Below are 57,671 nucleotides of genomic sequence, written 5' to 3' on the forward strand. Positions count from 1 at the left end.
TTTGCCTGCTGATTTTCACGTACCAGCGCCAAAGGGCGGCCATTCATCAGCACCAGCACCAGGGGTTTACCCGTTGCTTTCAACGCGGTGATTAATGCTTCCTGACTATCAGGAATAGTAATATTGGAACGGCTGGAGGCTTCATGCGCCATGCCTTGCGCCTCACCCACTACCGCAACCACGATATCAGACTGTCTGGCCACGCTCACCGCTTCTTCAATCATCGCCTGGGGCGTGCGGCGATCTACCGTCACCGCAGGTTCATACTGATTCAGGAAATCAATAATCCCTTTATGATTACTGATGTTGGCACCTTTGGCATACAGAATATGGGCCTTATCGCCTACGGCGTTTTTAATCCCCTGATATACCGTTACCGACTGTCGGGCAACGCCAGCTGCCGACCAACTGCCCATAATGTCGCGTTTACTGTCCGCCAACGGCCCGATCACCGCAATCGTACCGGTTTTTTTCAGTGGCAGAATATTAAGCCGGTTTTTCAGTAAAACCAGACTTTCGCGCGCCACTTTCCGTGCCGCCAGACGATGCAGACGGCTTTCCGCATTAGTATCCACCGGGTCGGAACCTACTGGCCCAAGGTGACGATATGGGTTCTGAAACAACCCCATGTCGTATTTCATATTCAGCACTTTCCGACAGGCCGCCTCGACATCTTTTTCACTTACCGCACCGCTTTTTACCAATCCCGGCAAGTAACGACCAAAATATTCATCACTCATGCTCATATCGATACCGGACGTAATGGCAATACGCGAGGCATCGCGCGCATCCGCCGCCACCCCGTGTTTAATCAGTTCTTTGATGGCGCCATGATCGCTGATTGTGACGCCGTTAAAATGCCACTGATCGCGTAGTACATCTTTCATCAGCCAGCGATTGGAGGTAGCCGGTACGCCATTGATGGAGTTGAGTGCGATCATGACCCCGCCGCTCCCCGCATCAATCGCAGCCTTATACGGCGGCATATAATCCTGGAACATGCGCTGCAAGCTCATGTCCACCGTGTTATAGTCGCGGCCACCTTCGACTGCGCCATACAGGGCGTAATGTTTAACACTGGTCATCAGGGAGTGCCGGCCCGTAAGATCGTCGCCCTGAAAAGCTTTCACCATCACACGGGCAATTTCACTGGTCAGCCAGGTATCCTCGCCAAAGCCTTCGGATACTCGCCCCCAGCGTGGGTCACGGGTAATATCCACCATCGGCGCCCAGGTCATGTTCAGACCATCTTCAGTCGCCTCATAGGCTGCTGTACGCCCAGTCAGCGCGATGGCATCCATATCCCAGGAAGAGGCCAACCCCAGCGCGATAGGGAAAATGGTACGCTGACCATGTACTACGTCATAAGCAAAAAACAGTGGAATCTTCAGGCGACTGAGCTGCATAGCCTGATCCTGCATCTGCCGGATATCGTGGCGAGTGACAGTATTAAAGATGCCACCCACTTGCCCGTGTCGAATCATTTCACGAATGGCTGCCTTCGGGTTATCCGCTCCCACGCTGATTAACCGCAGCTGGCCGATTTTTTCTTCCAGCGTCATTCTTTTCAGCAAATCGGTTACAAAAGCATCACGTTGTTGATGCGAAGTTAACACCACCGTAGGTGGTGTTGTGACCAACGGTTGGGCAGCAACAGCATTACCGGCAAGCCCGATTACAATCGTCAGTGAAGTAAGCCATTTCATTATTTTTTCGTACTCAATCAATCCCTTGTTTCTGGCGATATCACCAAAACACGGCATAAAAGTTGGTGGGACAGGTCAGTTAATGTGCCATAACCCTGAAGTGGCAAGAAGAGTGTTCACCCTCCACATGCCATTGTTGTGATGTACCACAGAATACATCGCACATCATGATAATGATTTTCAGACAAGAAATTGACTTAAAAGTGAAAGAATTATGCAAGTTGCTGCACAAATGACCATGATCACCGGGTGAAGTGACATCACGCCACATTACGATCAGGACATTATTAGCAGGGCCGATAGCAGTATGACGTTGATGGTGGAGGCAAGCACCCGGCCTTGGCCGGCCGGGCGCAGGAGAGTGGCTAATTGGCAGAACACACTATAATGCAGCAGCAGTCAACGCTTTATCCAGCGAACCGACCAGCCAGTCGATATCTTGTTCCTGAAACGCCAACGGTGGGCGCAGCTTCAATACGTTACCATACGGTCCGGCAACTGATGTCAGCACATGATCGGTTCGCAAACGTTCAATCACATCCAGCGCCAACGCTTTGTTCGGTGTTTTTGCATCACGGTCGCTGACCAGTTCAAAACCGATGAACAACCCGGCGCCACGCACATCCCCGACACTCGAGTGCCGTTGTGCCAATAGAGCCAGTTCGCGACGTAGTTTTTCCCCGACGTTTTTGCTGTGCGCCTGCAATTTCTCTTCTCGGATAACCTGTAACACCGCCTGTGCGGCAGCAATCGACACCGGGTTCCCCCCGAACGTATTGAAATAAGGAATCTCATCACTGAACGCCGCCAGTACGTCCGGTCTGGCCAACAGTGCTGAGACGGGAATACCGTTACCCATCGGTTTTCCCATCGTGATGATGTCCGGCACGATGCCGTGGCGGGCAAAACCCCAGAAAGCGTCCCCGGTCCGGGCGAAGCCAGGTTGCACTTCGTCAGCGATGAAAATACCGCCATTAGCGTGCACCACATCGACAGCCGGCTGCAAATAACCTATCGGCGCTGGCAGTACGCCATCTGATGAAAAAATGGAGTCGGCCAGAAAGCCGGCAAATTTAATACCGTGTGCCGCCATGTCATCAATCTGCTTTTGAATTTCGTTAGCAAACCAGATGCCAAGGTCAGGAGCATCGACCCGATAACGATCCGGGGCCGGAACCAGCCGGGTTGTTGCCGCCAACGGCTGACCGCTGCCCAACGCCGGTGAAGCACCTGATGTAAGCTCACTGGTCCCGTGGTAGGCTTCCTGACTGACAATGATTCCCGTACCACCGCTATAGGCGCGGGCGACACGAATAGCCAGGTCGTTGGCTTCCGACCCGGTACACATGTACATCGCTTTGGTGATTTCCGCTGGTACTGTCGTCAGTAAATCCTCGGTGTAATCCAGGATACGTTCATGCAGATAACGGGTATGCGTATTGAGCTGGCTCATCTGTTGGTGCACTGCGGCGATAACGGCAGGATGGCAGTGTCCGATACTGGCCACATTGTTATACACATCCAGATATTTATCGCCAGCAGCATCCCACAAATATTGCCCTTCTCCTCGCACCAGATGCACGGGGTTACGATAAAACAGGCGATAGGAGTCTCCCAGCACCCGACTACGTTTATCAGTAAGTTTACGAACATCCTGACTCAACGCATCGGCATGTTCGGCTCGAAAGCTGTTGGTATCCATAATGGTTGAACGTGTTGCCATGATGACTCCTGTCTAGAAGATGAATAAAAAACCCAGGATGGGTCCTGCCAGCGGGTTATCGGGTATATGCCCGGGTGGCAATACTGCCTATCACCATACAACAAAAACAATAAAATACACAAATACAAAAATAAGCACTAATAATCTGCAAAAAAAACCCACAAAAAAACTTATTTACACGCTGAAACCAAAATACTCATAGCACAATAAAAAATCTCAATTTATTGTTTTTTAACTTAAAAATAAATCAAATACTTACCTCGAAGCCGAAAATATCAGTGCCCTCACCAAGCGACAAGCACAAAAATACACATTTATGCAATAATTTATCCACCCATCATCGTTGAACTTGCCGGTATAATGACACTGGGACACCCAGGGACATCATGAAACAGAACACCAATAAACCTGACCCTAACGAGGTTTGTTATCTGTTACACACGATCATGCAAGCTTCGAAGATTTCATTCCAAGAGTGAGACTCATGCTAGAAGAAACCCGTCTACACCGTATCCGCGCCCTGCTGTCCACGTTAAACCGGGTCAGTACGGAGCAAATTATTCAGCATCTTGGCGTTTCCAGAGAAACGGTACGACGGGATATTCTTAAACTGGAAGCCCTGGGCGGACTGCGGCGGGTTCATGGCGGTATCGTGGCTACAGATAGCTCGCCAGAACCCCCGCTTGCCATACGTAATGCTGTGCGCGCCAAAGAAAAACACGCCATTGCCCGCGCTGCGGTACAACAATTGCAGGCTGGACAAACCCTCTTCATTGATGCAGGCAGTACGACATCGCTGCTGGCTGATGAATTACTGTCGATGCCCGGCATGACAATTATCACCAACAGTCTGAACATTGCGCTTACCTTAAGTGCGGTCGACTCAGACAACCTGTTGCGCCATGACGTTATTTTGCTCGGCGGGCATATGGGCCCGTCAATGCAGGCAACCAGCGGTGCACTGACCGTCAGTGAAATTCAGCGCTATCGCGCCGATGTCGCGTTACTGTCCCCCGTCGGCATTGCCAGTCAGTCCGGCGCCAGTAGTTTTGCCCACCATGAGGCTGAGGTTGCAGGGGCGATGGCGCATCATGCCAAAACGCGGATTATTCTGGCCGATCACAGCAAGATTGGCGTTACCAGTCGTATTATTTACGCCCCTATAAGCGATATCGACATGATTATTAGCGATGAAGCCGCCACCGATAGCAGCGACTGGGAATTACTACAGGTTGCCTGCGGACATGTCATCCTGGCGTGAACACCGTTATAAACGAATGGCGCTGACGCCGTGGTTATCTCCACGGTCGGGATGTCAGCTAACGTTTTTCGTGCTAAAGATAAGGTATGGATAACAGAAGGAGGATAAGAGATGTACCAGTTGTATATTGCAAACAAGAACTATTCATCATGGTCACTGCGCCCCTGGATCATGCTCAAAGCGTTGGAAGTTCCCTTTGAAGAAAAATTGGCTCCTTTTTCTCCCGGGCTTACACAACCTGCCTTCAAAACCTTTTCACCCACCGGTAAAGTGCCTTGCTTAATTGATGGTGATACCACGGTGTGGGACTCACTGGCGATTATCGAATATCTGGCCGAACATCATCCAGGCGTCTGGCCGACTGACGCCGCGGCCCGCACCTGGGCACGTTGTGCAGCGGCAGAAATGCATTCCGGGTTTAATGCTATACGCAACCAGTGCTCGATGAGTTGCGGCGTGCGGATCAAACTACATGACATCACGCCTGAACTGAAAAATGACCTGACACGCCTGAATACGCTGTGGAAAGAAGGGCTCTCCCGCTTTGGCGGTCCATTCCTGGCGGGCAAACAATTCAGTGCGGTCGATGCGTTTTTCGCGCCGGTGGTATTTCGCATCCAGACCTACAGCCTGCCACTGGAACCGGAGGTGGAAAATTACTACCGCCATATGCTGAGACATCCAGCCATGCGTATCTGGATGGAACAGGCATTGTCAGAGCCCTGGAGGGAAGCGACTCATGAGGAAGAAATCACCCGTTTTGGGGATATCACGCTAGATCTCAGGGTTCCGGTGTAACACACCGCAGATCATCAATACTGTTTCTTCTCAAGCCGGTCATCCGGGAAATACAAGTCAAACTGCACTTCCCGTGACCCGGCTAGTTCAAATCCCTTGTCCCTTGCCCATTACTCTGTCGCTGTTAACGCCATGTCGATTGTTTCTGCGTCATGAGGCTCACGCGACGCCAGGGCTCTCTCCCTTTTATAACTCAGCGCAGCTGCCGGCACAGCACTGACCTTCCCGGTTTCCAGCCAGTTACGCAGACGATTGGCATCCGCGAAATGCGTATATTTTCCATACGCATCCAGTACCACCAGTGATACCGGACGATGGTTGATTACCGTACGCATTGCCAAACAATGACCTGCTTGATTGGTAAACCCGGTCTTCGTCAGCTGGATATCCCAGTCAGACCGATAAACCAGATGGTTGGTATTGCGAAACGGCAAGGTATAAGTCGGATGAGAAAACGTCTCCATTTTTTCGTGAGTAGTACTCAGTTGACTCAGTAGTGGGTACTGTCGGGAGGCAATCAGCAGCTTGGTCAAATCCCGGGCAGTGGAAACGTTATTGATCGACAGCCCCGTCGGTTCTACATAATGCGTGTGAGTCATTCCCAATGCTTTGGCTTTGGCATTCATTGCCGCAATAAAAGCCTGATAACCGCCACGATAATGATATGCCAAACTGGCTGCCGCACGGTTTTCAGAAGACATCAGCGCCAACAGCAACATATCATGACGACTGATTTCACTACCAAGACGCACACGGGAATACACGCCTTTCATCTCTTTCGTCTGGCTTATATTCACGGAAAGAAGCTCATCCAACGGCTGATTGGCATCCAGCACTACCAATGCCGTCATCAGTTTGGTGAGAGACGCAATGGGTACCACGACATCAGGATTACTGGAATACAGCACCTTGTTGTTACTCAAATCCACCACCATGGCACTGCCGGAGGCAATCTCCTGACGGGTAGCAGTATGCTGCACAACATGTTGCTTCGCCATTGCAGCGGGAAGCAGCAAGAATGACGAAGAAAGAAGCACCAGTCCCACGCAGGGATATTTAATTTTTTTGCTCATTATTCAACAACTTAAACAGTAAACTGTTAAATTAAAAAGGAGAGAACGCGGCATTATAATTGACCTATTTCCTCGGTGCACTCGAAGTAACCATAAAGCTTTGTGACAAAGTTTGACTGACGTTGAAAAACTGATTACCCAACCATAAAAATCGGTCTGTCCCCGGTTACTCACGCCATCCCGGATCCGCGTTCCTGTTGTAGCACCGTAAGCTGCATTCCTGCATCGTTAACGCCCTTGGGTGCACCGCATTGTAAACACATCAACTCTGGTTAATAATTTGTCGCAACAAAGCTCGTTTTTGCTTAACAATGGATAATGTTTATGCCCAATGAAAAAAACGCGTCAAACGTTCAACGACCGTTATTAACACTACCAGGCACGGCTGACAAATTACTGCTTCATTCCTGCTGTGCGCCTTGTTCAGGAGAAGTGATGGAAGCGCTGGCGACTTCAGGTATTGATTACACCATTTTTTTCTATAACCCTAATATTCATCCACAACGAGAGTATCTGATTCGCAAAGAAGAAAATATCCGTTTTGCCAAAAAGTATAGCGTGCCTTTTGTCGATGCGGACTACGATACCGATAACTGGTTTGAGCGGGCGACAGGTATGGAGTGGGAACCGGAACGGGGGATCCGCTGTACCATGTGTTTTGATATGCGTCTTGAGCGTACCGCGCTTTACGCACATGAACATGGCTTTAGCGCTATCGCCAGCTCATTGGGAATTTCGCGCTGGAAAAACATGCAACAGATCAACACCTGCGGGATGAACGCCACCCGGAAATATCCAGGAATGGTGTATTGGGATTATAACTGGCGTAAACAGGGTGGTTCAACCCGGATGATTGAAATTAGCAAACGAGAGCAATTTTATCAGCAAGAATATTGTGGTTGTATTTATTCATTACGCGACACAAATAAGCATCGAAAATCTCAGGGACGGGATATTATTCGCATCGGGAAACGGTATTATGGTGATGATTCAACATCATCCTGATAAAAATAATATCGAAAAAAAACGTCGCTTGATGTTAAAACAAGACTGCTCTATACAGAACAGCCCTGTTTTATATCACAAAATCAATAGCCAAGCAATTGTCGATAAGACTGATGCTCTATATTATCCAGCAATAGACCCAACCGTAATGCACAGTCTTGGCATTTTTCTCTGAGGAGATCCAACGCTGAATCATCTTCAGTCATACAAGATATTTCCACATAATGACCCAGTGATTCTATATAATCCATTGTAATATTGAATGTATCCAGAAAATAAATACTACGGGTTTTATTCAGCTCAAAAATAGGTTTGTAGCCTAACGTTCTAAGAATACTGTCAGTTATTTCAAAAGACTCGACATTAACGGCTTCACTTAACCCGGTACGTGGCCCCTTGACAATCCAGAGCTTAATTCCCGATGGTGCCATACGACGCAGGACCATACTGATATTTTGCTGCCGAAGTTTATTTTCTTCAGAATCATAATAAATATCATATTCTTTATTTTCAAAAACATAAGACTCAGGATGTTGGCTAAATAAACCCTCACGAAAAGTCACAATATCCTGAATGCGAAACTTTACTTCAACTTCATATTTCCCTCTGAAATACTCAGTCACTTTCACTCTCCACTATTGACTGCCGATCTGATACTACAAGCCATCAGGGAAAAGGATCGAACAATCATTTGAATGTTTCAACTAAAGTAGGGATAATAATATAATATTTCCGACCACACACAGGAACGTATATTATTATAGATAATCACTCTTATTTAACATAATAAAGTCAGATACATATTACAACGACATATTAGTACACATCTTAATGCATTTACTTGTTGGTTACTATCAGACAACTTACTGATAGCGCTATAAAATCAAATAGTAATCTTGTACCTTAAGCAAAAGGTGGTGTTTCCTCAATCATTTTATTTAATAAAAAATTCCCCCTTCACTAGTGTACAAACGAATGTATCCAATAAATTTCGAGTGGCAGTAGAGCAACAAAAAATCCTGATACGCTTACTCAAGTAAAGCTTGTCTCGTTCTACCCGTGTTTTGTCCATACGTTATGGATAAATGGACAGTAAAGATCAGCGCTTTTACCTGCTCCCCAGAAGGACATTATCAACGAAATTGCCCATTCGCTAATTATGTATAGATATGAAAGAGTGATAATACAATCTCTCCGACATTAATTTGCAAACCAGGTGCAAATAGCTGTGTAAATTTTCATTTCAGAGACGATCTGGGTTGCTGCCATGTTACTTACCTCATCCGGAAAATGTTGAAAACAGGCGAAACCCCACTTCAACAAGCAACATTAATAGCCTGCGCAATGGCCGCAGAGCGGTTCAATGACCGAATCTCACTAAACAACCCGGTTGCTTCTGCATATTCTTGGCGTAAATATCCCAGCCACTGTTTGATGCGGGCGACGTGATACATGCCGGTATCCCCTTGTTTCTCCAGCCGAACGTATTTTTGTAGTAGCGCCAACACCTGTGGCCATGGCATCCGAGGTTCATTATATTTAATCACCCGACCAAGATTGGGCACATTCAGTGCGCCACGACCAATCATCACCGCATCACAACCGGTTATTGTCATACACGCCTGTGCACTTTCCCAATCCCGAATGTCACCATTAGCGATCACTGGAATGCGCAGGCGCTGGCGAATTTCACCGATTGCCAGCCAGTTGATGCGATCAGAACGGTAGCCATCTTCTTTGGTGCGACCATGAACCGCCAGCTCACTGGCTCCCGCTTGCTGTACCGCGTCAGCAATCTCAAATCGTGCGTCACCGCTATCCCACCCCAAACGGACTTTCACTGTGACCGGCAAATGTTCAGGTACCGCGTCACGCATGGCTTTGGCGGCTTGATAAATCAGCTCGGGATCCTTTAACAACGTTGCTCCACCGCCACTGCCGTTCACCAATTTTGACGGACAGCCGCAGTTGAGATCAACACCCCAGGATCCTAACTCTACTGCCCGGGCAGCGTTCTCCGCCAACCACTGCGGATATTGTCCTAGCAGTTGTACCCGGACGGGTGTCCCGGAAGGCGTCTGGCTGGCGTGTTGTAGTTCCGGACAAATACGATAGAACGACTTTACTGGCAAGCGTTGGTCCACCACTCGCAAAAATTCGGTGATGCACAGATCATAGTCGTTCACTTCGGTAAGCAATTCCCGTACCAGGGAATCTAGCACACCTTCCATCGGGGCCAGTAAAACGCGCATAATTCAACTCAATCAATAACGGCAGGCAATGGTACTGTTGGTAGGCAAAACAACGCAATGGAAATAATGAGACAGGCACTTATCGGTTAAATGATGTTATTACCCTACTGTCTAACCGATTGACGACTTTGTACGATAATTATGCCATAAAATACGCCAGTAAAAACGGAGGGAGATAACTTGATTAGCAGAAAAAGTATCCACGTGGCTTTTGAGATAAGTTTACTTTTCAAGGCGGTGCTTGCCGTCTCTGAAATTGCCGCTGGCATTTTCACTTACTTTGTGTCAAAGCAATATATTCTCAATCTGGTGGAATCCATTACACACATCGAACTAACCGAAGATCCCCATGATGTTATAGCCACCTATTTGATGCATACCGCACATGGCCTATCCGTAACCAGTCAGATGTTCACTGCATTTTATCTATTAAGTCATGGAGTGATTAAACTGTGGCTCATCGGCGGGCTTTGGCGAAAAAAATTAAATTATTACCCGATTGCCATCGCCATATTCTGCATTCTCATTATTTATCAACTCTATCGATACAGTTTTACCCACTCGTGGCTATTACTGTTAATCAGTCTACTGGATGTTGTGGTTATTGGCTTGACATGGTTTGAGTACCAGAATTTGCGCTATTTATCGCCTGAAGAACAAAGATAATATATTGGGTAATGACGCTGACACACTACAGGAAAAACAGCCCAAATCTATATAGGCCGATTACCCATACACATTGTTCAGACAATCTATCCCATATTCAGTTGACAGATCATAAAAAAGGAGCCAATTGGCTCCTTTATACTGTTAAGCTTTTGCTGAAGATTTCTGTTGCGGACGCGGTGAACGACGCGGTTGTCCATCCTGCTGGCGCTGACCGGCTCCTGCTGGTCGAGACGTCGCGGGTTTACGCGCCGAACGGGAATGATCGCCCTGCCCGCGCGGTCCCTGGCGATCACCCTGGCTACGCGGTGCGCTGGCACGACTATCACGGCCACCTTGACGGCCATTCTGGATCGGGTCGGCTTTAATCGTCGGGTCCGGTTCATAACCGTCAATCGCTATACGGGGAATTTCACGATTCAACAGACGCTCAATATCCCGTAGCAACTTGTGCTCATCCACACACACCAGTGACAGCGCTTCACCAGTTGCTTCCGCTCGCCCGGTACGACCAATACGATGGACATAATCTTCCGGCACGTTCGGTAACTCATAGTTCACCACATGGGGTAACTGGTCGATATCCAGCCCACGAGCGGCAATATCCGTGGCAACCAGTACGCGGATGCCACCGTCTTTGAAATTTGCCAACGCCCGGGTACGAGCACCCTGACTTTTATTACCATGAATGGCCGTGGCGGTAATACCATCTTTATTCAACAACTCGGCCAAATGGTTAGCACCGTGTTTGGTGCGGGTAAAAACCAGTACCTGCTGCCAGTTGTGTTTGCCAATCAAATAGGAAAGCAATTCCCGTTTGCGTTTCTTATCAACAAAATGCACATGCTGCGCCACCAGTTCAGACGGCGTATTGCGACGCGCCACTTCCACCGATGCCGGGTTGGTTAACCATTTACCGGCCAGTGTTCTGATTTCATCCGAGAACGTTGCAGAAAACAGCAGGTTCTGACGTTTGGCCGGTAATTTTGCCAGTACACGGCGTATATCGTGAATAAAGCCCATATCCAGCATCCGGTCGGCTTCATCCAACACCAGGATTTCCACCTGTGACAAATCAACCGCGTTCTGGTGCTCCAGATCCAGCAATCGTCCCGGCGTGGCGATCAGAATATCGACGCCGCCACGCAGCTTCATCATCTGTGGATTAATGCTGACACCGCCGAAAACCACCAGCGAACGAAGATGTAGATATTTGCTATACGCCAGAACGTTTTCACCAATCTGTGCTGCCAGTTCACGGGTTGGAGTCAGGATCAGCGCCCGTACCGGACGACGCCCTTTAGGAGCTGGTTTAGTGCTGAGTAATTGCAACAAGGGCAGCGTGAAACCGGCGGTTTTACCCGTGCCGGTCTGTGCGCTGGCCATCAGGTCACGGCCTGCCAGCACAATCGGGATTGCCTGACGCTGTATCGGTGTCGGTTCGCGGTAACCCTGCTCTTCCACAGCACGCAAAATATCAGCGCTCAGGCTGAGAGATTCAAAAGACATAAAGAGAACAACTCCAGATCAACCCTGACCGAGCACAAGCCGGTGTAGTTTCCAGGGTGATATCAAGACGGGGTTAGCGCGGCATGTCATTCCAGCACGCATGCGCGATAATCTCGGTGAATGGGCACAAACTACGGTGCATAACTGTGGGTGATTGTAACAGAAAACCGCCGGTTTCAAGAATTTTTCTATGTAAATCACATTTTCTTTACTCAACCGACCCACAACTATCCATCACGATCTGATTAATATCAATCCATTGGCATAACTTTTACGCGATAGTGACCACCAAATTCTGATAAAGGCGTATACACTAAAAGTATTACCGCTGACAGGTAAACGCTGACTACCTGCGCCATAGTCACCCGTCGTTACTCTCCGACGCAGCCTGATAGCGGCCGATTCTGATTAACAGACTAATCCTTAACAATGGATTGAATTATCAAGGTGATAACGAGGAACCGGGAGAACCATGAACAAAAAAACAGGGATAATGGTAATTATTGGTCTGGTGTTGATCGTCGCCGTTACTTATGGCGTAACCCTCTATCGCCAGCATCAGGAACAGCCGCTTACGCTCTATGGCAACGTGGACATTCGCACTGTCAATCTGGGATTCCGGGTCGACGGACGGCTGGCAGATCTGAAAGTCGATGAAGGCGACACCATCCAACCAGGGCAACTGCTGGCGCAACTGGACAGCGCTCCCTACCAGAATGCATTGCATGAGGCCGAAGCGGATACTGCCAATGCCCGTGCACAACTGGCGTTATTGCAAGAGGGGTATCGCAGCGAAGAAATAGCGCAGGTGCGTTCTCAGGCCGCGCAGACAAAAGCCGCTTATGATTATGCCAACAGCTTCTATCAACGCCAACTCGAACTATGGAAAAAGCACACCATTTCCGCCGATACGCTGGAAGACGCCAGAGCTTCGAAGGATCAGGACCGGGCTAATCTGCAAGCGGCGTTAGAAAAGCTGAGCCAGTATGAACGGGGTAACCGACCTCAGGAAATAGCAGCGTCCGAAGCCTCGCTAGCGCAAGCTGAGGCTGCTCAGGCACAGGCGATGCTGAATTTACAGGATACGAAGCTGCATTCTCCTTCCGCCGGGGTCATCCTTACCCGCGCCGCCGAAGCGGGCAGTATGCTCAGCTCAGGCAGTACTGTATTTACGCTGTCGCTGACACGACCGGTCTGGATCCGCGCTTACGTCAGTGAAGTCAATCTCGGCCGTACGGTGCCGGGTCGCGAGGTACTGATTTATACCGACGGCCGGCCAGACAAACCCTATCACGGTAAAGTTGGGTTCGTTTCTCCCAGTGCCGAATTCACACCAAAGAATGTTGAGACAGAAGATCTGCGCACTGCACTGGTATACCGTTTGCGTATCATCGTGAACGATGCGGACAACGGCTTACGCCAGGGAATGCCGGTAACATTACGTTTTGCACAGGATAGTCAGCATGCCGGAAAATAATTCCACGCGAATCATTTTTGAGGCGCTGGAAAAAAGCTTCCCCGGACAAGAAAAACCGGCATTGGCCCGTCTGACAGCAGAGATCGATAGCGGTGCAGTAACCGGTCTGGTGGGGCCGGATGGTGCCGGAAAAACGACACTGTTGCGCATGTTGGCCGGACTACTAACCCCCAGTTCGGGCACTATGCGGGTCATGGAACTGGATCCGGTGGCAGACGATCGTCAGCTACGCGCCATTTTAGGTTATATGCCGCAAAAATTCGGGTTATATGAAGATTTGACGGTAATAGAAAACCTGACGCTCTATGCCGATTTGCGTGGCATCACTGGCGAGAAGCGGCGTACGACATTTGAACAATTGTTGGCCTTCACCGATCTCACCCACTTTACTAAACGGCTGGCGGGCAAACTCTCTGGTGGTATGAAACAGAAACTAGGGCTGGCCTGTACGCTGTTGGGTCAACCCAATGTGCTACTCCTGGATGAACCCGGTGTGGGTGTCGACCCTATCTCCCGACGTGAGTTGTGGCGGATGGTGCATGAACTCGCTGACGACGGTATGTTGATTTTATGGAGCACCTCATATCTGGACGAAGCCGAACAGTGTCGCGATATTCTGCTGCTTAACGAAGGTGAACTCTTATATCGTGGCCCACCGCAGGATCTCACCCAAAAAATGTCCGGTCGCAGTATATTGGTCAATAGTATGACCGGCAGCCATCGGCAGTTACTGCAAAAGGCACTGTGTCAGCCACAGGTCAGTGACGGGGTGATCCAGGGACGCTCTGTCCGGTTGATCCTGAAACCAGACGCCGATCGGGAAGCACTGTTTCAGGCACTGGCGTTATCGCCAGACAGTGTAGAGAACACAGAACCTCGTTTTGAAGATGCGTTTATCGACCTATTGGGCGGTGGCCCGGCCGAAACGTCGTCATTGGCAAAAATCATGCCACAGATTGAGATTCACGCAGACGAAACGGTGATTGAAGCTCAACAACTAACGAAAAAATTTGGTGACTTCACCGCCACCGATCATGTGAACTTTAGCGTAAAACGCGGAGAAATATTCGGCCTGCTTGGCCCTAATGGCGCGGGAAAGTCTACCACATTCAAAATGATGTGCGGACTCCTGGTGCCCACGTCAGGTAAAGCCCTGGTGCTGGATATGGACCTGAAAACCGGTTCTGGCAAGGTGCGTCAGCATCTGGGCTATATGGCGCAAAAATTCTCGCTATACGGCAACCTGACGGTGGAACAGAATCTGCGATTTTTTTCCGGTGTCTATGGTCTGCGCGGCACGCGTCAACAGGAAAAAATGACGGAAATGACCGAAGCCTTCAATTTCCGGCCTATCTATCACCAAACCCCCGACTCATTGCCGCTGGGTTTCAAACAACGGCTGGCGTTAGCCTGCGCCCTGATGCATGAACCCGACATTCTGTTTCTGGATGAACCAACATCCGGTGTCGACCCGATCACCCGCCGGGAGTTTTGGCTGCATATTAACGGAATGGTAGATAAAGGTGTCACGGTGATGGTAACCACCCATTTTATGGATGAGGCTGAATATTGTGATCGTATTGGATTGATTTACCATGGAAAACTGATTGCCAACGGTACACCAGACGACCTCAAACAGCAGGTCGCCAGTGATACGCTTTCCGATCCCACGATGGAGCAGGCGTTTATCGCGTTGGTACAGGAATATGATGAGGAAGCTGAGGAATCGTCCCATGTTTCAACCCCATGATGACACCCGCTTTTCCTGGCGTCGCCTGCGGGCACTGTGTCTGAAGGAAACCCGCCAGATTCTGCGCGATCCCAGCAGTGGATTAATCGCCTTTGTGATTCCGCTAATGCTGCTGTTTATTTTCGGCTATGGTATCAACCTTGATTCCAGCAATCTGCATGTCGGCATCTTAGTGGAACAGCAGAGCGACGATGCTCACAGCCTGGTTCGTGCCTTTGCCGGATCGCCATATCTGGAACCCACTATCAGCGATAATCGACCCTATCTGATTTCTCTCATGCAGGCAGGCCGTATCCGCGGATTGATCGTCATTCCCAGCGACTTTGCCGAACAGATGGCCCGACCTCGGGTTAGTGCGCCAATACAGGTGATCACGGATGGCAGCGAGCCTAACACCGCCAATTTCGTACAAGGCTATGCCGAAGGAGTATGGCAAATCTGGCAACAACAACGCGCCAGCGACCGGGGACAGGAATTCGAATTGCCGATTGAGGTACAAACACGCTACTGGTTTAACCCCGCGGCCATCAGCAAACACTTTATTATCCCCGGTGCCATTACCATCATCATGACGGTAATTGGCGCCATCCTGACGTCTTTGGTGATTGCCCGCGAATGGGAGCGAGGCACCATGGAGGCCTTGTTGTCGACGCAGGTAACACGTGCCGAACTTCTGCTGAGCAAACTGTTACCGTACTATGTTCTTGGTATGGCCGTCATGGTGCTGTGCATGGTGGTATCCGTGTTCGTGCTAGGCGTACCGTACCGGGGATCGTTGTGGTTACTGTTCGGCATCAGCAGTCTGTTCTTGGCCTGTACTTTGGGGATGGGGCTGTTGATTTCCACCCTCACCCGCAACCAGTTCAATGCCGCGATGGTGGCGCTGAATGCCGCCTTTTTGCCAGCCGTGATGCTCTCAGGATTTGTGTTTGAAATCGACAGTATGCCCGAACTGGTACGAGCCGTGTCCTATATCATACCGGCCCGCTATTTTGTCAGTACGCTACAGACCCTGTTTCTGGCCGGCAATATCGGCAGCGTACTGGTCGTCAACTTACTATTTCTGATTGCTTCCACCGTCATTTTTATTGGTCTGACCGCCTGGCAAACCCGGCGCAGGCTGGATTAGGGATCCATTATGTTTTATCGTCTGTGGACACTGATAAGAAAGGAATTACAGTCACTGCTGCGAGAACCACAAACCCGGACCATTTTGATAATGCCGGTGATCATTCAGGTTGTACTGTTCCCATTTGCGGCTACGTTGGATGTGACCAACGCGACCATCGCCATATACAGCGAAGATAACGGCCAGGCATCGGTAGAACTGACACAACGGTTTGCCGAAGCCAAGGCATTTTCCCATGTGGTGATGTTACATAGCCCACAGGAAATAGTCCCAACATTGGATAACCAGCGGGCTTTACTGCTGATCCGCTTTCCTCCGCAGTTTTCCCGCAATCTGGCCAGCGGCAATAGCACCGCACTCCAGGTAATATTGGATGGCCGACACTCTAACAGCGCCCAAATCGCCGCCAACGATATACAACACATCGTACGGAATTACCAGTTGGAACTGACGAACGACCAAACCCGCCTTAATAACAGCGAGCTGGTCGTTCGTAACTGGTACAATCCCAATCTGAATTACAAATGGTTTGTAGTGCCATCACTTATCGCCATGATCACCACCATTGGCGTGCTGATTGTGACATCCCTTTCCGTGGCCAGAGAACGTGAGCAGGGAACGCTGGAACAGTTACTGGTTTCACCACTCTCCACCTGGCAGATTTTCGTCGGCAAGGCCATACCCGCACTGATTGTCGCCACGTTTCAAGCCTCGATTGTGCTGGCGGCAGGCATTCTGGCGTATCGCATCCCGTTTGCCGGTTCGTTACTGCTGTTTTATGCCTCTATGCTGATTTACGGGTTGTCGCTGGTCGGATTCGGCCTGCTGATCTCCTCATTGTGCTCTACTCAACAGCAGGCGTTTATCGGAGTATTTGTCTTTATGATGCCAGCGATACTGCTCTCCGGTTATGTTTCACCGGTGGAAAACATGCCGCAATGGTTGCAAAATATCACCTGGGTTAACCCTATCCGACATTTTACCGACATCACCAAACAGATTTACCTGAAAGATGCCAGCTTTGACATTATCTGGCATAGCCTGTGGCCGTTGCTGGTGATCACCGCCACGACGGGCAGTGTGGCCTACTGGATGTTCCGACGCAAAATTGCATAAAACACAGAACAAATGCAGTGCACGGTACGGCATACTGACAACACTGACTTATAGCAGGAACACAATTGATGAAAATGGCGTGGCGCGACGACAACCAGATTGAACTGCTGGTGAACGGTGACGAATTTTACCCCAGTGTGTTTACTGCCATTCGCCAGGCCCGTAGCCGGGTAATACTGGAAACATTTATCTGGCATGAAGACAATGTAGGATATCAATTGCAGTCCGCCTTGCTCACTGCGGCACAGAATGGCGTCAGTATCGATGTTACGGTGGATGACTACGGTTCCCATGATTTATCCGTCGTGTTTCTTGCCCCCCTGATTAACGCTGGCGTGCGCGTGCGCTTCTACGATCCACAGCCACGCTTCTTTGGCATGAGAACCAATCTGTTTCGTCGCCTACATCGCAAAATCGTGGTTGTTGACGGTGAAATGGCCTACATCGGTGGGATTAATTATTCCGCTGAACAGATGATCGATTATGGTCCAGAAGCCAAGCAGGATTATGCAGTGAAAGTCCGAGGTCCGATCGTGGATGACATCTACCGCAACGCGCTCGCGATGCTGTCCGGTAAAAAGGAGCCGCGGCAATGGTGGCGACACCGATTTCGTCGTCCGATTCGCAATAAAAACCCTGGCGATGCACAAGCCCTGTTCGTTTATCGGGATAACGGCGAACACCGTAACGATATCGAAAAACATTATCTGTATATGCTGCGCCAGGCCAAACGTGAAATTATTATTGCCAACGCCTACTTTTTCCCTGGCTACCGGTTACTGCGGGCCATGCGTAGCGCTTCACGGCGCAACGTGAGAGTCAAACTGATCATTCAGGGGCACCCCGACATTCCTATCGTCCGGACAGGCGCACGCCTGCTTTATCGCTATCTGATGGCTGCCGGAGTAGAAATCTATGAGTATCAGCGTCGCCCCTTACACGGCAAAGTGGCCGTTCAGGACGACCATTGGACCACTGTCGGTTCCAGTAACCTCGACCCGTTAAGCCTGGCGCTGAATCTGGAGGCGAATCTATTCATTCATGATCGCGACTTCAACCAGCAGCTCCGCGACAATCTTCAGCAAATCATCAATGATGATTGCCATCTGATTGATGCCGATCAGTTGCCTAAACGCACTCACTGGCAATTTATCAAAAATGTCGTGGTATTCCATTTTCTGCGCCATTTCCCGGCGATGGTCGGCTGGTTCCCGGCACATGTTCCCCGGTTATCACTGGTTAGATCATCAGAATCAGCCACGTTGGAAGAGATGAAACCAGAGCATGTTGAAACCGACAATAAAGAGATATAATACTGAGCCATACCAAAAAAATGGGGCCAATTGGCCCCATTTTCATCACAATGATTCGGTCATCAGCGGCGGTTGCCAAAAATACGCAACAACATCAGGAACAGGTTGATGAAGTCCAGATACAGCGTCAACGCCCCCACAATGGAGTATTTGCGGAAGCTATCTTTATCATCCTCAGAAAGCTGTTCACCAATGTTTTTCAGTTTCTGAGTGTCATAAGCTGTCAGGCCCACGAACACAATCACACCGATATAGGTCACCGCCCACATCAGCGCTTCACTCTTCAGCCAAAAATTCACTACCGACGCCAGCACAATACCAATCAGCGCCATAAACAGCATACTGCCCATACCGCTCAAATCACGCTTGGTGGTATAACCATACAGGCTCATGGCGCCAAACATGCCCGCCGTAATCAAAAACGTACTGGCGATGGATGCACCGGAATAAAGAATAAAAATACTGGAAATAGTCAGACCGGTCAGCGCGGAATAAAGCATGAACAGGCTGGTGGCCACTGCACCGCTAAGGCGTTGCACCATGCCGGAAATCACAAATACCAGCCCCAGTTGCGCAATGATCAAACCAAAAAAGGTGATCTGACTGGAAAATACCAGATGGAGTACCGCAGGCGTATGTGCTGTATACCAGGCGACAAACGCCGTCAGCAACAGGCCACAGGTCATCCAGCCATACACCTGCGCCATATAGGCTTGTATGCCGGTGCCAACCCGCTGGACAATCGAATCGTTGGAACGTGGATATCGATCCATGATGCTACCTTTACTTTAAGTGAAACACACGGGACTCGATGAGCCCACCTCTTCGTCCATAGCTTAACACAAAATACCACAGCAATAGGTAACCCCAAAGATCTGCTCGCAGAGATAATCTCTGAATTGAGATATCCTCGGCAGACTTACCCGCTCTGCCCCGCAATAGATCAGAACGATGAGCGCATGATTGTGGTGCTGGACTACTGACGGTCATTCGCCATAACATATATTTGGCCGGACATCCGCACCTTGCACTGATATCACCAGCGTTCGGCAGCCTGTTTGTCGCTATCGTGAGACTCGATCCAGCGATCACCCTCTGGCGTCGCTTCCCGTTTCCAGAATGGGGCGCGGGTTTTCAAATAGTCCATAATGAACTGAGCGGCATCAAAGGCGGTACTGCGATGCGCGCCGGTCACACCGACAAACACGATTTCATCGCCAGGATAAAACGCCCCGATACGATGAATGACACTGACGCGTTGTAACGGCCAGCGGGAACGGGCCTCAGCCACGATGTCCGCCAGCGCTTTTTCCGTCATGCCGGGATAATGCTCCAGCGTTAACGCACTGACGTGTTCACCTAAATTGTGGTTACGCACTTTGCCGGTAAAGGTGACCACGGCACCATCTTCGTCACACTGGGCCAGCCAGTTATACTCTTCACCGACATTAAACCCGGCTTCACCTACATGAATGCGTGTCTGCTCCATCATCAGCCTCCCGTCACTGGCGGGAAAAATGCCACTTCATCCCCATCCTGCAACGGATGGTGCATGTCCACCAGCGACTGATTCACCGCGGTCAACAGCTTGCCCTCTTCCAGCGCCAGCGCCCAGCGATCCCCTTGCTCACACAATGCCTGGCGCAACACCTCAACCGTGGCATAGTCAGCGGGCAGAGCAAGTTGCCCGGTTCCGGTCAATTCCCGAACCTGCGCAAAAAACAGTACGTTAATCATACTACGTCCGCCTTAAAATCGCCGGATTTACCCCCACTCTTCGACAACAGCCGTACCGGGCCAATCACCATATCTTTTTGTACCGCCTTGCACATGTCATAGATAGTCAGCGCCGCCACCGATGCCGCCGTCAGCGCTTCCATTTCCACACCGGTCTTACCGGTCAGACGACACACCGATTCAATGCGCACCCGATTGTGCTCGGGTTGAGCTTCCAGCTCCACCGCGACCTTACTCAATAATAGAGGGTGGCATAGCGGAATTAACTCCCAGGTACGCTTTGCCGCCTGAATTCCCGCGATGCGGGCGGTAGCAAACACATCACCTTTGTGATGACGGCCATCGATAATCATGGCCAGCGTCTGCGGCGCCATTTCCACGAATGCCTCGGCGCGGGCTTCCCGTACCGTCTCCACCTTGGCGGAAACATCCACCATGATGGCTTCTCCTGCGGCATTAATGTGAGTCAGTTGTGTCTGCGTCAGTTGTGTCATAGTTACCGCTATTTCTTCAGATGTGGATGAACATTGCAGGGTTTCTGGCGTGCATCTAGCTGTTCCTGAATGATGCGTTCCCAGGCGGTACGACAGGCTTTGGTCGACCCCGGCATGGCAAATATCACTGTACAATTTGCCAGCCCGGCAATCGCCCGCGACTGAATGGTCGCGGTACCGATCTCTTCATACGATGCCATACGGAACAATTCACCAAATCCTTCAATTTCACGATCAAACAAAACGCTGATGGCCTCTGGCACCACATCACCCGGTGTAAACCCGGTTCCACCATTGATCAGAATCACCTGCACATCATCACTGGCGATCCAGGCAGAAATCTGGGCACGAATCTGGTATAGATTCTCTTTTACTATCGCGCTGGCAATAATCTGATGGCCTGCCTCCTGCGCCACTTCGCGCAGATAATCTCCCGAGGTATCATCAGCCTCAGTGCGATGCGCGGAGACCGTCAGCACCGCAATACGCAACGGGATAAACTCACTGCTGACCTTACTCATAACTGGCTCCTTACAAATCAATGAACGGCAGTATCAACCGCCAATAAAGGACAGATTCTGCGTGATACCGCTATTGCCATCATGCAGGAAATGGGTCTGCTTTTTCATCAGCAACCCACCGGAAATCCGCATCTTCAAATCGTCAAGCTGCCCGTCATCGGCCAACAGATCGCGTAATGGGATTCCCTGTTCGCCAAACAGGCACAAATGAAGGTTACCGATCGCTGAAACTCGCAGCCGGTTACAACTCTGACAGAAATCTTTTTCATATGGCATGATCAGGCCGATTTCACCTTGATAATCAGGATGACAAAACACCTGTGCCGGGCCATCGCTGCGTTGACGTTCTTGCCGCTGCCAGCCTTGCAATAACAGGCGATCGCGGAGCACTTCACCAGAAACATGGTGACGGCGAAACAGTTCCCGCCCATCCCCGGTTTCCATCAATTCGATAAACCTCAGTTGGATCGGCCGTGGTTTAATCCAGGCCAGAAACGTATCCAGGCTGCCGTCATTGACATCCCGCATCAATACGGTATTGACCTTGACCTTACTGAATCCGCAGGCAAACGCTGCATCAATACCCGCCATGACCTGACGAAACTTGTCCTGCCCGGTAATGGCATGAAACTGACGGGCATCAAGGCTGTCCACGCTGACATTCAGTGCTGTCAGTCCCGCATCACGCCATTGGGCCACATCACGCGTCAGCCGATAACCATTGGTGGTGACCGCTAACGTGCGAATAGCCGGGTTTTCACGAATTGCGGCAATGATGTCGACAAAATCACGGCGCAGTGACGGCTCACCGCCGGTTAAACGCACTTTTTCCGTACCCAGTGCCGCAAAAGCACGGCTGACACGGCGAATTTCGTCTAGCGATAAAAAAGTGTGGGGGTTAAGTCCATGGGATTGATAACCATCAGGCAGACAGTAGGTACAGCGAAAATTGCAAACATCCGTAATCGACAGACGCAGATAGTAAAACTTGCGCGCAAACGCATCAGTCAGTTGACTCACCATAAACACCTTTCCAAATACGGGAGATGCCGGCATTTCTACCCTGCACCCTGGTGACCACAAGAGCCACGGCCAGGGCACCCTATTATGCAAACTCATACATAACGTAGGCACCAAGGCTAGGAGTTTGATCCTATAGCAACTGTCTTGACAGATGTCACCACAGAACCTTGATTACATCGTAAAGTCTATCGCCAAAATCGACAGATAGTCACTGAAAATACGATATATATTTGTGTATATAACGGATTTTCTTCACTTTATGTCCTGATAGCATACCGGAAAAAACTGCTCTCGGTTTGTTTCAGGTCATGCTCCACACGACATTTTCCATTTTTGTACTCACGATCATAATCACTCTATGTATGTTAAAAATTCACACGTCTGGTAACAAATTGGCTAAGGTTATATCAAGGGTTATTCAGCACATCGACTTATGGCAAATAAATAAACAGTCGACTCTGATTCAGATTCAGTCCCCTTTCTGATATATATCATCGCGCCATTTTTTACATAAATTCGATAAGGGTATCTATGAGTAATCGCACGTTGACTGACCTTGATCGCGTGGTGGCGTTAGGTGGTGGACATGGACTGGGACGCGTGATGTCATCGCTCTCCTTTCTGGGTTCCCGGCTAACGGGGATTGTCACCACGACCGATAATGGCGGTTCAACGGGCAGGATTCGTCGTTCCGAGGGCGGCATTGCCTGGGGAGATACCCGTAATTGCCTGAATCAGCTCATCACCACACCTAGCGTGGCTTCAGCCATGTTTGAATACCGCTTTCATGGCAAGGGCGAACTGGCGGGGCATAATTTAGGAAACCTGATGCTTAAAGCACTCGACAACCTGAGTGTGCGCCCACTGGAAGCCATTAATCTGATCCGTAATTTGCTCAACGTAGATGCGTCCCTGATTCCCATGTCCGAACACCCGGCAGATCTGCTGGCGATTGATGCTCAGGGAGATCAGGTGTACGGCGAAGTGGAAATCGATAAACTGTCTGTTTTGCCGCAGGAGTTGATGTTATATCCAGCAGTGCCTGCCACTCCGGAAGCCCTGGAGGCCATCGCCGAAGCCGACTTGATACTGATCGGCCCTGGCAGTTTTCTGACCAGCCTAATGCCGCTGCTATTGCTGGACGATTTAACCTGGGCGCTACGCCAAACCCAAGCCCCCATGGTCTATATCGGTAATCTGAGCAGAGAGCTCAATCAGCCCGCCGCGAACCTGACGCTATTGCAAAAACTGTCGATTATTGAAACCAAAGTAGGACGCAGAATTGTTGACGCTGTTGTGGTCAGCCCACAGGTGAATGTCAGTCTGATAACGGGACGAGTTATCATTCAACAGCCTCTGGAAGCTACCGATATGCCACATCATCATGATCGGCAACTGCTGCGCAAAGCGCTGGAACGAGTGTTACCGTTACTGGAAGTTTGCACATTCAGCGCCGACGAGTTGTCAGCGATAGTAAGATAATCAGGACACTGCGATAAATTGTTCCCGTAATGCATGAACCTGATCACGCAATTGTGCCGCCTCCTCAAATTCCAGGTTTTGCGCATGCATCATCATCTTACTCTCCAGTTCGTGGATTTTATGCTCCAGCGCTTTCGGCGTCAGTAGCTGATACTCGGCTACCGGTTCAGCCGCTTTCCTGCTGCGACCTTTACCTCTACCGTGGGCAGACTGACCAATCTGCAATATATCGCCAACTTTCTTATTAAGGCCCTGAGGTGTAATGCCATGTTTTTCATTATATTCCCGCTGTTTTTCGCGGCGGCGTTGCGTTTCACTAATCGCCCTCTCCATCGACGGCGTGATTTTATCCGCGTAAAGAATGGCTCGCCCCTTAAGATTACGGGCAGCACGGCCAATGGTCTGAATCAGTGAACGCTCGGAGCGCAGGAAACCCTCCTTATCGGCATCCAGGATTGCCACCAGAGATACTTCCGGAATATCCAGTCCTTCCCGCAACAGGTTAATCCCCACTAGCACATCAAACTCACCCAATCGCAGATCCCGGATGATTTCCACCCGTTCAACCGTGTCGATATCAGAGTGAAGATAGCGCACCCGTTCGCCATGCTCTTCCAGATACTCGGTCAAATCCTCCGCCATGCGTTTGGTCAGTGTGGTGACCAGCACCCGCTCATTAATGACGGCGCGTTTACGGATTTCCGACAACAGGTCATCCACCTGCGTCGTTACTGGTCGGATTTCAATTTCCGGATCCAACAAACCGGTAGGACGCACGACTTGATCGATCACCTCACCACCGGATTTTTCCAGCTCGTACTTACCTGGCGTCGCCGAAACGTAGATGGTTTGCGGCGCCAGCGACTCAAACTCCTCAAACCGCATCGGCCGGTTATCCAACGCCGACGGCAGACGAAAACCGTACTCCACCAGTGTCTCTTTACGCGCCCGATCGCCACGGTACATTCCCCCCAGTTGCGGAATGGTCACGTGTGATTCGTCAATGACCAACAAACCATCGGCTGGCAGATAGTCAAATAAGGTAGGAGGCGGCTCGCCCGGACCGCGACCAGAGAGGAAGCGTGAGTAGTTTTCAATCCCTGAGCAATAACCCAGTTCATTCATCATCTCCAGATCAAATTGGGTTCGCTGGCTCAGACGTTGCTCTTCTACCAATTTATTGTTGTCCAGCAACACCTTACGACGGTCAACCAACTCAACCTTTATATCTTCCATCGCTTGCAGAATACGTTCGCGCGGCGTCACATAATGTGTCTTGGGATAAATGGTGTAGCGTGGCACATTTTGCATGATCTGTCCGGTGAGTGAATCAAACAGCGACAACCGCTCCACTTCTTCATCAAATAGTTCGATGCGCAGTGCAACTTCATCCGATTCAGCCGGGAAAATATCGATAACATCGCCCCGGACACGAAACGTGCCGCGCTGAAAAACCTGATCATTACGGGCGTACTGCAATTCGGACAACCGACGCAAAATGGCTCGCTGGTCAATCAACATACCTTGAGTCAGATGTAGCATCATCTTCAGATAAAGATCTGGATCACCCAGACCATAAATCGCTGATACCGATGCCACCACGACAACATCGCGCCGTTCCAGCAACGCTTTGGTGGCGGATAGCCGCATCTGTTCAATATGTTCGTTGACCGAAGCGTCTTTCTCAATGAAGGTATCCGAACTCGGGACATAGGCTTCGGGTTGATAGTAATCATAATACGAAACGAAATATTCCACGGCGTTGTCCGGGAAAAACGATTTCATTTCACTATAAAGCTGGGCCGCCAACGTCTTGTTCGGCGCCAGCACCATCGTCGGGCGGTTGAGATCCGCAACCACGTTGGCAATAGTGAACGTCTTACCGGACCCCGTTACCCCCAACAAGGTCTGATGCGCCAACCCATCCTCCAGCCCTTCCTCCAACCGGCGAATAGCCTCAGGTTGATCGCCTGCGGGTTGAAAATCCGAATACAGTTTAAATACTTTGCTCATAGCCGGGGATACCTGATGAAAAAACGACAAAACCAGGACGACGATAACAGACACTCTGCATTATGAAAATCCGCCATCGATGTTACCACTCACATAATACTGAATATATACCCAGTACAGGAAGACGACAACCGAGTGAATCTCCCGCGGCTTGTGGTGGCCTTGTGCTGACCATGGTTGCTGTTTTGTCTGCACCCGACACTATTTTCTATTTTCCCCTCTGCTTTTGCCTGATGACACCAGCGATATAAAGTCACTTTCAATATCCCCATTCATTTGCGCAACTGAGGTAACATTCACGTTATACGTGGCAACATTTTGGTCAATGCGGCGGGACTTTTCGTTCCGATGAAATACATTTCATATCGTGTCCCCATCACTATATTAACGTTCTTGATAAGGGTAAAATGTATTCTGACTCTTATGACAGTAACCATCAAAATACATAAAGAAGTGATCGTGCCTATATTGAGAATCATCATTACAACATATTTGAGTTATAACAGATATATTGATAAATAAATTCCCCGATAACATATCAGGGAATATCAGAGTTCATCATTAAAATAAACAACGCCAGAAAATATTATTTTGGGGTCGCTAAAATCACATTAGATGCTTTAATTAAAGCAATCACTTCGCTTCCTTTCGCAATTGCCATTTCATCTATGCTTTCATTAGTGATATTAGATGTCAGTTTTAATCCATTAACAGTTTCGATATGCACTGTAGAATTCACCGCACCTTTAATAACATGTTTCACTGTCCCTGCAAACTGATTACGCGCTGAAAAATTCAACCCACAATCCACCGATGCCAAGATAACCCAAGGCGCTTTGATCAAAGCGATCGCCGTTTTACCCGGAGCTAAGCCCAAAGAGTCACAACTCGCCTTGGTAATCACGGTTGCCAGTTGCTCTCCGCCATCCAGCGTCAGTATAACCTCATTATTAATCGCCCCAGGAATGACACCTGAAACAATACCTGTTAATTGATTTCTTGCAGAAACTGACATAGTTACTCCTTTTCATTTGTCTATTAAATGACACATGTCTAGCTCAATCCATATGGCGGTGACTACAACACCCAATAGCCCACACTTTATAGTGTAATACCTCACTATGACGCACAACACAATGCTTCCAACACAACTCAATAAAATAGTGGCTGGAACACCTGATCTTACCCACCATTAGTGGACACACAACTAAGTGAGTAAACTCTCAACCAGAGGTGATTACTCATGACAAAACCAGTATCAACCAGTAAAGCGTCCCGTAAACAGTACACACCCGAATTCCGCAATGAAGCCCTGAAACTGGCTGAACGCATCGGTGTCGCCGCCGCCCGCGAATTCAGCCTGTATGAATCCCAGCTTTATGCTTGGCGCAGCAAGCAACAGCAACAACTGACCTCGTCTGAGCGCGAAAATGAGCTGGCAATTGAAAATGCCCGTTTGAAGCGCCAACTGGCTGAGCGTGATGAAGAACTGGCCATCCTCCAAAAGGCCGCGACATACTTTGCGAAGCGCCTGAAATAAAGTATGTCTTCATCGAAAAGCATCAGGCAGAGTTCAATATCAACGTGATGTGTCGGGTGCTTCGGATTGCCTGCAGCGGCTGGTATGCCTGGCGTATCCGTCGTTGCCAGACAACCCCGCGTCAGCAGTTCCGGCTCACTTGTGATGAGGCTGTCCGTAGCGCATTCAATGCGCCGCGTCTTGCTATGGCGCTGCCGGAGTACAACATCAAAACCATTGCGTCCAGTCTGCGTCGTCAGGGGTTGCGGGCGAAAGCCAGCCGCAAATTCAGTCAGGTCAACTATCGTGAGCATGGCCTGCCAGTATCAGAAAACCTGCTGAAGCAGGACTTCAGCGCCAGCGATCCGAACCAGAAGTGGGCAGGCGACATCACGTATCTTCGCACAGATGAAGGCTGGCCGTATCTGGCGGTGGTCATTGACCTGTGGTCACGCGCTGTGATTGGCTGGTCATGTCGTCACGAATGACGGCGCAACTGGCTTGTGATGCGCTGCAAATGGCGCTTTGGCGTCGTAAGCGACCGAAAAATGTTATCGTTCATACCGATCGTGGCGGCCAGTATTGTTCAGGGGATTACCAGAGCCTGCTGAAACGGCATAATCTGCAGGGCAGCATGAGTGCAAAGGGCTGTTGCTACGATAACGCCTGTGTGGAAAGCTTTTTCCACTCACTGAAGTGGAATGTATCTACGGAGAACACTTTGTCAGCAGGGAAATCATGCGGACGACGGTGTTTAATTATATCGAGTGTGATTACAATCGGTGGCGGCACCACAGTGCCTGTGGCGGTCTTAGCCCGGAACAATTTGAAAACCAGAACCTCGCTTAGGGCTGTGTCCACATTACGTGGGTAGGATCACTCTTAACACACTATGTACTCATGGACAGTTAATTTTGCTTGTGATAGTTGAATTAAACAAAATTATGTTGTATGAATAAATTATTATTAATCTCCACTACATGAGTACATTTAAGAAGATATAGTTTCCTATTTCTTGTACCAATTTTAGTAGTACTAACGAAGGGATACATGATGACTGGAAGTAATAATTACCCCATTGAATATTTTAGAATGACTGGAATTCATGGTTATAAAGATATTACTATGACCATGAAAGGTAAAACGACAATATTTGTATCCGAGAATGGAACAGGTAAAACAACAATACTCAATGCAATAAGACTTCTCCTCGAGAAAGACTTTGTAAGTTTAATGAGAATTGATTTTAAATCAATCTTTATTAAGATATCGGGTCACAATGAACTTGAAATCAAAAATACCAGATCATCTTTAATCCCATTAAAAGAAATAAAGTCCTTTCTCAATGAGAGACTTCCTTTTAGTGATTCACTCTGGGATGATAAAGATATTACAAAGTTTTCAAAGAAATTAGCTGATTCAGTAAACAATGAATATTACGATGACACATTAGCTAGTAGTCTACATAATGCTCTATACAACGCCACAGCATTCCCCAAAGATTATATTAATCATATATTAAATGAATTAAAAGATGTTGTCGGTAAAAAAATAAAAGCCAATGAGCAGAGTAACTTAAGAACCCAGTTTGAAAAAAATGACGTGCTAAAAATTATTGCCGAAGAGTTTAGAAATTTAGATGTAGTTTTTCTGCCTACCTATCGTAGAGTTGAAAAAAATTTTGAGACAGCATCTCGGGATGAAAGAGCTATAAACCCAAACCGATGGCTCTCCAGAAGAAGATGGATGAAATTACAACGCGATGGTATTTCCTATGGATTGAAAGATGTTGAAGAGGCTTTAAAAGGGTTAACGTTAGATATCGAAAGAACTTCTAATCTTGGCTATAGATCCTTAAGTGCAAAAATGCTTGAAGACTTAATCCAAAACGGAAACAATAATAGGGTAATAAAGAAGAAAAATGTACTTCCTTCTATTGAAGATCTAGAGAGATTTCTCAATCGTGTTGAAAACACTGGTAGCAGTCAGCGGGCAAGGAGAGTATCAGAAACAAAGAAAAACTCTTTAATTGAATCTCTAAAGGAATTGTATGTTAATGACTCGATTAAAGACATCACATATTTGAGTTATTTTTTAAGTCAACTTAATTCAGTTATTCAAGAAACTAAAGAGCAAGAGTCGAAGATTGAGAAATTTGTTGCTGTTTGCGATAAATATCTGTCATCAGCAGGTGATTCAAAATCCTTAACGTTTGACCCTCAAAGTTTGGAGGTTATTGTTAAGGATAGTTATACTGGAGAACGTATTTCCTTAAATGATTTATCTTCAGGTGAGAAGCAAGTCATTTCACTAATGGCCACAATTTATCTTAATGACAATACACCTAAAATAATATTGATTGATGAACCAGAACTTTCATTATCTATAGATTGGCAAAGAATGATTTTGCCAGATTTAAATGCAGGTGAGAATGTTACGCAAGTAATTGCAATAACGCATTCACCATTTATTTTTGACAATGAACTAGATAACTATGCAACAGCCATGAAAGTACGCAAAGGTAATTTCTGATGAGAACAGCCTTGTTGAATACAATGAAAAAAGAAGTCTCTTCTAAAAGTTCATTAAAACAAGAGATCTTACTAAAAACATCTACATTTGATAAAATTTTCGTATTTGAAGGCACTGATGATTACCCCGTGTATGATGAATGGATGAAGCAAAATTCTATATATATTAATGCTGGGCATATAATAGCAAAAGGTAAAAAACAGATAATAAGACTTTACGAAAATGCTCTTCAACATAATGATCAAGAAATACTAGCTAACTGTTACTTTTTTGTAGATCATGATTTTGATACTTTTGAGCATAATTCAGAGAACATAGTAACTCTATCATGTTATTCTATTGAAAATTACATTATCAACTCGCACTCAACAAAAAGTTATTTGAAAGACGAATTCAAAATGGATATTACTCGTCTCGATTTACTCGATAGAATTAAAGATGACTTCGAGTCTGACTTTGAAAAATTCCAATCTATAGCAAAAGAATTATGCAAACCTCTTTTTGTTAACCATAACATAAAAGGTAAAGCAAAATTTTATGAAAAAATATCTTCAATTATAAACCTAGAATACAAAAACATTAGAGTTAAAGAGAATGCCAAATTAATAGGGTATGAAGTTGACGAAAATTCTGAGGATGCTAAAAAACTCATAGTTATTTTTGATGTCTTACCATATGAGAGAGCCATAAAAGGTAAATATGTCTTTGAATTTATAAAATTATGGCTGTCGTCATTAAAATCACATTTATCAGGTGATATAAATTTAAAAATAACAAAAGATCCTTTGATGTTAGAAAGGAGAAGGCTAGCTTGCGCAACCCCTATACCAGACGAAATCAAACGATTTTCTTAAATAATTTGAATAAAACTCGCTTCGGCGCTGAAGGATCCCCATAAAATCAGCGCTAATAAAGCAACACCATACTTCGGTAAGTGTTGGCGAGGTGGTTAAGAACGGTGCTCAGCACCGTTCGTCTTAACGTTAGCGGAGAGTGTCGCAGGACATTCTCCGCTAACGTCAGGTACGATATGACACGCCGCGATTTCAGACTGTTGGCCTGATATGTAAGTATCCCGGTAAACCGAACCATTCACTTTTAGAGATCTTCCGACATACTGAGTATGTTCCCTGAGGAGATCGTCATGCGTAAAGCCCGATTCACTGAACACCAGATCATTGCCGTTTTGAAGTCTGTCGAAGCTGGACGTACCGTCAAAGATGTCTGTCGCGAAGCGGGGATATCCGAGGCCTCGTACTACAACTGGAAAGCGAAGTTTGGCGGTATGGAAGCTTCGGATATCAAAAAGATGAAAGATCTGGAGTGTAGTCCCTCCGGTTTTTAGTACCACCGCCAATGAGGATCTCCGGCCAGTTTTTGCCTCGCATAGATAACGGGTGGCATATCACCCAGTGAGCTATGCGGACGTTCTTCGTTATATTCTGCGCGCCAGTCTTCTGTTAGCACACGGACTTCTGACAGTGTTCTGAACAGATACATATCGAGTATTTCTGTTCGTAGCGTTTTGTTAAATCGCTCAATAAATCCGTTCTGCATTGGCCTGCCTGGCTGAATAAAATCGAGTATCACGCCGTGCAACTCTGCCCATTCAGCTAAAGCAGCGGCTGTAAGTTCTGGCCCGTTATCGCTGCGTATAAATGCCGGATAGCCTCTTTCAGCACTTAACCGCTCCAGGATGCGTACAACGCGATGAGCTGGTATATTCAAATCAACCTCGATTGCCAGCGCTTCCCGATTAAAATCATCGACGACGTTAAATAACCTGAATCGCCGCCCGTCGATCAAGGCATCACTCATAAAATCAACTGACCAACAGTGGTTCATTTTATGCGGAATAACCAACGGCTGTGGATGCCTGTTAGGTAAGCGTTTTTTTCCTTTACACCGAAGGTTCAGTTTTAATAATCGGTAGATCCGGTAAACCCGTTTTGCATTCCACGATAATCCTGCTTGACGTAACTTATTGAACATAAGGCCAAAACCATAGGCCGGATGCTGATGTGCAAGTTTTTGTAATGCCTCGACCACGGGCAGATCCCGCGCCGTGTTCGGGCAATAATGCAACAGGCTTCGACTAATACCGATAATCCGGCACCCGCGTCGTTCGCTGGCCTGATGTTCCGTCATGACGTAACGCACCAGCTCACGCTTCTCAGGCACCGTTAAAGTTTTTTTGATACAACATCCTTAAGAATTTCATGATCTAAACTAAGGGATGCGTACATTTGCTTTAATCGGCGATTTTCCTCTTCCAGCTCTTTCATTCGTTTGATATCAGAGGATTCCATGCCACCATATTTGGCTTTCCAATTGTAATAGCTGGCTTCCGACACACCGTTTTCTCGGCACACATCCTTCACATGCCGACCACCTTCAACCTCTTTCAAAACACGTAGGATCTGAGTTTCAGTGAAACGCGCTTTCTTCATGATGAGCCTCCGTTGGTTGTATTTTAACCAGAGAGCTCCATTGTGCGGTAAGACTAAATTCAGGAGGGACTACAGTTTCTTCATGGAGTGGTTTCCGTAACAATTAACGTTGAGACGTGAAACTAGCGCGGGAGGGATGGCCGTTAAATCTTTTTCTGCATCCCACAGGCTGTATTCGCTACAGCTTGATTTAACGACCAGTGGCGGCTCACGTCTGAGTGCCACTCCTTAAGGTATATATAAAAACCCATGAGTAAATAAGAGCTTTCGATTGCGAACGTCTTTGATAACTGGCGAACAAATAATTTACATTTCTAGCCATGGCATTTTTTATATTTCAGCCCTGAGCCACAATAACAAGGTTCATTCCTCTCAATTTTATCTTTCCGAATAAAAGTCGTACGTTCTTCATTATCACCACAAACACGTTGAATAAGATCACTTAATACCTTACATTCTTTGCAGATACGTCTTGCTAAATTTCTCTCATCTTTACTCAATGGAGAATCAAACCTGCAATACATTATATCTTCTGAACGACCCTCTGAATCTTTGCTTTCAGTAGCAATTAATATCAATTTTTTTATATCCGGACATCTGTACTTAGCCACTAATGAATAGTCTTGCACGCATGATAGTCTTTCCAAGCGATAGTCATCATAGGATTGCCCTTTACTTCTAGGAAGAAAAATATAAAGATAAAACTTACCTTTTTCATCAATTGACTCAACAAGCCTAGAACTTCGCCTATCAGATGGAACTCTTTTAAATTTTTCTAAAAAGCTTCTAGTTAAATAATATCTAGCGCGTCTACTTTCTGATGCCAATTGCCTTACAGTTTCTTCGTGGCTATGAAAATCACTGTCCCGACCAATACCAACTGTTGCATTCAAGATTGAATTTGAAAATCTTTCAATTGTTTCATCCCAAAAAAAACTACCTTTTTTATATGACAACTGTATTTGATAGTTAATTGATTTAGTATATGAAATCCATTCATGTTCAGCAATTATCGCAAAATGATTTTCGGGTAAATCATCACCATCAACTATAGTCCCCTCCCCCAAGAGATAAGCACCAAGAGTATCTTCTTCTCCAGGGCTAAGACCAAGGTAGCCGTTTCTTATCACTCTCTCTTTTTCTTTTAAATAACTTACAAAATCACTAATTGTGTCTAGTTCAGTTAAAATAAGCTTTAAAGAAAATTCGTCAAAAACGTGTACAAATGTCCTCCCCGGAAAGAAATCACCAATATGAAAAGGTTTCTCCATACAAATTTCAATATTATAATACGGCACATTGATTAATGTGCCTGAACTACCTTTTGCTACATCATCAAAAAATGCTTGAGCTGCTGACGTAATATTGTTAGTGACTGAAATAAGAAAAAAACGAGTCTCATCACTGAATCTTACAGGGAATTTGGTTTCACACGAAGCATCAATAAACAAACGATCGTTGTGCTCACGAATGAATTTCTCGGCACCATATAATTGTTTTATAGAATCTTTGACTGATGCTCTAAACCATCTTTTCCAAGCAACCGATAATTCAATTTTAGAATTAAAACCAATATCTTTATCAGAAAAAATTATTACATTATTCTCAAAAACAACTAATAAATCACAAACTTCTTTGCCCGTTTTGTTCTTTGAAAACCCTTCATTACTATAAACATTAGGATATGACCACAAGCCAAGGAATGCATTTTGCGCTAAAGAAATCAATCTCTTTTCCGTTGGATTGACACCTTCATTTTTTTTTATAATTTTCAACATTGTTTGCTCCTGTTCGGTGCTGAATGTTTAATCTAATCATCCATTTTATCTCGGAGTATTTGCAAGTGATAGATCATTGCATCTAGTTGCTCGCGATTGGCCGCAAGAATCTCGCCGGAAAACTGGCTACGCAGAAAACCGTTATGATCCACAAAGAAGAATGCCTCCCGGTTGACCATGGTTTTGTATTCGCTCAACGGCATGACTTGTAGATCGCGCTTGTCATCAGGAATACCGGACATCTCCTTATGCTCTTTGATTTTTTCAAGTAATACACGGGTATACACAACTTCATCATTCTGAATTGCCATCTTTCAGATCCTCGCAGAGTTATAAAATTAAAAAATATGCGTTTAAGTGTTCACCTGTTCACCTTATGAATATTTATAAATTAATTCATGGCGTTAAGTGGTGAATACTTCATAAATAAGTGTTCACCACTTAACACCATGTTATTAATTAATTTTTTAACAGAATGAATACTGGTGAACACTTTATCCATAACTTTACTCAGCCTGACTGTTTTCAGAAGTCGTGGCGCATGATGGCATCCAGTCGTCTGAGTCATCGTGCAGGGTGACATTTGACCTTATGCCATGCTTTGTTTTTCGCTTCTGATATTCCTTGCCGTACTCAGCCATTGCGCCAGGCATATCCGCACCAAACCGCATTAACGACACCGGCTTACTAAGTCCATTGGCCCTCATGTATGCCAGGTAGGCGTGATACAGGTACTTACAGGGGCTGAACGGCACTATCTCGGCATTGCCAATAAACATGCCATCACACACTACTGACGCCATCAGATAGCCGCAGAAGTCCACCAGCGAATCACCTTCACGCTTGATGGCCAGTGCTTCTTCTGATTTCTGCTGTTCGTGTAAAAAACGCCGGGCTTCGTCCTGGTCTGCAAACCGGGTCAGTAGGTGGCGAATAACCACCCTCCTCTGGCAGGATAGTTGACACCCCAGACTGAAAATCTCTATGGGGGCAACGGAGCCTGTTATGAAACGTTATTCACCAGAGCGTAAGGCCGCTGTATTGGCTAAATTACTTCCTCCTTACAACATGACCGTCACCGCACTTGCACAACAGGAAGGGATATCGGAAGCTACCCTTTATAATTGGCGGGTCCAAGCCAAATTGGAAGGAAAACCAGCCCCCTCTGGCAGGATAGTTGACACCCCAAACTGAAAATCTCTATGGGGCAACGGAGCCTGTTATGAAACGTTATTCACCAGAGCGTAAGGCCGCTGTATTAGCTAAATTACTTCCTCCTTACAACATGACCGTCACCGCACTTGCACTACAGGAAGGGATATCGGAAGCTACCCTTTATCATTGGCGGGTCCAAGCCAAATTGGAGGGAAAACCAGTGCCCGGTGCCAACAAAACCACAGACCTTTGATCGACAGAAGCCCGTTTTGCCGTCATCGTTGAAACCGCGACACTCAGTGAAGCCGAACTGAGCGAATACTGCCGTCGCAAAGGGCTTTATCCTGAACAAATAGCGCAGTGGAAACAGGATTTTCTCCAGACGCCACAAGTCGATACCCGGCAGTCGCAAAAACAGGCCCAAAAGAAAATCAAAGGGCTGGAGCGTGAATTGGCGCGCAAAGAAAAGGCCCTGGCGGAGGCGGCAGCCCTGCTGGTCCTGAGAAAAAAGCTGAATCAGTATTACGGCGAGGCGGACGAGGACGACTGACCCCCGCTCACGAACGCGTGCAACTGATCCGATGGATACGTGAAGCCATGAACGCCGGTGCACGTCTGATCCCCGCTTGTCGGGAAGCAGGGTTAAGCCTGAGCACCTGGCGGCGCTGGAATCACCAGGCTGAAGACCGTCGTCCCACGGCTGGCGGACAAGGGCCTCTATCTGGCCAGTGAATCGACGTTTTACCGGGTACTGCGGCGGCAGGGTCAAGTACATCACCGTGGCCGTAGCCGCGCACCGCTGAAGGTGAATAAACCGACCAGCTATCAGGCTGTTGGGCCATGCCAAGTGTGGACGTGGGACGTCACCTGGCTGGCCTCCAGGGTTCGCGGCCGCTGGTTTTATCTGTATCTGATAGAAGATATTTTTAGCCGTAAAATCGTCGGTTACGAGGTTCACGAAGAGGAAAGCGGCGAGCGAGCGGCCGCGCTGCTGCACCACACCGTGTCACGTGAACGGTGTTACCGCCATCCGTTAGTGTTACATGCCGACAATGGTGCGCCGATGAAATCCCAGACGCTGAAAGCGAAACTGGAAGAACTGAGCATCACGGGTTCGCACAGCCGACCACGAGTCAGCAACGATAATCCGTATGTAGAGTCGCTGTTCAGAACGCTAAAATATGTTCCGTCGTGGCCGTCATCAGGCTTCCTGGATCTGGCAGAAGCCCGGCGTTGGGTGGAGGGCTTTAGCCGGTGGTATAACAAGGAGCATCGGCATGGCGCGATCAGTTATGTCACACCAGAACAACGGCATCAGGGAGAAGATATAAGCCTGCTGGCAAAACGAAAAGCCTTGTATGACATGGCTAAAAAAGCCCGACCGGAACGGTGGTCAGCCTCATGCCGTCAGTGGCAGCGGGTAGATGTAGTAATGTTGAATCCAGACGAGCCAGAAACCGGGCTAAAATCTGCAGCGTAAAAAACGAATAAGGGTGTCAACTTCGTTGACAGCTACCGGAAACCGAAAAGTAGTATCGCCACACCATCGCCATTTCATCGCCACCTGGCAAATTCAGGGCATAAAAAAACCACCTTGCGGTGGTATAGAATTATTTTATAACTTATTATTTTTATTAAATTAAATCAATGGTGCCCAGGGCGGGACTTGAACCCGCACAGCGCGTACGCCGAGGGATTTTAAATCCCTTGTGTCTACCGATTCCACCACCTGGGCCGAAAATTTGGAGGCGCGTCCCGGAGTCGAACCGAGGTAGGCGGATTTGCAATCCGCTGCATGGCCACTCTGCCAACGCGCCTTACCTTAAAATCTTTGCAGCTACTATAGGATAAAATTGGAGCGGGAAACGAGACTCGAACTCGCGACCCCGACCTTGGCAAGGTCGTGCTCTACCAACTGAGCTATTCCCGCAACGAACAGAATACTTTGTTTATCAAAACGTTCCAATAAACAGCGCCGCTGTCGATGCGGTGCATTCTACTTACCTGACGCAGTGAGTCAATAAAATTATCAACCAACTCTATCTGTTTGCTGTTTTTTAAGGCGCCCCGATCAATGTTCAAACAAATCGTGACGTGCAGCGTTCAAATACTGAAACATTGACCAGAAAGTGAGCACTGCCGCAATGTATAGCGCAATCACACCGATACCTTCAACAATGCGCTCAGGACGCCATAGCAATCCAAGTAACGCTATCATCTGCGCCATAGTCTTGATTTTGCCAATCCAGGAAACAGCCACACTGCTTCGTTTACCAATCTCAGCCATCCATTCACGTAATGCAGAGATAATTATCTCACGCGCGATCATGGTAGCAGCCGGTAACGTAATCCACCATGAATGGTAATGTTCGGCAACTAATACCAGTGCGACTGCAACCATCACCTTATCGGCTACGGGATCTAAAAAAGCACCAAACCGGGTAGTTTGTTTCCAACGTCGGGCGAGAAAGCCATCAAACCAATCAGTAACGGCTGCACACACAAAAATAATGGCACAAACCATGGGTGCCCAGGCGAATGGAAGATAAAACGCCAGCACAAAGAAAGGAATCAAAGCAATACGAAACAGGGTAAGCCACGTAGGTATATTAAATTGCATAGCGCTTAAGTCACTGTTGGCTGGAGTGATATTGTGAGTATGTTGCTACATTGTCCCTAGTGTTTCAATGCATAGAAGATTTTTTCTGCCAATGCATGTGAAATTCCCGGCACATTAGCAATCTCCTCAACACTGGCATTCATTAAAGGTTGCAGTCCTCCCATATACTTCAGGAGCATCTGACGACGTTTCGGGCCAACACCTTCAATAGTTTCAAGCGTACTGGTGCTTTTCACTTTTGCCCTTTTCTTACGATGTCCACTAATGGCGTGATCATGCGAGTCATCACGAATATGTTGGATAACGTGCAAAGCGGGAGAGTCTGACGGTAAGGCAATACCATCACCTGTCGCTTCAAAGAACAACGTTTCCAGCCCGGCCTTACGATCACTGCCTTTCGCAACCCCTAACAGTAACGGCTTACTTTTGTCCCAAGGAACCGCTAAAGAGTCAAAAACGGCTTTCGCCTGCCCTAACTGACCTTTTCCGCCATCAATAATGATGACATCCGGGATCTTACTCTCATCCCACGCCTTGTCGTAGCGACGCCTCAGTACCTGAGTCATCGCCGCATAATCATCTCCCGGTGTAATCCCGGTAATATTATAGCGGCGATATTCTGAACGTAGTGGACCATTGGCATCAAAAACCACACATGATGCTACCGTTTGTTCCCCCATCGTATGGCTAATGTCAAAACACTCCATCCGTTGGATTTTTGGCAGCTTGAGTACATTGGCCAGTGCGGTCAATCGCTGATGGATAGTCGACTGCTGAGAAAGTCTGGTTAACAGTGCAGTTCTTGCATTTGTACGCGCCAGCTTGAGATAGCGGGCTCTGTCACCCCGGGGTTTACTCTGAATTTGTACTTTACGTCCGGCAATATCTGTCAAAGATTCCGTGAGAAGCTGTTGATCGGGAAGTGTGAAATCCAGCAATATTTCCGTCGGTAAAGTCCGGGATAAACTACCTTGCAAATAAAACTGCCCGACAAATGTCTGCACCACCTCTCCCAGCTCGGTTCCTCCAGGGACTCTCGGGAAATAACTACGGCTTCCCAATACTTTTCCCTGACGGATAAAAAGCACATGAACACATGCCATACCCGTATCAAAAGCGACACCAATTACATCCAGATCGTCGCCATCACCAGAGACAAACTGTTTTTCCGTTACCCGACGTACTGCTTGAATTTGATCACGAATACGAGCTGCCTCTTCAAACTTCAAACTTCGGCTTGCCAATTCCATTCGTTCAATTAACTTGGTCAATACCTGTTGATCTTTGCCAGACAAAAACAGGCGAACATATTCAACCTGCTGCAAATATTCTGCCTCACTTACCAGCCCGGCCACACACGGCCCAAGACAGCGACCAATCTGATATTGTAGACAAGGACGGGAACGATTGCGGTACACGCTGTTTTCACACTGACGGACTGGAAACAACTTTTGCAATAGCATTAAAGTTTCACGTACAGCGTTTCCATTAGGAAACGGTCCGAAATACTCTCCTTTGGCATGCTTAGCACCACGATGCACCGACAGACGTGGATGAGGATCTGCGCTCAAAAAAATCATCGGATAGGATTTATCATCCCGCAGCAGTACGTTATAACGCGGTTGATATAGCTTGATGTAATTATGTTCCAGCAGTAAAGCTTCAGTTTCAGTGTGAGTGATCGTGACATCGATCTGATAAATACTTCGAACCAAAGCCTCTGTTTTACGGCTGGGAACATGACTGCGGAAATAACTGGAAAGACGTTTTTTTAAATCTTTTGCCTTACCGACATAGATCACCGTGTTACTGGCATCATACATACGATAAACCCCAGGTCGACTGGTTACCGTCTTCAGGAACGCCAGGGAATCAAAACATTCACTCACTGCTAATCAATGTCTCCGCATTAAACAGGCCGTGTCGAATTGCCAGATGGGTCAGCTCTACATCACCATTAATGTTCAGCTTGTTGAACATTCGATAACGATAGCTATTCACGGTTTTAGGGCTCAGATTAAGTTGATCGGAAATTTCCGTCACTTTCTGCCCTTTGGTAATCATCAGCATAATTTGCAATTCTCGTTCAGACAGGCGTTCCAGAGGCGTTTCGGTCTGTGGCTCTAACTGACTCAATGCCATCTGTTGTGCAATATCGGAGGCGATATAACGTTTGCCGGCATGAACGGACCGAATCGCATAGATAACCTCCTGAGGTGTGGCACCTTTACTTAAGTAGCCTGCCGCACCAGCCTGCATAACTTTAGCAGGCAAAGGGTTCTCTGTGTATATAGTCAGCATTATAACCTTTATTTCGGGAGAAAATCGTACGATTTTCCGTGTGGCTTCAAGGCCGCCGATCCCAGGCATATTCATATCCATTAAGACGACATCAACACGATTACTGCGGCACCATCTTACAGCATCTTCGCCACATTGAGCCTCACCAACGACCTTAAGGCCTTTGATATCGTCGAGAATGCGCTGTATCCCTGCCCGCACCAGTTCATGGTCATCAACAAGAAAAACGCTAATCAAAGAACAATTCTCCAAAAAAGAGAGTAACACTTACAGACGAAATGTTGCAGGTGATACTACGTGGTTTAAAAAAACAATGAATACACTTTTTAATTAAAAATGTACTTTATTTACCATGCGGTAATATGTTCTAAGCTCTAGTTAAGGATACCAATAGAGTACTAGAAATAGAACTCTCCTCCGTCACAGCATCAACATTTCAAACCTGGCTTTTAGAGAATGGGAGTCATACACTGACAAAACCCAATAAAAAATCAAAAATACTTTATAAATCAATATGATAACGTCAATTTTTTTATGATAAAAATACGTGGATTTACTCTCTATAAGTCGATTATAACAATCACTTAGCTTTACTGCGACTATTTTCTATAGCTAGCATCTTTATATCCATACAGAATTTACTATGTTTGTTATCAAATGCATTTAAAGCTCAGCAGCCATATAATCAAGGACAGACAAATATAACCCAAAAGGTTCATAATGTGCGAAAAATATACATTTTTACTATTGGGAATTTATTCTGAATAGAAAGAACCCGGATTCCATATGTTATACCTGGCCTTAATTCCATAATCTGAAAGGTAATGATGTCCTGAAACTTATCAGATCTTAGCACCGACTATATTTTTTAAGAAAAAATATGGACGATAGTGATTTCACTACAATAACTTCAGGAGAGGCTTCAGCATACAAAACGGCTTGTTTAAAAACGCTGTTGACACTAATTTCAAAAACGATTAGTCAGTTTTATATAGGTAAAGTAATCATAAAAATAGAGAAATATGCCACCCAAACGAAATATTTGACTTAGCAAGAAACATTTAGCAACAAAATAAAACAGATAAAGATAACCCGTTATAGATAACAGTATAATTTTTGATAAGAAGTCATAGTCCTTCTATAGAGTAATAGATCATTTTTTTATTTTAATCATCATATTAATGCATTCATTTATTATCTATTTTTTATTCTACGCCCAATAGGTTTCGAGGCGCAGAAAGACGGCAAGCAAAAGGATCCCGGTAAGTAATTTGAGTGGCTGAGCGCCAACAACTTGCAATATGACGGATATAAACTATATTTTGCAATTCAGTTTATAATACTGTCAATTGAGACTATTTCGTGCAAAATAATTAATTAGTGAAAATGCATTAATTAACATTTCCTTTTGATGGAGAATTTAATCAGTCAACGCGAATGGATATCTTATATGCAGATGAAAAAAACAGAATGAAAATAAATGACATAAGGTAAGTGTTGGTGGGTCGTATAGGGTTCGAACCTATGACCAATTGATTAAGAGTCAACTGCTCTACCAACTGAGCTAACGACCCAACGGGGACGCATTATTCTCTGATTAACGCCATCTGTCAAATGGTTCGTATTATTTTTTTAACTCACTAAGAGAGATAACTGTGTTTAAACAACACTCTCGCTGCCAAGTTTGGGTTTTCATACTATATCTTGTACTGTAGTGAGCTTATTTGCTACTTACCGTCTAATTGGCTACAAAATAGGCAGACTCACATCGAACATTATTTCACCATATGAAATGGTGCTCACCCCTTATAAAATAAGTACAGCAGTGACACTATAATATTACTACTGGTTTAGAATGAAATATTACAGAGAGCCATTCAAGAGCATCTAACAACATCACAGACACGAAACAGGAAAAACAATTAAATGGTAGATCAATCAAAAGAGGTTGAAGCTAGCGATCTCACAGGAACCGGCCATGACGGTTTACAAAGAAATCTGACTAACCGACATATTCAGCTAATTGCTATTGGTGGTGCTATCGGTACCGGACTATTTATGGGTTCAGGTAAAACCATCAGTCTGGCAGGACCATCAATTATTTTCGTTTATATGATTATTGGTTTTATGCTGTTTTTTGTCATGCGAGCAATGGGTGAGCTATTGCTCTCAAACCTGAACTATAAATCATTCAGTGATTTTGCAGCCGACTTGCTCGGCCCCTGGGCAGGTTTTTTTACTGGCTGGACTTACTGGTTCTGTTGGATAGTTACCGGTATTGCAGATGTTGTTGCCATTAGTGCCTATACACAGTTCTGGTTTCCCGACGTTTCCCAGTGGATTTCCTCTTTGCTATGTATACTGCTGCTTCTGACGTTAAATCTGGCGACTGTTAAGCTGTTTGGTGAAATGGAGTTCTGGTTTGCGATGATAAAGATCATTGCTATCACTGCGCTAATCATTATAGGTGTCGTACTCGTTGCCATGCACTTCCCCTCTCCATCCGGCACCACCGCTTCTTTTACCAACTTGTGGAACGATGGCGGGATGTTCCCCAAAGGGATTACTGGATTCTTTGCCGGCTTCCAGATAGCAGTATTTGCTTTTGTAGGCATTGAATTGGTAGGTACAACAGCTGCTGAAACAAAAAACCCTCATGTTGTATTACCGCGTGCTATCAATGCCATACCGATTCGCATCATTATGTTCTACGTGTTCGCTCTGGTCATGATTATGTCAGTCACGCCCTGGAGTCATATTGCAGCAGATCGCAGCCCGTTTGTTGAAATGTTTGTATTGGTTGGATTACCAGCAGCTGCCAGCATAATCAATTTTGTGGTTTTAACCTCTGCTGCCTCATCTGCCAACAGTGGAATATTTTCCACTAGTCGCATGCTATTCGGATTGGCCAGACAAGGCGATGCGCCACAGCGTTTCGGTGTTCTGTCAAAGCACGCAGTTCCTTCTACTGGACTTCTGTTTTCCTGTACCTGTCTGCTGTCAGGTGTCATTCTTATCTATCTGATCCCTAATGTAATGACTGTATTTACTCTGGTTACTACGGTATCAGCGATTTTGTTCATGTTTATCTGGAGCATTATTCTATTTTCGTATCTGGCTTATCGGAAACACCGACCTCAGCTACATGAAAGTTCGCAATACAAAATGCCATTAGGTAAATTCATGTGTTGGGTGTGCATCACCTTCTTCGCTTTTGTACTATTCCTGCTGATGCTACAGCCGGATACCCGGCAAGCACTGCTTGTCACACCAATATGGTTTATTGTGCTGGCTATTGCATATCTCTTCATCTATAAGAAAAAACAGACGATTTAATCGTTCTGGCAGGATATATGTGCTGAAGGAAATCAAAGAAATACCAGGAAGGTTGGATTAACGCGGTCAGCTATATCAGATAACTGACCGCGTTAAGATCAGGCATTTACCGTTTGCCGAACACCATTAACCGCACTCTTTGCCTGCTCACATTGATTTAAAATAGTTTGCGCATGTGAATATAGAATTTTTCCTGCCTCAGTCGGCGTCACTCCACGACGACTACGCACCAGCAACTGTTTTTCAAGCTCACCTTCCAGCGTAGCAACTTGTTGACTCAGCGCTGGTTGCGCGATATGCAACATTTCAGCAGCCTGCGTCAAGCTACCGATATCAACGATTTTTACAAAATATTTGAGTCGTCTAAGATTCATGTGTACCTCCCGAATAGTCACCTTCTACAGGTAGCAAAAACCGCGCCATATTCCTTTTAGTCGCGAATAAAAAACATGGGATGAGCTTAAGAGGTTGTATAAATAAGTAAAAGCAATGGTCCATTAAATTTAAGGTTATGAATTCGCTATGGTCTTTCCAATAGAGTCGCCCCCTTGAATGCACCATTACAGTGCACTATTTGCAATCTGCAAGTGCACCAGTTTGCTGGCGCACCGATTAGTCAGGCCAGAGTAAGGGATGCTATGACAATAGTTTCAATGAGTTGATTAGAAGTGCATCAAACGATTCCAGAAGAAGGTTCCATCCTTTGACAAGGCCAACTACTGCCGCTATCATCCCTCGCACTCAGCGATTCCTCTGTAGTTCAGTCGGTAGAACGGCGGACTGTTAATCCGTATGTCACTGGTTCGAGTCCAGTCAGAGGAGCCAATTTCCTGCTTTCATGCATCCTTGCGAATCCCTATATGATTCAGATTCAATAAGTTAGCGTGAAAAGTCTTCCCGGTGCATGTTCAGTTTTCCCTCCGCATCGGGAGAATTTGGTGGTCAGATTTGGGGTCAGGTTAGTTCGATGACGGAGTGACCCCCACATGTCTCTTAATGATTCAAAAATCCGCAACTTAAAAGTTTCCGCAAAACCCTTCAAAGTCGCCGACTCTCATGGTCTGTACCTGTTGGTTAATCCCGGCGGTTCGCATCTCTGGTATCTCAAATATCGCATCAACGGAAAAGAATCTCGTCTTGCTTTAGGTGCCTATCCTGTTGTCTCTCTCGCTAATGCGCGTCAACAGCGTGATGGCATCCGTAAACTGCTGGCGCAGAATATTAACCCCGCACACCATCGGGCGGCTGAAAAAGCGCCCCGGTCACCAGAAAAAACCTTCAGGGATGTGGCGCTGGACTGGCATCAAAGCAACCGAACATGGTCAGAAAACCACGCCACTCGCCTGCTTGCCAGCATGAACAATCATATCTTTCCGGTTATCGGGCACTTGCCGATCACAGAACTGAAACCCCGTCATTTCATCGCCCTGCTGAAAGGCATTGAGAAAAAAGGCCTGCTGGAAGTGGCGTCCCGTACCCGGCAGCACCTGTGCAACATCATGTGCCATGCCGTGCATCAGGAGCTGATTGAAAACAATCCGGCGGCCAATCTGGACGATTCCCGCCACCCGCGAAGCCATCCCCGGTGTGCGTTACTCCGGGCGTGGCGCGAAAATGCGCACACCGCATATCGTTCCCCTCTCCCGTCAGTCCATCACTATTCTGAAACAGATACGGGAGATAGCCGGTCATCAGGTACTGGTATTTCCCGGCGATCACAATCCGTATAAACCGATGTGCGAAAACACGGTCAACAAGGCTTTGCGCCTGATGGGTTATGACACAAAAGATGACATCTGCGGTCATGGCTTCCGGGCAATGGCCTGTAGCGCGCTGATGGAATCCGGCCTGTGGTCACAGGATGCCGTTGAGCGCCAGATGAGCCATCAGGAGCGCAACAGCGTGCGGGCAGCTTACATCCATAAGGCGGAATACCTTGATGCCCGAAAAGCGATGATGCAATGGTGGTCGGATTATCTGGATATGTGCCGGAAAGTGTATGTGCCACCTTATATTTGTAGGAAGGGAAGCATCTGCACAATGGGATTACCCCTCTGACAAAACAAACCATAAAAATAGCCGTATCAGTCTGTACTGGTACGGCATTTTTTTGGCTTCAATTCGGAGAAATTGTTGTTCGAATTACAGGCGCACTTAGCTTTCAAGTGCAGCAAGGATTGCGGCTTCCATTTTCTCGGGAGGAGTGAACGGTGCAAACCGCTTGAGCGGTTTGCCACCACGTCCAATCAGGAACTTAGTGAAGTTCCACTTGATCCACCCACCCAACACACCGGGCAATGCTTCTTTCAGATAACGGAACACCGGGTGCGTATCGGTGCCGTTGACCTCCACTTTCTCGAACATCGGGAAGCTCACACCGTAGTTGATGTAACAGGTTTGAGCGATTTCGTCGGCGTCGCCGGGTTCCTGCTTACCGAACTGGTTGCAGGGGAAACCAAGCACCACCAGCCCCCGGGCGGCGTACTTCTTGTAGAGCGCTTCAAGGCCTGCGTATTGTGGCGTGAAGCCACAATGGCTGGCGGTATTAACCACCAGAACCAGTTTACCAGCATAGTCGTCCATAGAAATGAGCTGACCACGCAGGCTGGTGGCAGTCAGTTGATGAAAAGTGGTCATGACGGCATCCTCAGCGCAGAACCAGTTCGACCACTGCATTGCCGCGCAGTGTGCTGGTGGCGGGTAAATCCTGCTCCTGATTGCGTAGCAGGTCCGGAGTCGTGACGTTAAGCTTTACCGCGAGGGCGCTCCCAACGGTGGTGGTGTCTTGAGTTTGGTAGAAGCGCTTCATGACATCGTTCCTCGGCGGTTTTTAGCGCAATTAAACTGAGTGTGATACGTCTTTGCAAAGTCGAACGAAAAGGACAACAAACAGACGATCTTTGACCTGCGCCCCATTAATTAACACACCATATGTTGGTCATCTTTGTTTTTGGCACCAGGTCAGCCATATGAAATTGCATTGTGCTGAGTATATGACTATTAACCCCGCCAGCAACAACGTTTGCCATTCACTTTTTAAACTTTTGCGCATAGTGATGCCCATTACTCAAAACCGTGGTCTCATAGACATGACCAGGTCACGCGTTGTTACCTGACGGTGTTATCGGCTTTCGCCCGCAGAGACAGCCGCATAGAGTCTGGTGTATTCATGCCCTCAGGGAGATCACCGGTTTTGCGCTTAGCGACGAATCTTCCGCAAAGTGCCCATCATTTACGGCAATCTCTTACACCCGGTTCGCAATGAAGAGCGCCAGATAAGCTTGATATTCATCCTGGCGAACCCGGGAAATGTAAGCATTGGCGAGCCGTTTATTTTCAAAGACGATACGTATCCGCATCGTTTTCTGGTACAGGCCACGCTTTTTATAGTTATCTGGTGCGCCAAAATAAAGCGTCCCGCTTACGCTGTCAGTGTATAAAGGACATACGCTTTCAATTCACACGAAGAACTATCTTGCCCTGAATACGTCCTTTGGAAGCGCGCTCATGCGCAGCGGCGGCGTCAAAGAGATGATAAGTGCTGTCTGTCACCACACGCAGTAACCCGCTTGAAAGCAACTGGCCTGCTTCCTGAAGTTGCTGACCGCTGGAACGAACCTGTGTAGATGAAACGATAATGCCGCGAAGGTCGGCTTCGCTCTGCCCGGCAAAACCCAGTGGATTAACCAGATAAAGCGCCCCGCCGGGTCTGATGATATTGAGAAACCGTTCCACATTTGTACCACCAACAGCGTCAATAACCAGATCGACACTCTGCACAACCGTTTCTGCGGCTTGCCGGGTGTAATCAATAAACTCGCTGGCGCCCAGTTCACGCAGCAGTGCTTCATGTTTGCCGGACGCGACAGCGATGACTCGCGCCCCCTTCCATCTGGCAACCTGTACGGCAAGATGGCCTACACCGCCCCCGGCCCCATTGACCAGAACCGTTTTGCCTTCCAGCGCGACAGGTACATGCGGAAAGGACTGGAAAGGATTGGGTGCATCATGACCGGTATCAACCAGAAACTGCCATGCAGTCAGAAGTGACATAGGCGCGGCCGCGGCATGCACATAATCGATTCCCGGCGGTATTAACGCAAGCTCGTCGTCAGCAACGCAGATGTATTCTGCATAGGCTCCACTGCCTTTCATCAGATCCTGTGGAAATCTCACCATGGCATATACATCATCACCAACTTGAAAATGGCGGACACCCTCTCCTGCAGCCACAATGACACCGGCGATATCGGTGCCGGGGATAAGTGGAAACGTGGGGCTGGGTCGCCATTGGGGCGGCAGCGTACGGTACCCATCCCGCAGGTAAAGATCCGGCGGGTTAATACTCGCTGCATGCACACGCACCAGGACTTCACCAGTGCCTGGTGTCGGTCGGGGTGCATCTTCATAATGCAGCACTTCGGGTCCGCCAAACTCATGCAACCGCACGGCTTTCATCACTGCTGTCATTACTGTTTCCTCTGCTGTATGTTCGATTCAAGCAGATTAGGACAGTTACCTTGAGTTGATAATAGTGCTCTGTTTCGCTTTACTTATGACATGAAAGAACAAATTGGTTTTGAAAGCCTGACAGGGCTTATCGCTTTTGCTCGCGCCGGATCGCTGGGCAGTTATACGGCCGCCGCCCGCGCTTTATCTGTTTCACCTTCCGCTGTCAGTAAAAGTATCCAGCGACTGGAACGGCACCTCGGGCTGACACTTTTCACGCGAACCACCCGATCGCTGACGCTTACGCCTGAAGGCCGTGACTTGCATGAGCGGGTGCTGCGATTATTGCGGGATGCCGAAGAGATTGAGCAGGTAGCGAAAATAGCGCGTGCGGAACCCAGAGGCACCGTACGTGTTGCCGCCTCGCTTCCGGTGGGACTGCATATGCTTCCCCCACTACTGGCGCTGTTTCGCCAGCGTCAGCCTGACGTGCACATTGATCTGCGTCTGAGCGACAATCTTGCTAATGTGGTTGATGAGGGCATTGATGTTGCCATACGGATTGGCGATCTCCCTGACTCGCGGCTGTTGTCGCGCCGTCTCCCGCCGTATCAGCTGTGTTGCTATGCTTCCCCTGCCTATCTGAGCAAACACAACGCCCCACTGCATCCCGACGAACTGATGGAGCACGAAACGGTGAACCTTCGCTATAAAAGTACCGGTCAGTTGTTTCGCTGGCCATTCCGCATTGGGGAGCGGGAAATCGAGATGTTGCTCCCCTCTGCGGTTGTCGCCGATGCAAGCGAGGGCGTATTGGCAACGATAGCGGCCGGTACCGGCATTGGAATGGCATCAAGCTTTATGGCCGCGTCTTGGCTTGAGCGAGGAGAGTTGATCCCTGTACTGCCAGCATTTGCCGTAAAACGGCATAACCTGACCGTTCTCTGGCCTGAAAGCCGCCGCGCAAATCCAGCCGTACGCGCCTTTCTGGATCTGTTATTTGAGCGTTTGAAAGCGTGACACACTGCGTAGCAGCGCACGGATGCTGGTTTATACCCCACACCGCACGACTACATTTCAACTTGTAGCTATGTCGTTTGCCCTGCCCCTTTTTTAATTGACGCACTGAACCTCGCAACATCTGTTTATTGCGCAGAGCGAACTCTTGATGTTGTGATATAAAATCCATAAAAAAACAAAAGAGACATGCTCTTTTGTTTCTTTAATCTATTTATTTAAATTGAGGGAGATAATCCTTATTAATCTCAATCATTTCATCCAGAATCTGTTTAGTAACATTTCCTTTTCTCACTAATGGGTTAATTGTCAAGGCCTGAAGAGCTATACCGTAGTCACCTTCAACACCTGCCTTAACAGTTAATTCTTCAAAGGCTTTTTGCAGCTGCAATGTTCCACGAATTGCTGGATTTTCAATAGCAGGAATATTTAATGGGTGCGCCCCAGAAGCTGTAATCAGCGATGTTACTTCAATCGCACAATCTGGAGGTAGTTCGGAAATAGTACCATTATTACGTGTATTTACGTGCATAAGGATACCTTTATTATTGTAAATGCTATTAATCAATTCACATGCTGCATCAGAATAGTAAGCGCCACCACGTTCTTCAAGCTGCTTAGGCTTAATATCAAGATTAATATCTTCGTATAATTTAAACAGTTCTTTTTCGATCGCTTGGACCTCTTCCCCGCGCGTTACAAAATCTTTTGCATCCATTTCCTTATGTTCAGAATCATCCTGCATATAATAATACTGGTGATAGCCACACGGAATTGCATTAAGTTGTCTTAGTTGCTCAGGCACCCATGTTACCTTACCGAGGTTTTTTGGTAACTCGAAATCATCCCCTTCACACATTCGATCGATGACTTCTTTAATATGATCTTTTCCTTTATTATCCCAAATGTGAAATGCATGGATAAAATGGTTTAGGCCAGCGAACTGTATCTGAACCTTTTCCCCAAGTAATTCCTCGATGCCATATTGAGTAATAACAGGAACATTGCACAAGCCAATAACTTTAACGCTGGTGTGCTTTAATACAGTTTCAGTAATGATACCTGATGGATTAGTAAAGTTAATAAGCCAGGCATCTGGACAAATGTTTTCAATATCTCGACAAAGATCTAATGTCACAGGAATGGTTCGCATTGCTTTTGCAAACCCACCGATACCATTTGTTTCCTGACCAATCATTCCATATTTATGTCCAAGACGTTCATCTTTAATTCGGGCAGGGATCATGCCTACCCTCATTTGAGAACATACAAACAATGCGCCCTCTAACGCCTCAGCACGATAGAAGGTAATCGTCAGATTAATTGGCAAGCCCGCTTTTTGAATCATTCGTTTAGCAAAAGCACCAACGGTTTCAACTTTATAACGACCTTCCTCAATATCATACAGGCAGATATCAGTAATAGGCAATTCATGGTACCTGTTGATAAACCCTTCAACGATTTCCGGAGTATAGCTGGAACCACCACCAATAATTGCTATTTTAAGCATTTTGTTTTTCCTTACATTGACGATACAACTCAACAAGTTCAGTTGCAATTTCTTTGCATAACATACCATTCATAATATGATCTTGGATGTGGGTTAAAATTAAGGTCATTTGTATTTTACCTTTACCCTCATCCATACTAATTAATTCAGTCTGACATTTATGGACCTCTTTGAAGATTTCATCAGAGATCTGTAACTGATGAAGTGCTTCCGAATGAGAACCCTCGCGAGCTTTAAAGATAGCGTCCATAGCTGCGCTTTTAGCAGCACCGGCCTGACAAAGTAAATTCATTAAATATTCTTCATCAAGAACAGAATTAGTTTCCATAGTTAAACCTATATTTATAATTTAAATTAGATCATTCAGTTTTTAATTTATTGCGCCGACTCTTCTTTTAGCAAAGATCTTTCATATATCTTAAAGAATGGAAAATATATAATAGTGGCAAGAGTAAAGTTAATTGCAATAACTACCAGTGCCTGAACTGACCAGTTTGTTGCCCACATAGCGCCAATCGGAGCAGGCGTGGTCCATGGCGGAAGAATAACAATCCGATGAAGCAGTTCAAGTTTAAATGCAAACCATGTTACGGTACCACAGACTAAAGGTGCCACGACCCATGGAATAAAGAATAAAGGGTTGAGCACAATAGGAGTACCGAATACCATAGGCTCATTTATATTAAAACAACCTGGAATCAATGATAATTTACCAATTGATTTTAAATGCAATGAGCGTGACCGCAAGAATAGTAGCACTAACCCAAAGGTCGCACCTGATCCGCCAAGCTGAATGAAAAAGTCAATTAATGGTTGAGCAAAAATCTTTGGTAGCTCTGTCCCTGGAGTACCTGCCGCAAGGGCTTGCTGGTTAACCGCTAAGTTTGATAAAACAAACGGAGCTATAACTCCGCTAGCAATCGTTGCCCCATGGACACCAGCCCACCATAGAACCTGAGCAACGAGGGTGATCAGCAACACAGCGCCCAGACTGTCAGAAGCAGAAATAAGTGGTTTGAATGCTTGCATTATTAACTCAGGAATGATCATCCCAGTTTGCTTGTAAACAATCACACTCAATGGATATACAACAATCATGACTAAAGCTATTGGAATCAGTAAGTCAAAGGATTGCCTGATTTTATCAGGAACTTGTTCTGGTAGTTTTAATCCAATGTTGTTTTTTATTAAGAAGTGCATCATCTCAGGAATGAAAATCCCGATGATCATTGCCGTGAAAATTCCTGTTCCCCCCATATTTGCTATGGGCAGTGCTTCATTACTCGTCATGGGGGCTGAAAGCATTAAAAATGTTACTAGTGATAAGATACCCGCAAGAAATGGGTTAAGTTTACGGTAGTTTTTGGCTAAGTTATAACCGAGTCCAGTTACTACCCATAATGCCATTATCCCCATAGTATAATTATATGGAGCCATAATTTCATTATGATATTTCGCTGCAAAAACAGTCCAAAAATTCACTGTTTGCTTTGAAAAAGGAGGGTATGCAATAACAAGCGCAAATGAACCGACAATAATAAAAGGGATTGCACCAATAAAGGCATCCCTAATTGCCATAACGTGTCGTTGAGCCCCGATCCTACCTGCAAAAGGCGCAAGATGCTCTTCTAAGAAATAGAATAATTTGTTTTTCATAATACACCTGGTAATTAGATTTTTGACAAGGCTTGATTTATGGCTGCTTCTCCAATAAACATGCCGAAATCTTTAATTTATATTTTAGAATAGGGTAATTATTTTTCCATAAAACACCTGACAATTAGATTTCTGACAAGGCCTGATTTAGAATTGCTTCACCATTAAGCATCCCATAGTCTTTCATTTCTATTTTATAACACGCCTTACCAGACTCATCGCATCGTTTTTTAAAATCATTAAACTTATAACTTACCTGTGGAGCTACCATACAAATATCATAACGTGGCAGCATGTCTTCAAACTCAGAAATTGAATATGCTTCAATAGCGATATCAAGACTTTTCGCAGTTACGACTTTCCTCATGTTATTAACAACCATTGATGTCGACATACCCGCCGCACAGCATAAAAAAATTTTAACAGTCATAATAAAGCCTCTTCAAATATTATTTGATAATGTATCTCTCTTATCGTGCGTAAAACTCAAAACTGTATTGATTTAGCCGAAAAATATTGATGCTATACTCAAATACTTTTCCTTTTTCATATTCCCCCATTGAAATTACTTTCAAAAGTGGGTGGTTTACTTTGACATCAAGGACTTTGCTTAACCTTTTATCAGCCAGTTCAACTGATACGATTTGTTTATTCCCATAAATACTTATTCCTTTCGAACGGACATAGCTATATTTTGATCCTGACATGATCTCGACTGTTAGGTCAGAAAACATATTTACTGGCATGTATGTTCTTTCAAAAATCTCAGCTTCATTATTTATATATCTGATGCGCTCAATATGAAAAACCTGATCTGTAGGTCCTAAACAAAGCCGTTCACCTACCATTGCATCTGGATGAATGATCTCAAATGTTATGACTTTGGTAGTGACTTCTTTTCCTTGTTTCTTAATCTCTTGCTGGAAACCCGTTAGCTCAGCAGCGCCATGAATCGCTGATTTATTTTTCTTTACATAAGTACCTGAACCTTTCACTCTTACAAGCAAATCTTGCTCCGCCAGTAAAGCCAGTGACTTACGCAGGGTCATCCTGCTTACGTTATAAATCTCACATAGCTCGACTTCGGTGGGCAGCATGTCTCCTTCCGAATAGAAACCCTCATTAATTTTATAGACTAGGTCGTCGGCGATACTGATATAAACTGGCTTCATATTAACTCTTATACATACTCACTAATGTACATACCGTATACATTTTGTGGTTGTATGTATACCATTAGTATAGTCATATTTTATAATTTCGTGATCGGACTCACATAGCTCACGCGCCACTATCTGAAAGCTGACGTGGTCCCTCTCAGTGTCATCATATAGATGTCACCCTCTATAAAAGAATGATCCAGGGAGTGATGGAGTGACACGTAAAGCGAATTTCCCCCGAGCATACAGCTGGTGTGCTGGCAAAATTACGGGCATGGCCGTAGCCGCGGTTGCGCAGAGGGAAGGAACATCTGAAGCTATCCTGTGTAACTGGCGTAATCAGGCTAAATATGAGGAAAACCGGTGCGGGTGCAGACAACACAGTGGACAATGACCAGCAGAAGCACTGGCGAAGGCAGCAGCGATACTGCTGCTACGAAAACTATTACGGAGAAACTGAAGACGACTGACGCCGACGAATGAGCAATGTCAATTTATCCGCCAGATAAATGAAGCCGTGGCAGTCAGTGAACATCATGCGTGGCCTGTGCGTCAGTGGTGCGTGGTCGCTGGCATTATCTGTATCTGGTAGAAAATGAAAATGTGTTCAGTCGGAAAATAACTGGCGCTGAAGTTCACGAAAAAAAGAAATAGCCTTATTCGGCAATACTTCCCTAAAAGGATCTGTCTGGCTCAACATTCACAACAGGATCTTGATCAAGTCGCAGAAAAATTAAATGACAGGTCGAGAAAAACACTGAAATTTAAAACGCCAAAACAAGTTTTTGAAAATGATATTACGTTGACAAGTTGAATCTACAGTAGCATTTTTAAAATATCAGTTTCCATTTCAATATGTTGTAACCCTCTTTCAAGTTGCATGTGCGTTGGCTGCGGCGCTCAACTACTTCCCCCATCCTTGGGCCTCGCCCCTTTATGGTCGCTGCGAGCAGCGTTCAAATCTACTCCCGGCAGATTTGCCCGATGAACTTACTTGAGTAAGCTCATCGGGACTCCTTCACTTGCCACCGCCCTGCAACTCGAAATCTATTGGGTATATATTAAATGGCAAGAAACCATTAGATTATATAGCTGGCTCACCTTCGTAAGCTTTTCTGTAGAGCTCGATAACTTGTTCTTTAGTCGCTTTACGTGGATTGGTCAGCTGACAAACGTCTTTTTTAGCATTTTCAGCCATAATGGCGAAATCTTCTGGTTTAACACCAAGGCTCTTCAGATCACGAGGAATACCAACTTGCTTGCTCAATCTTTGAATAGCGTTGATAGCTTTAACCGCAGCATCATCAGTGGAAAGACCAACTATATTTTCTCCCATCGCTTCTGCAATATCCTTGAATCGATTAAGATTGCTCATTAGGTTAAATGATTCTATGTAAGGTAATAGAATTGCATTACATACACCATGCGGTAAATTATAAAAACCGCCAAGCTGGTGAGCCATAGCATGCACATAACCTAAAGAGGCATTATTAAATGCAATGCCGGCCAAATATTGAGCATAAGCCATATTGTCTCTGGCTTTCATATATTCACCATTAGCAACAGCCTTAGGTAAATATTGGGTAATCATTTTAATTGCTTTTAATGCTGCGGCATCAGTAAGTGGATTAGCCATTGTTGATACATACGCTTCAATCGCATGGGTCAATGCATCCATCCCCGTTGCGGCAGTTAACGAGGGCGGCATACCTACCATTAACTCAGGATCGTTAATTGAAATTTGCGGTGTAACACGCCAGTCGACAATGGCCATCTTAACTTTGCGGTCGGTATCGGTAATGATGCAAAAACGCGTGATTTCAGAGGCCGTACCGGCAGTGGTATTAATTGCCATTAACGGGATCATATCATTACTGGATCTATCAACGCCCTCATAATCCCTTATATTTCCGCCATTAGCCGCAACCAGACCAATGCCTTTGGCACAGTCGTGTGACGATCCACCACCAAGCGAGACTATTGAATTACAACCTTGTTCCCGATAGACCATAATGCCATCAGCGACGTTTTTATCTGTCGGGTTAGGTTCCGCACCAGAGAAGACATGAGTGTCAATTCCCGACTTTTTATAAATTTCAGCGACTTTATCCGCCATACCACTCTGAGCAAGAAATTTGTCAGTAACGATCAGTACTTTTTTAGCGTTTAGCGTTTTCGCTAACTCACCTACTTCTTGCACACTACCTTCGCCGAAAACATTGCGTGTCGGTAAAAAATAATAAGTTGACATGTATTTTCCTCTCATTGATTAGTCTTTACATTGTGTCCATGAATATATTTAAGCTATCGCCACAAAAATAAAAAAACACCACCAAAATTTTCGGAAACATATTTTCACAGAAAATTGATACAAACTTATAATGTCACTATACCCGCGGCGACAGGACACGTGCTGGGAATAATATATGAAAACAAAATAATAATTGTGAACAACCTCACAAAATATAAGGTTTTTGTCATTAAAAGGTTACAGATATATCAGCACTATTGTTGCAAGATAATACGATGATGCAACCTCATCTATTTATTTTATTGATAAAAATAACAAACACTTTCATATTCCAATATATCCATTAATGCCACGTTCTTACATCATAAAAATATAAGTTATATTTCGTAGACCACCCTCTAAAGTAGCATAAAATGTCACCATGTGATTTCACAATGTAACATCAGCCGTGAATACGAAGGAAAGCATCATTATTAAATAAGGAAATGCCAAGTATCCAAAAACCTCGAAGAGAACTTTGATCTGCAACTGTTTTCCGCCACCACGGACAGGGCTATCCCCCACGCCATGTAACCGCCGTTTCTATGAGAAGGCTACCGATTTAGCCTATAGCTTACCAATAAGAAACAAACTGTAATGATAATTAATATTGACATTTAGTTGATTAAACATTAGTTTCAAATGAAATAAATGCCTAGTCAATATGTTGTAAGCATGAAGAAAAAACTTGCTGAAAATACCTATCCACTTGGTTTGCTGATTCACCTGGCAAACCAATTTAAAGATCAATTAATTAATGAATACCTTGCCGGTAGTGACATTACCGCTGCCCAGTTCAAGGTATTAATCAATATTCGTAACGGGTTTGTCAGTCCGGTGGAAGTGAGTAAGAACATGATGATGGACGGGGGTGCACTGAGTCGCATGATTGAACGGATGGTGAAACGGAAACTGATTCTGCGTCTGCCTCACCCCAGCGATAAGCGTCAAGTGATCTTGGCGTTGACTGAAAAAGGGACGACGATTTGTCAGCGTTTCGAGCTGGAGGGGATACAGATTTTACCGGTACAGATGACCGCCCGGCTTACCCCTCAGGAAACGGAACAACTCACACAGCTCCTCACCAAGATGTTGCCGAATGACGTCATAGAACGCTTTTTCCCTCAATAAACGAACAAATGGCAAAGGTCATCACCATCATGGAAACAAAACCAGATTCCCCTCTTCCACACACCAGTCGACGTAAACGTAATTTTGCTGTTTTGCTGGTCATTTTGCTGTTGGCTGCTGCTGCTGGTGGGGTCTACTACCAACTGTATGTGCGTTTTTATGAGACCACCGACGATGCCTATGTTGATGGCAACCAGGTAACACTGACACCACAAATCGACGGTACTGTGACAAAAATCAGTGTTGATGTCGGAGATTATGTAAAGAAAGGGCAAACACTGGTGCAACTCAGTCCGAGCGATACCTACATCGCCTTGCAACAGTCGGAAGCGTCGCTGGCCAAGACCGTGCGCCAGGTACGTGGTCTGTACAGTACCGTGGATAACTATCAAGCGCAGGTGAAAGCCCAGCAGGTGGCACTGCAACAAGCCATTGGCGATTATAACCGTCGTAAAGGACTGGCCGCCAAAGGTGCCATCTCCACAGAATCGCTGGCGCATTATCAGGATGCGGTCAACAGCGCCCGCAGCAACCTTAATGCAGTAGAAGAGTCTCTGCGCGTCAATCAGGCCATGGTCAATAATACCGTGATCGACAATCATCCCGAGATCAAAAGTGCGGTGGCAGACCTACGTAGCAAGTATCTGGATTGGGCACGCTGCGCTATTGTTGCTCCAGTAAGCGGTTATGTTGCGAAGCGCTCCGTTCAGTTGGGGATG

At 46.4% G+C, this 57,671-nt stretch carries 49 protein-coding genes, 5 tRNA genes, 8 pseudogenes and 1 riboswitch (2 of these 63 cut by a window edge); of the genes and pseudogenes, 26 read left to right on the plus strand and 36 right to left on the minus strand.

The genetic code is table 11. The features are described from left to right. Positions 1-1,706 carry the 5' portion of a beta-glucosidase BglX gene (gene bglX, locus CWC46_RS16590; protein WP_021015432.1) on the minus strand. Its footprint begins 604 nt before the window's first position, so only the first 1,706 of its 2,310 coding nucleotides appear in the window; it begins with the start codon at positions 1,704-1,706; the stop codon falls past the left edge of the window. Positions 1,707-2,088: 382 nt separating this feature from the next. Continuing rightward, complete coding sequence (locus CWC46_RS16595) at positions 2,089-3,429, minus strand: aspartate aminotransferase family protein (protein ID WP_021015431.1); 1,341 nt, start codon at positions 3,427-3,429, stop codon at positions 2,089-2,091. A 484-nt stretch (positions 3,430-3,913) separates the two neighbouring features. Between CWC46_RS16595 and CWC46_RS16600 the strand changes: the two genes are divergently transcribed. Both CWC46_RS16600 and CWC46_RS16605 read left to right on the plus strand, forming a co-directional pair. Beyond that, positions 3,914-4,690 carry a DeoR/GlpR family DNA-binding transcription regulator gene (locus CWC46_RS16600; protein ID WP_021015430.1) on the plus strand — a complete coding sequence of 259 codons (777 nt, stop codon included), beginning with the start codon at positions 3,914-3,916 and terminating at the stop codon, positions 4,688-4,690. A gap of 111 nt (positions 4,691-4,801) precedes the next feature. Beyond that, positions 4,802-5,488 carry a glutathione S-transferase family protein gene (locus tag CWC46_RS16605; protein ID WP_021015429.1) on the plus strand — a complete coding sequence of 229 codons (687 nt, stop codon included), beginning with the start codon at positions 4,802-4,804 and terminating at the stop codon, positions 5,486-5,488. Positions 5,489-5,598: 110 nt separating this feature from the next. Here CWC46_RS16605 and pbpG read toward each other — a convergent pair whose 3' ends face one another. Then, on the minus strand, positions 5,599-6,561 hold the full coding sequence (gene pbpG / locus CWC46_RS16610) for a D-alanyl-D-alanine endopeptidase (RefSeq protein WP_021015428.1): 963 nt from the start codon (positions 6,559-6,561) through the stop codon (positions 5,599-5,601). A gap of 324 nt (positions 6,562-6,885) precedes the next feature. On the opposite strand from pbpG, the gene CWC46_RS16615 reads away from it, so the two are divergent. Beyond that, positions 6,886-7,566, plus strand: a complete 681-nt coding sequence (locus CWC46_RS16615) for an epoxyqueuosine reductase QueH (RefSeq protein WP_037380815.1) — start codon at positions 6,886-6,888, stop codon at positions 7,564-7,566. Positions 7,567-7,649: 83 nt separating this feature from the next. On the opposite strand, the gene cyaB is transcribed toward CWC46_RS16615, so the two are convergent. Both cyaB and dusC read right to left on the minus strand, forming a co-directional pair. Beyond that, positions 7,650-8,189: a class IV adenylate cyclase gene (gene cyaB / locus CWC46_RS16620; RefSeq protein WP_021015425.1), complete on the minus strand. Its 540-nt coding sequence runs from the start codon at positions 8,187-8,189 to the stop codon at positions 7,650-7,652. Positions 8,190-8,882: 693 nt separating this feature from the next. Then, a complete protein-coding gene (dusC, locus tag CWC46_RS16625) occupies positions 8,883-9,818 on the minus strand; it encodes a tRNA dihydrouridine(16) synthase DusC (protein ID WP_021015424.1) in 936 nt (311 codons plus the stop codon). A gap of 180 nt (positions 9,819-9,998) precedes the next feature. Here dusC and CWC46_RS16630 point away from each other — a divergent pair, with 180 nt between their 5' ends. Beyond that, positions 9,999-10,484 (plus strand): DUF2127 domain-containing protein, encoded by a 486-nt coding sequence (locus CWC46_RS16630; RefSeq protein WP_021015423.1) that lies wholly within the window; start codon positions 9,999-10,001, stop codon positions 10,482-10,484. A gap of 144 nt (positions 10,485-10,628) precedes the next feature. On the opposite strand, the gene rhlE is transcribed toward CWC46_RS16630, so the two are convergent. Next, complete coding sequence (rhlE, locus tag CWC46_RS16635; protein ID WP_021015422.1) at positions 10,629-11,993, minus strand: ATP-dependent RNA helicase RhlE; 1,365 nt, start codon at positions 11,991-11,993, stop codon at positions 10,629-10,631. A 472-nt stretch (positions 11,994-12,465) separates the two neighbouring features. Between rhlE and hlyD the strand changes: the two genes are divergently transcribed. The 5 genes from hlyD to clsB all read left to right on the plus strand — a co-directional run bounded on the left by hlyD (position 12,466) and on the right by clsB (position 18,778). Further along, positions 12,466-13,470: a secretion protein HlyD gene (hlyD, locus tag CWC46_RS16640; protein ID WP_021015421.1), complete on the plus strand. Its 1,005-nt coding sequence runs from the start codon at positions 12,466-12,468 to the stop codon at positions 13,468-13,470. Further along, positions 13,457-15,220, plus strand: coding sequence for an ATP-binding cassette domain-containing protein (locus CWC46_RS16645; protein WP_021015420.1), 1,764 nt, complete (start codon positions 13,457-13,459; stop codon positions 15,218-15,220). The genes hlyD and CWC46_RS16645 overlap by 14 nt, the downstream gene beginning before the upstream one ends. Further along, entirely contained in the window at positions 15,177-16,349 is a 1,173-nt protein-coding gene (locus tag CWC46_RS16650; RefSeq protein ID WP_051391471.1) for an ABC transporter permease, read from the plus strand. The genes CWC46_RS16645 and CWC46_RS16650 overlap by 44 nt, the downstream gene beginning before the upstream one ends. A 9-nt stretch (positions 16,350-16,358) precedes the next feature. After that, positions 16,359-17,465, plus strand: coding sequence for an ABC transporter permease (locus tag CWC46_RS16655; RefSeq protein WP_021015418.1), 1,107 nt, complete (start codon positions 16,359-16,361; stop codon positions 17,463-17,465). 68 nt (positions 17,466-17,533) lie between these two features. Next, positions 17,534-18,778 (plus strand): cardiolipin synthase ClsB, encoded by a 1,245-nt coding sequence (gene clsB, locus CWC46_RS16660; RefSeq protein ID WP_021015417.1) that lies wholly within the window; start codon positions 17,534-17,536, stop codon positions 18,776-18,778. Positions 18,779-18,840: 62 nt separating this feature from the next. Here the strand turns inward: clsB and CWC46_RS16665 are convergent, their stop codons facing one another. From CWC46_RS16665 to moaA, 6 genes are all read right to left on the minus strand, one after another. Further along, complete coding sequence (locus CWC46_RS16665) at positions 18,841-19,551, minus strand: Bax inhibitor-1/YccA family protein (RefSeq protein ID WP_021015416.1); 711 nt, start codon at positions 19,549-19,551, stop codon at positions 18,841-18,843. Between the two features lie 263 nt (positions 19,552-19,814). After that, positions 19,815-20,267, minus strand: a complete 453-nt coding sequence (gene moaE, locus CWC46_RS16670; RefSeq protein WP_021015415.1) for a molybdopterin synthase catalytic subunit MoaE — start codon at positions 20,265-20,267, stop codon at positions 19,815-19,817. 2 nt (positions 20,268-20,269) lie between these two features. Beyond that, positions 20,270-20,515 carry a molybdopterin synthase sulfur carrier subunit gene (moaD, locus tag CWC46_RS16675; RefSeq protein WP_021015414.1) on the minus strand — a complete coding sequence of 82 codons (246 nt, stop codon included), beginning with the start codon at positions 20,513-20,515 and terminating at the stop codon, positions 20,270-20,272. Beyond that, positions 20,512-21,009, minus strand: a complete 498-nt coding sequence (moaC, locus tag CWC46_RS16680; RefSeq protein WP_037380813.1) for a cyclic pyranopterin monophosphate synthase MoaC — start codon at positions 21,007-21,009, stop codon at positions 20,512-20,514. Before moaC ends, moaD begins: the two co-directional genes overlap by 4 nt. Before the next feature lie 8 nt (positions 21,010-21,017). Further along, on the minus strand, positions 21,018-21,530 hold the full coding sequence (gene moaB, locus CWC46_RS16685; RefSeq protein ID WP_021015412.1) for a molybdenum cofactor biosynthesis protein B: 513 nt from the start codon (positions 21,528-21,530) through the stop codon (positions 21,018-21,020). 33 nt (positions 21,531-21,563) lie between these two features. Then, positions 21,564-22,553 (minus strand): GTP 3',8-cyclase MoaA, encoded by a 990-nt coding sequence (gene moaA / locus CWC46_RS16690; RefSeq protein WP_021015411.1) that lies wholly within the window; start codon positions 22,551-22,553, stop codon positions 21,564-21,566. Beyond that, positions 22,541-22,688, minus strand: a riboswitch (molybdenum cofactor riboswitch). It overlaps the preceding gene by 13 nt. A gap of 396 nt (positions 22,689-23,084) precedes the next feature. Here moaA and yvcK point away from each other — a divergent pair. Further along, positions 23,085-24,035 (plus strand): uridine diphosphate-N-acetylglucosamine-binding protein YvcK, encoded by a 951-nt coding sequence (yvcK, locus tag CWC46_RS16695; protein WP_021015410.1) that lies wholly within the window; start codon positions 23,085-23,087, stop codon positions 24,033-24,035. On the opposite strand, the gene uvrB is transcribed toward yvcK, so the two are convergent. Together uvrB and CWC46_RS16705 are read right to left on the minus strand one after the other, a co-directional pair. Beyond that, a complete protein-coding gene (gene uvrB / locus CWC46_RS16700) occupies positions 24,036-26,048 on the minus strand; it encodes an excinuclease ABC subunit UvrB (protein ID WP_021015409.1) in 2,013 nt (670 codons plus the stop codon). 586 nt (positions 26,049-26,634) lie between these two features. Further along, the gene (locus CWC46_RS16705) at positions 26,635-27,063 is read right to left on the minus strand and encodes a TOBE domain-containing protein (protein ID WP_021015408.1); all 429 of its coding nucleotides are present in this window, start codon (positions 27,061-27,063) and stop codon (positions 26,635-26,637) included. A gap of 228 nt (positions 27,064-27,291) precedes the next feature. Here CWC46_RS16705 and CWC46_RS23685 point away from each other — a divergent pair, with 228 nt between their 5' ends. The 5 genes and pseudogenes from CWC46_RS23685 to CWC46_RS16720 all read left to right on the plus strand — a co-directional run bounded on the left by CWC46_RS23685 (position 27,292) and on the right by CWC46_RS16720 (position 30,953). Further along, the gene (locus CWC46_RS23685; RefSeq protein ID WP_021015407.1) at positions 27,292-27,588 is read left to right on the plus strand and encodes an IS3 family transposase; all 297 of its coding nucleotides are present in this window, start codon (positions 27,292-27,294) and stop codon (positions 27,586-27,588) included. A 185-nt stretch (positions 27,589-27,773) separates the two neighbouring features. After that, positions 27,774-28,156: pseudogene (locus tag CWC46_RS23690) on the plus strand (DDE-type integrase/transposase/recombinase); the annotation flags it as partial. Positions 28,157-28,233: 77 nt separating this feature from the next. Next, positions 28,234-28,416 (plus strand): IS3 family transposase, encoded by a 183-nt coding sequence (locus CWC46_RS23695; protein WP_416354408.1) that lies wholly within the window; start codon positions 28,234-28,236, stop codon positions 28,414-28,416. Between the two features lie 201 nt (positions 28,417-28,617). Further along, positions 28,618-30,099 (plus strand): AAA family ATPase, encoded by a 1,482-nt coding sequence (locus tag CWC46_RS16715; protein WP_021015404.1) that lies wholly within the window; start codon positions 28,618-28,620, stop codon positions 30,097-30,099. Then, complete coding sequence (locus CWC46_RS16720) at positions 30,099-30,953, plus strand: DUF4435 domain-containing protein (protein WP_021015403.1); 855 nt, start codon at positions 30,099-30,101, stop codon at positions 30,951-30,953. The genes CWC46_RS16715 and CWC46_RS16720 overlap by 1 nt, the downstream gene beginning before the upstream one ends. 52 nt (positions 30,954-31,005) lie before the next feature. On the opposite strand, the pseudogene CWC46_RS16725 reads toward CWC46_RS16720, so the two are convergent. Beyond that, a pseudogene (locus tag CWC46_RS16725) lies at positions 31,006-31,170 on the minus strand (IS4 family transposase); the annotation flags it as partial. A 73-nt stretch (positions 31,171-31,243) separates the two neighbouring features. Here CWC46_RS16725 and CWC46_RS16730 point away from each other — a divergent pair. Continuing rightward, positions 31,244-31,423: pseudogene (locus CWC46_RS16730) on the plus strand (transposase); the annotation flags it as partial. A gap of 17 nt (positions 31,424-31,440) precedes the next feature. Here the strand turns inward: CWC46_RS16730 and CWC46_RS16735 are convergent. The 4 genes and pseudogenes from CWC46_RS16735 to CWC46_RS16750 all read right to left on the minus strand — a co-directional run. Beyond that, a protein-coding gene (locus CWC46_RS16735; RefSeq protein WP_101377514.1) for an IS3 family transposase occupies positions 31,441-32,549 on the minus strand; the annotation gives its coding sequence in 2 pieces (ribosomal slippage) (positions 31,441-32,297 and positions 32,297-32,549; 1,110 coding nt in all). A 314-nt stretch (positions 32,550-32,863) separates the two neighbouring features. Next, positions 32,864-34,327: an SEC-C domain-containing protein gene (locus CWC46_RS16740; RefSeq protein ID WP_021015399.1), complete on the minus strand. Its 1,464-nt coding sequence runs from the start codon at positions 34,325-34,327 to the stop codon at positions 32,864-32,866. A gap of 32 nt (positions 34,328-34,359) precedes the next feature. Then, positions 34,360-34,638, minus strand: a complete 279-nt coding sequence (locus tag CWC46_RS16745; RefSeq protein ID WP_021015398.1) for a hypothetical protein — start codon at positions 34,636-34,638, stop codon at positions 34,360-34,362. A gap of 195 nt (positions 34,639-34,833) precedes the next feature. Continuing rightward, a pseudogene (locus tag CWC46_RS16750) lies at positions 34,834-35,268 on the minus strand (primase-like DNA-binding domain-containing protein); the annotation flags it as partial. Positions 35,269-35,332: 64 nt separating this feature from the next. On the opposite strand from CWC46_RS16750, the gene CWC46_RS16755 reads away from it, so the two are divergent. Further along, positions 35,333-35,521 carry an IS3 family transposase gene (locus tag CWC46_RS16755; RefSeq protein WP_021015395.1) on the plus strand — a complete coding sequence of 63 codons (189 nt, stop codon included), beginning with the start codon at positions 35,333-35,335 and terminating at the stop codon, positions 35,519-35,521. Between the two features lie 28 nt (positions 35,522-35,549). Continuing rightward, a pseudogene (locus tag CWC46_RS16760) lies at positions 35,550-36,962 on the plus strand (IS3 family transposase). A 168-nt stretch (positions 36,963-37,130) separates the two neighbouring features. Here the strand turns inward: CWC46_RS16760 and CWC46_RS16765 are convergent. From CWC46_RS16765 to uvrY, 6 genes are all read right to left on the minus strand, one after another. After that, positions 37,131-37,217, minus strand: a tRNA-Leu gene (locus CWC46_RS16765). Between the two features lie 8 nt (positions 37,218-37,225). Then, a tRNA-Cys gene (locus CWC46_RS16770) sits at positions 37,226-37,299 on the minus strand. A gap of 37 nt (positions 37,300-37,336) precedes the next feature. Continuing rightward, a tRNA-Gly gene (locus CWC46_RS16775) sits at positions 37,337-37,412 on the minus strand. A gap of 141 nt (positions 37,413-37,553) precedes the next feature. Next, complete coding sequence (gene pgsA, locus CWC46_RS16780) at positions 37,554-38,102, minus strand: CDP-diacylglycerol--glycerol-3-phosphate 3-phosphatidyltransferase (protein ID WP_021015392.1); 549 nt, start codon at positions 38,100-38,102, stop codon at positions 37,554-37,556. Positions 38,103-38,158: 56 nt separating this feature from the next. Then, positions 38,159-39,991, minus strand: coding sequence for an excinuclease ABC subunit UvrC (uvrC, locus tag CWC46_RS16785; protein ID WP_021015391.1), 1,833 nt, complete (start codon positions 39,989-39,991; stop codon positions 38,159-38,161). Then, on the minus strand, positions 39,984-40,640 hold the full coding sequence (uvrY, locus tag CWC46_RS16790; protein ID WP_021015390.1) for a UvrY/SirA/GacA family response regulator transcription factor: 657 nt from the start codon (positions 40,638-40,640) through the stop codon (positions 39,984-39,986). The genes uvrC and uvrY overlap by 8 nt, the downstream gene beginning before the upstream one ends. Before the next feature lie 643 nt (positions 40,641-41,283). Between uvrY and CWC46_RS23700 the strand changes: the two genes are divergently transcribed. Then, positions 41,284-41,454, plus strand: a complete 171-nt coding sequence (locus CWC46_RS23700; protein WP_157831383.1) for a DUF2594 family protein — start codon at positions 41,284-41,286, stop codon at positions 41,452-41,454. 447 nt (positions 41,455-41,901) lie between these two features. Here the strand turns inward: CWC46_RS23700 and CWC46_RS16795 are convergent. Beyond that, a tRNA-Lys gene (locus CWC46_RS16795) sits at positions 41,902-41,977 on the minus strand. Positions 41,978-42,329: 352 nt separating this feature from the next. Here CWC46_RS16795 and cycA point away from each other — a divergent pair. Continuing rightward, positions 42,330-43,739 carry a D-serine/D-alanine/glycine transporter gene (gene cycA, locus CWC46_RS16800; protein WP_021015389.1) on the plus strand — a complete coding sequence of 470 codons (1,410 nt, stop codon included), beginning with the start codon at positions 42,330-42,332 and terminating at the stop codon, positions 43,737-43,739. A gap of 107 nt (positions 43,740-43,846) precedes the next feature. Here cycA and CWC46_RS16805 read toward each other — a convergent pair. Beyond that, positions 43,847-44,113 (minus strand): annotated as a pseudogene (locus tag CWC46_RS16805) (LysR family transcriptional regulator); the annotation flags it as partial. 375 nt (positions 44,114-44,488) lie between these two features. On the opposite strand from CWC46_RS16805, the gene CWC46_RS16810 reads away from it, so the two are divergent. Together CWC46_RS16810 and CWC46_RS16815 are read left to right on the plus strand one after the other, a co-directional pair. Beyond that, positions 44,489-44,564: transfer RNA gene (locus tag CWC46_RS16810), tRNA-Asn, on the plus strand. Positions 44,565-44,725: 161 nt separating this feature from the next. Next, positions 44,726-45,797: pseudogene (locus CWC46_RS16815) on the plus strand (tyrosine-type recombinase/integrase). 96 nt (positions 45,798-45,893) lie between these two features. Here CWC46_RS16815 and CWC46_RS16820 read toward each other — a convergent pair. The 3 genes from CWC46_RS16820 to CWC46_RS16825 form a co-directional block, all read right to left on the minus strand. Next, a complete protein-coding gene (locus CWC46_RS16820; RefSeq protein ID WP_021015386.1) occupies positions 45,894-46,376 on the minus strand; it encodes a glutathione peroxidase in 483 nt (160 codons plus the stop codon). Positions 46,377-46,386: 10 nt separating this feature from the next. Beyond that, on the minus strand, positions 46,387-46,548 hold the full coding sequence (locus CWC46_RS22930; protein WP_021015385.1) for a hypothetical protein: 162 nt from the start codon (positions 46,546-46,548) through the stop codon (positions 46,387-46,389). A 644-nt stretch (positions 46,549-47,192) separates the two neighbouring features. Beyond that, positions 47,193-48,209 carry an NADP-dependent oxidoreductase gene (locus CWC46_RS16825; RefSeq protein WP_021015384.1) on the minus strand — a complete coding sequence of 339 codons (1,017 nt, stop codon included), beginning with the start codon at positions 48,207-48,209 and terminating at the stop codon, positions 47,193-47,195. A 90-nt stretch (positions 48,210-48,299) separates the two neighbouring features. Here CWC46_RS16825 and CWC46_RS16830 point away from each other — a divergent pair, with 90 nt between their 5' ends. Then, the gene (locus CWC46_RS16830) at positions 48,300-49,208 is read left to right on the plus strand and encodes a LysR family transcriptional regulator (protein WP_021015383.1); all 909 of its coding nucleotides are present in this window, start codon (positions 48,300-48,302) and stop codon (positions 49,206-49,208) included. Positions 49,209-49,419: 211 nt separating this feature from the next. On the opposite strand, the gene CWC46_RS16835 is transcribed toward CWC46_RS16830, so the two are convergent. The 5 genes from CWC46_RS16835 to CWC46_RS16855 form a co-directional block, all read right to left on the minus strand. Next, positions 49,420-50,715 carry a 6-phospho-beta-glucosidase gene (locus tag CWC46_RS16835; RefSeq protein WP_021015382.1) on the minus strand — a complete coding sequence of 432 codons (1,296 nt, stop codon included), beginning with the start codon at positions 50,713-50,715 and terminating at the stop codon, positions 49,420-49,422. Then, positions 50,708-51,043 (minus strand): PTS sugar transporter subunit IIA, encoded by a 336-nt coding sequence (locus CWC46_RS16840; RefSeq protein WP_021015381.1) that lies wholly within the window; start codon positions 51,041-51,043, stop codon positions 50,708-50,710. Before CWC46_RS16840 ends, CWC46_RS16835 begins: the two co-directional genes overlap by 8 nt. Positions 51,044-51,090: 47 nt before the next feature. Further along, positions 51,091-52,371: a PTS sugar transporter subunit IIC gene (locus CWC46_RS16845; RefSeq protein ID WP_021015380.1), complete on the minus strand. Its 1,281-nt coding sequence runs from the start codon at positions 52,369-52,371 to the stop codon at positions 51,091-51,093. Positions 52,372-52,495: 124 nt separating this feature from the next. Then, the gene (locus tag CWC46_RS16850) at positions 52,496-52,801 is read right to left on the minus strand and encodes a PTS sugar transporter subunit IIB (protein WP_021015379.1); all 306 of its coding nucleotides are present in this window, start codon (positions 52,799-52,801) and stop codon (positions 52,496-52,498) included. 40 nt (positions 52,802-52,841) lie between these two features. After that, a complete protein-coding gene (locus CWC46_RS16855) occupies positions 52,842-53,543 on the minus strand; it encodes a GntR family transcriptional regulator (protein WP_021015378.1) in 702 nt (233 codons plus the stop codon). Between the two features lie 637 nt (positions 53,544-54,180). Here CWC46_RS16855 and CWC46_RS23335 point away from each other — a divergent pair. Further along, positions 54,181-54,345 (plus strand): annotated as a pseudogene (locus CWC46_RS23335) (IS30 family transposase); the annotation flags it as partial. A gap of 270 nt (positions 54,346-54,615) precedes the next feature. Here the strand turns inward: CWC46_RS23335 and CWC46_RS16865 are convergent. Further along, positions 54,616-55,782, minus strand: a complete 1,167-nt coding sequence (locus tag CWC46_RS16865; protein ID WP_021015377.1) for an iron-containing alcohol dehydrogenase — start codon at positions 55,780-55,782, stop codon at positions 54,616-54,618. Positions 55,783-56,496: 714 nt separating this feature from the next. Here CWC46_RS16865 and CWC46_RS16870 point away from each other — a divergent pair. Both CWC46_RS16870 and CWC46_RS16875 read left to right on the plus strand, forming a co-directional pair. Beyond that, complete coding sequence (locus CWC46_RS16870; protein ID WP_037380807.1) at positions 56,497-56,952, plus strand: MarR family transcriptional regulator; 456 nt, start codon at positions 56,497-56,499, stop codon at positions 56,950-56,952. A gap of 29 nt (positions 56,953-56,981) precedes the next feature. Continuing rightward, positions 56,982-57,671, plus strand: the 5' portion of a protein-coding gene (locus CWC46_RS16875) for an HlyD/EmrA/EmrK family protein (RefSeq protein ID WP_021015375.1). 489 nt of this gene lie beyond the right edge of the window; 690 of the gene's 1,179 nt are visible here — the first part of the coding sequence; its start codon is at positions 56,982-56,984; its stop codon lies off the right edge, out of view.

This window comes from Prodigiosinella confusarubida (genome assembly GCF_002847015.1).
GTDB lineage: Bacteria > Pseudomonadota > Gammaproteobacteria > Enterobacterales > Enterobacteriaceae > Prodigiosinella > Prodigiosinella aquatilis.

What these genes read in the sequence shown, in the direction of transcription:
- CWC46_RS23700 (WP_157831383.1), top strand. Translation starts at nt 41,284, where the DNA reads ATGGACGATAGTGATTTCACTACAATAACTTCAGGAGAGGCTTCAGCA.
- pgsA (WP_021015392.1), bottom strand. Translation starts at nt 38,102, where the DNA reads ATGCAATTTAATATACCTACGTGGCTTACCCTGTTTCGTATTGCTTTG.
- CWC46_RS16755 (WP_021015395.1), top strand. Translation starts at nt 35,333, where the DNA reads ATGAAACGTTATTCACCAGAGCGTAAGGCCGCTGTATTGGCTAAATTA.
- hlyD (WP_021015421.1), top strand. Translation starts at nt 12,466, where the DNA reads ATGAACAAAAAAACAGGGATAATGGTAATTATTGGTCTGGTGTTGATC.
- CWC46_RS16650 (WP_051391471.1), top strand. Translation starts at nt 15,177, where the DNA reads ATGATGAGGAAGCTGAGGAATCGTCCCATGTTTCAACCCCATGATGAC.
- dusC (WP_021015424.1), bottom strand. Translation starts at nt 9,818, where the DNA reads ATGCGCGTTTTACTGGCCCCGATGGAAGGTGTGCTAGATTCCCTGGTA.
- CWC46_RS16825 (WP_021015384.1), bottom strand. Translation starts at nt 48,209, where the DNA reads ATGACAGCAGTGATGAAAGCCGTGCGGTTGCATGAGTTTGGCGGACCC.
- CWC46_RS16865 (WP_021015377.1), bottom strand. Translation starts at nt 55,782, where the DNA reads ATGTCAACTTATTATTTTTTACCGACACGCAATGTTTTCGGCGAAGGT.
- CWC46_RS16845 (WP_021015380.1), bottom strand. Translation starts at nt 52,371, where the DNA reads ATGAAAAACAAATTATTCTATTTCTTAGAAGAGCATCTTGCGCCTTTT.
- clsB (WP_021015417.1), top strand. Translation starts at nt 17,534, where the DNA reads ATGAAAATGGCGTGGCGCGACGACAACCAGATTGAACTGCTGGTGAAC.
- yvcK (WP_021015410.1), top strand. Translation starts at nt 23,085, where the DNA reads ATGAGTAATCGCACGTTGACTGACCTTGATCGCGTGGTGGCGTTAGGT.
- CWC46_RS16820 (WP_021015386.1), bottom strand. Translation starts at nt 46,376, where the DNA reads ATGACCACTTTTCATCAACTGACTGCCACCAGCCTGCGTGGTCAGCTC.
- CWC46_RS16835 (WP_021015382.1), bottom strand. Translation starts at nt 50,715, where the DNA reads ATGCTTAAAATAGCAATTATTGGTGGTGGTTCCAGCTATACTCCGGAA.
- CWC46_RS22930 (WP_021015385.1), bottom strand. Translation starts at nt 46,548, where the DNA reads ATGAAGCGCTTCTACCAAACTCAAGACACCACCACCGTTGGGAGCGCC.
- uvrB (WP_021015409.1), bottom strand. Translation starts at nt 26,048, where the DNA reads ATGAGCAAAGTATTTAAACTGTATTCGGATTTTCAACCCGCAGGCGAT.
- CWC46_RS16740 (WP_021015399.1), bottom strand. Translation starts at nt 34,327, where the DNA reads ATGTTGAAAATTATAAAAAAAAATGAAGGTGTCAATCCAACGGAAAAG.
- CWC46_RS16870 (WP_037380807.1), top strand. Translation starts at nt 56,497, where the DNA reads ATGAAGAAAAAACTTGCTGAAAATACCTATCCACTTGGTTTGCTGATT.
- CWC46_RS16840 (WP_021015381.1), bottom strand. Translation starts at nt 51,043, where the DNA reads ATGGAAACTAATTCTGTTCTTGATGAAGAATATTTAATGAATTTACTT.
- moaE (WP_021015415.1), bottom strand. Translation starts at nt 20,267, where the DNA reads ATGGAGCAGACACGCATTCATGTAGGTGAAGCCGGGTTTAATGTCGGT.
- CWC46_RS16715 (WP_021015404.1), top strand. Translation starts at nt 28,618, where the DNA reads ATGATGACTGGAAGTAATAATTACCCCATTGAATATTTTAGAATGACT.
- CWC46_RS16850 (WP_021015379.1), bottom strand. Translation starts at nt 52,801, where the DNA reads ATGACTGTTAAAATTTTTTTATGCTGTGCGGCGGGTATGTCGACATCA.
- moaD (WP_021015414.1), bottom strand. Translation starts at nt 20,515, where the DNA reads ATGATTAACGTACTGTTTTTTGCGCAGGTTCGGGAATTGACCGGAACC.
- CWC46_RS23685 (WP_021015407.1), top strand. Translation starts at nt 27,292, where the DNA reads ATGACAAAACCAGTATCAACCAGTAAAGCGTCCCGTAAACAGTACACA.
- CWC46_RS16705 (WP_021015408.1), bottom strand. Translation starts at nt 27,063, where the DNA reads ATGTCAGTTTCTGCAAGAAATCAATTAACAGGTATTGTTTCAGGTGTC.
- CWC46_RS16720 (WP_021015403.1), top strand. Translation starts at nt 30,099, where the DNA reads ATGAGAACAGCCTTGTTGAATACAATGAAAAAAGAAGTCTCTTCTAAA.
- CWC46_RS16830 (WP_021015383.1), top strand. Translation starts at nt 48,300, where the DNA reads ATGAAAGAACAAATTGGTTTTGAAAGCCTGACAGGGCTTATCGCTTTT.
- CWC46_RS16665 (WP_021015416.1), bottom strand. Translation starts at nt 19,551, where the DNA reads ATGGATCGATATCCACGTTCCAACGATTCGATTGTCCAGCGGGTTGGC.
- moaC (WP_037380813.1), bottom strand. Translation starts at nt 21,009, where the DNA reads ATGACACAACTGACGCAGACACAACTGACTCACATTAATGCCGCAGGA.
- CWC46_RS16745 (WP_021015398.1), bottom strand. Translation starts at nt 34,638, where the DNA reads ATGGCAATTCAGAATGATGAAGTTGTGTATACCCGTGTATTACTTGAA.
- cycA (WP_021015389.1), top strand. Translation starts at nt 42,330, where the DNA reads ATGGTAGATCAATCAAAAGAGGTTGAAGCTAGCGATCTCACAGGAACC.
- CWC46_RS16605 (WP_021015429.1), top strand. Translation starts at nt 4,802, where the DNA reads ATGTACCAGTTGTATATTGCAAACAAGAACTATTCATCATGGTCACTG.
- rhlE (WP_021015422.1), bottom strand. Translation starts at nt 11,993, where the DNA reads ATGTCTTTTGAATCTCTCAGCCTGAGCGCTGATATTTTGCGTGCTGTG.
- CWC46_RS16600 (WP_021015430.1), top strand. Translation starts at nt 3,914, where the DNA reads ATGCTAGAAGAAACCCGTCTACACCGTATCCGCGCCCTGCTGTCCACG.
- moaB (WP_021015412.1), bottom strand. Translation starts at nt 21,530, where the DNA reads ATGAGTAAGGTCAGCAGTGAGTTTATCCCGTTGCGTATTGCGGTGCTG.
- CWC46_RS16645 (WP_021015420.1), top strand. Translation starts at nt 13,457, where the DNA reads ATGCCGGAAAATAATTCCACGCGAATCATTTTTGAGGCGCTGGAAAAA.
- CWC46_RS16615 (WP_037380815.1), top strand. Translation starts at nt 6,886, where the DNA reads ATGCCCAATGAAAAAAACGCGTCAAACGTTCAACGACCGTTATTAACA.
- pbpG (WP_021015428.1), bottom strand. Translation starts at nt 6,561, where the DNA reads ATGAGCAAAAAAATTAAATATCCCTGCGTGGGACTGGTGCTTCTTTCT.
- CWC46_RS16655 (WP_021015418.1), top strand. Translation starts at nt 16,359, where the DNA reads ATGTTTTATCGTCTGTGGACACTGATAAGAAAGGAATTACAGTCACTG.
- CWC46_RS16855 (WP_021015378.1), bottom strand. Translation starts at nt 53,543, where the DNA reads ATGAAGCCAGTTTATATCAGTATCGCCGACGACCTAGTCTATAAAATT.
- moaA (WP_021015411.1), bottom strand. Translation starts at nt 22,553, where the DNA reads ATGGTGAGTCAACTGACTGATGCGTTTGCGCGCAAGTTTTACTATCTG.
- CWC46_RS16595 (WP_021015431.1), bottom strand. Translation starts at nt 3,429, where the DNA reads ATGGCAACACGTTCAACCATTATGGATACCAACAGCTTTCGAGCCGAA.